The sequence below is a fragment of the Mesorhizobium sp. M0016 genome (assembly GCF_040324035.1).
Lineage (GTDB): Bacteria > Pseudomonadota > Alphaproteobacteria > Rhizobiales > Rhizobiaceae > Mesorhizobium.
The window spans coordinates 329,455-383,785 of record NZ_JAMYVM010000003.1; the positions used below are offsets into that span (position 1 = coordinate 329,455).

The window sequence follows — 54,331 nt, forward strand, 5'->3', positions numbered from 1 at the left end:
AAAGATTTTTGGGGCGTCAGCCAGGACGCCAGTTCGATCGGCGCTTTCATCCGGCTCTATCTCGCCCAGAACGGCCGCACCGGATCGCCGCTCTTCCTTGCCGGCGAAAGCTATGGCGGGTTCCGCGCGGCACTTCTCGCCAGGACCCTGCAGGAAGATGTCGGCCTGAGCCCCAACGGCATCGTGCTGATCTCGCCTGCACTGGAGTTCACGCTGGTGTTGCCCGACGAATTCCAGCCGCTGCATTGGGCGCTGGAACTGCCCTCGATGGCGGCGGTGCGCCTGCGCAGCGAAGGCCTCAGCGGCGAAGCACTGCGCGAAAAGGTCGCCGAGGTCGAAAAGTATGCGCTGGGCGACTACCTCACGGCTCTGACCGGCGGGCTGGAACAGGGCGGGCGGCTGGCCAGCCAGCGCGTGGCCGAGATCACCGGCCTGCCGCTCGACCTCGTGCAGCGCAATTCCGCCCGCATCCCGACCGGCCTGTTCGCGCGCGAATTCCAGCGCGCCAGTGGCAAAGTGCTCAGCCCGTATGACGGCACCATCGCCACCAGCGACATGGCCCCGGAGAGCGCCCGCAGCGCCGGCCCGGATCCGGTGCTCGACCGCAGCGTGCCGGCGCTGACCTCGGCCTTTGTCGGTTATGCGCGCGACGAGCTGAATTTTCGCACCGATGTCAGCTACAGGTTGCTCAATGGCGATGTGACCCACGCCTGGGACTATGGCGGCTCGCGGCAAGGCTATGCCGGGGTGATGGACGATCTGCAGCGGGCGCGCTCGCTCAACCCGGCGCTCGGCGTGGTGATCGTCAACGGCGACACCGATCTGGTCACTCCCTATCTGGCCTCACGCTATCTGGTGAGCCAAATCCCGACGCTCGGCGGGGCAAAACCTATCCGTCTCGACGTCATCGAGGGCGGCCACATGATGTATCTCAGGCCGGGCGGCCGGCGCGCCCTGAAGGAGGCCGCTTCGGAGCTCTACCAGGCAACACAGTGAACGGCGTGCCCACGCTGTCGGCCAGGCTGCGCCAACGCAAGCTTGCCACTGGCGTAGCGCCCCGCAGGCTTTCGCCCGTATAGCCTGCAATGGGAGCCTGTTGGGGCAGGCTTCTTCTTCGTCCTCTTGACAGCGCCGGACACGCCGCATGGCCGATATTGCCATTCTGGAAACCCGCGAAAGGGTGCTTGCCGGCATCCTGTTCACCGGCTGCGCCTATTTTCTGTTTTCGACGCAGGACGCCGCGATCAAGCTTCTGGTCGTCGGCATCAGCGTCTGGCAGATCATGTTCTTCCGCTCGATCGCTGTGCTTGTCGGCTGTGCTGCAATCGGCGGACCGCCCATCTTTGCCGACACAATGCGCTCGCCCATCGTGCGGCCGATGCTGGTGCGCAGCGCCTTCACGCTCGGCGCCTGGCTCTGCTACTACAACGCGGCCCGCTCCCTGCAGCTGGCCGAACTCACCACCATCTATTACGCCGCCCCGATCATCGTCACCGTGCTGTCGGTGGTGATGCTTGGCGAAAAGGTGCCGCTGTTGCGCTGGCTGGCGGTGTTCATCGGCTTCGTCGGCGTCTTCATCGCCTGTGATCCCACTCGTCTCGGCTTGTCCGTGCCGATGCTCTTGGTACTGGCTGCGGCAGTGCTGTGGGGCATTGCCGTGGTGCTGTTGCGCAAGACGGCGCTGGCCGAGCGCACGCTGATCCAGCTTGTGCTCAACAATTTCTACTTCCTGGTGTTTTCCGCGGTGCCGGCGCTGTTGGTCTGGCAGATGCCGGACTGGCGCCAGTTGCTGCTTTTGATCAGCGTCGGCGCGCTCGGCGGCGTGGCGCAATTTATGCTGTTCGAAGGCATGAAGCGGGCGCCGGTGTCGATCGTGGCGCCGTTCGAATACACCTCATTGGTCTGGGCCTTCGGGCTCGGCTTTGCGATCTGGGGCGACGTGCCGCGTCGCGAGGTGTTTCTGGGGGCGGCGTTGATCGTCGGCGCCGGCCTGCTGATCATCGGCAACGAGCATTTCCGCAAGCGGCTATGAGTACCCCCGTACTGACAGCATGGTGGCAGGAGAAGACGGATAGGCTGCTGAGATGACGGAAGCGCTCGACGGCCCAGGCACCACAGATACCGCTGCCGAGCGTACGCTCGGCATTATGCTGGTGGCGGCCTCGGCGGCTTTCTTCGCCCTCACCGGCGTGCTGACCAAATCGATCCACGCCGACCCGCTGACCATCACCTGCTGGCGCGGCTTTGTCGGCGCGATCCTGATCACCTTCTATGTGCTGTGGCGCCGGCGCCGCTCCGGCGGGCCGGAAAGCTTGCGGCTTGGCTGGCGCGGCTGGCTGCTGGCCCTCGAGGGCGCCGCGGCCAGCATCGCCTTCATCTCGGCGTTCAAATTCACCTATGTCGCCAATGTCGCGGTCATCTACGCCACCGCGCCTTTCATCACCGCGCTGCTCGCCTTCGTGCTGGTGCGCGAGCCGTTCCGGGCGCAGACGCTTGCCGCCGCCGCCGTTTCGCTGTGCGGCGTAGCGATCATGGTCGGCTCCGGCTTCGGCAGCGGTCATCTGTTTGGCGATGGGCTCGCGCTGCTGATGACCGCCGGCAGTGCGCTCTACATGATCATGGTGCGCGCCTTCCGCGACACGCCGGTGGTGTGGGCGGGCGCAGTCTCGGCGCTTCTGCTGTTCGTGCTCGGCTGGTTCGTCACCGACCCCCTGGCGATTTCTGCTCGCGACGCCGTGCTGCTCGTCGCCTTCGGAGGATCGTTCGCAGCGGCGTCGATCCTGTGGACGGAAGGCTCGCGGCTGATCCCGGCGCCTGAGTCCGGCCTTCTCGGTGCCGCCGAAGTGCCGTTTGCGATCCTGTTCGCCTTCCTGTTCCTCGGCGAGATCGCGCCGGCCGCCAGCCTGATCGGCGGCGCCATAGTACTCTGCGCGGTTTTCGCCCATGCGGGGCGCGACTGGCTGGCTGCGAGAAAAAGTGCGGCAACCCAATAATTATTTTCCATGTCATGGAACCATCATGCGGATCAGGCAGTTTTATGTGCGACGGGTCACCCCCCAAGTCCCCCCAAACCCCTCGACCCGTCCTCCTCAAAGCCGACCGTAAAGGTCGGCTTTTTCTTTGGACATCAGCCGGCAAAGCCGGGCAAGGCGAGGTTGTCGCTGAGCAGGATGGCAAGATCGCGCGCCGGCCGCTCAGCGCCCTGGCCGAGTTTTATCGCGAATTGCGCTGTCGGCACCGGCGGCAGGGCGAATTCGCGCGGTGCTTCGGCAATGCCTGAATGGGCAAAGCGGGCGGTGCGCAAGGTCAGCGCGATGCCGGCATTGACCGCCGTACGCAAGCCGGCAAGGCTGGCGCTGCCGGCGGCGATGCGGTAGCGGCGGCCGGCAGCATCGAGGGCCGCGAGTGCTGCTTCGCGAAAGCCGCAATAGGGGTCGAGCAGCGCCAGCGGCAATTCCTCTTCCCGCACGGCAAGCCCCTTTTGCGAGCACAGCCACAGCATCGGCTCGCTGAACAGCCCGACTTCGTCATTGGCCGGCGTCTTGCGCATGACAACGGCCAGATCGAGCTGCCCGGCCTGCAGCGCCTCGCCAAGCTCGGCCGAACGGCCGACGCGGAGTTCGGCCCTGACGCGCGGATGGCTGGTCGCGAAGGCACGCAGCAGCTCCGGCAGGCCGCTATCGGCGAAATCCTGTGTCGTGCCGATGGCGACGCGACCAGCGGCACGCGCGCCCTTGAGCGCCAGCCAGGCCTCGCTGTGCACGGCAAGAATGCGGCGGGCATGACCGACAAGATCCTCGCCGGCCGGCGTCAGCCCGCGCCCGCGCCCCTGCGCCACCAGCAGCGGTTCGCCGACGATCTCCTCCAGGCGCTGCATCTGCGCGGTCACCGCCGAGGGCGAGCGGCCGACAACAGACGCAGCCTGAGCCAGCGAGCCGCCATCGACAAAGGCAAGGAAGGTTTTGAGCAGATCGGGATCGAGAGCTTGCATACTTTGATAATACAGAACCTTATGTTCGAGACAATTCGATTTTTTTTGACCCAAAGATGGTGGCATTGTCTCTCCAACGCCGCTCAAACGAAGGAGAGAAAAATGCCCATCATCAACATCAGCGTCACCGGTAAGCCCGACGCCAAGCTGTCCGCCACAATCGCCAAGGAAATCACCGGCCTGACCGCAACCCATCTGCGCAAGGACCCGACGATCACCGCCGTCGCTGTCACCTATATCGACCCGCAGCACTGGTTCGCCGGCGGCAAGTCGCTGGCAGAGCATGGCGCCAATACTTTCTGGCTCGACATCAAGGTGGTCGACGGCACCAACACCAAGCTGGAGCTGGAGGCTTATCTGAAGGCGATCTTCGACACCTTTGGTAAGCTGCTCGGTGGCGTGCATGAGGAGAGCTATGCCTTCGTGCACGAGGTTCCGGCCGCAGCTTATGGGTATGGCGGCAAGAGCCAGGAGTTCCGGTTCATCAGCGGGCGGATCAAGGCGGCTTGAGCCAACGTGAAAGCGCAGCGCCGCCCCTCATCCGCCCTTCGGGGCACCTTCTTCCCGTGAACGGGGAGAAGGAAGAGGCTCTACATTGACCTTGCCCCCCATTGCGTTACCCTCTCCTGCGAAGCGGACGAAGAGCCGCGATACCGGAACGTTGGGAGAGACGCGGCATGATCCTGACACTGGCGCTGCTTGCAGGCCTCGTGCTGGCCTGGCTGCTGATTGGCGCGATCGAGACGTTTCGTCTCGACCTGCGCTTTACCCAGGCGCTACTCTATGTGCCGTTCAAGCTCGCCTACCGGATCGATGACCGGCGCATCCGCATTGCCCGCAACGCGCCGACGCCGGTGATCTATGTGGTCTCGCACCAGTCACGCTTCGAGCCGGCGCTGATGCTGTCGCTGCTGCCCGACGACACGCTGCACATTCTCGACGAGGCCTCGGCGCGCTCGCCCTGGATGGAGCCTTGGCGCGAGCTTGGCCGCACCATCGCCTTCAACGCCGAGCATCTCTTCGTCAGCCGGCGGCTGGTCAGGGTGCTGAAGGGTAAAGGCCGGCTTGCCGTCTATCTGCCCGATGACGTCGAGCCCGATGTGAAGACGTTTCGCCTGTTCCGCGCCGTCACCCGCATCGCCATGCAGGCCGACGCCCGCATCGTGCCGATCTTCGTCACCGGCTCGCGCGACCTGCCGGTTTCCTTGACGCCAAAGAACCGGGCGCCGCGCCACTGGTTCCCAAAACTCTCGATCAGCGTGCTGGAGCCAATGACGATTGCCGAACTGGTGGCGCGCAACCCCGACCAGGCTTCCAACACCAATGCGTTGTTCGACCGCATCGCCGAGGCGCGGCTTTATGGCAGCAACCTCGATCGCGGCCTGTTCCTGGCCATGCGCGATGCCGCGGATCGCACCGGCGCCTCGCATCCGATCATCGAGGATGTGATCAGCGGCTCGCTCAGCTATCGAAAAATGTTCATCGGCGCGCGCGTGCTCGGCCGCCGTTTCCAGGCGGTGGCGGCGCCCGGCGAAGCGGTCGGGGTTTTGCTGCCCAACGCCAATGGCGTGGTGCTGTCCTTCGTCGGCCTGCTCTCGGCCGGCCGGGTAGCGGCGATGATCAACTACACGGCAGGGCCGGCCAGCGTAACCGCCGCGGTGCGCGCGGCAGTCATCCGAACGGTGGTTTCCTCGCGCGCGTTCGTCGAGAAGGCGGCGCTTGCCGACATCATCGCCGCGATCGAGGCCGGCGGCGCCAAAATGCTGTGGCTGGAGGATGTGCGCGCAAGCGTCACGACGCTGGAAAAGCTCGCAGCAGCGGTGCTGTGGCGGTTCCCGCTGCAGCGGCAGGATGCGGCCAAGCCCGCCGCAATCCTGTTCACCTCAGGCTCGGAAGGCACGCCCAAGGCCGTGGTGCTGTCGCACCGCAATCTCCACGCCAACGCCATGCAGGCCGAGGCGCGCATTACCATTTCGCCGTCCGACATCCTGCTCAACGTGCTGCCGGTTTTTCACTCTTTCGGCCTGACCGGCGGTACCATCCTGCCGCTGGTGACCGGGGTGAAACTGTTCCTCTACCCGTCACCGCTGCACTACAAGATCATCCCGGAGATCGCCCGCAAGGTGAAGCCGACCATCATGTTCGGCACCGACACTTTCCTTGCCAACTATGCCCGCACCGCCAAGGATGGCGATTTCTCAAGCCTGCGCTTCGTCGTCGCCGGCGCGGAAGCGGTGAAGCCGGAGACGCGGCGCGTTTATCGCGAGCGCTTCGATGCCTCGATCATCGAGGGGTTCGGGCTGACGGAGGCCGCTCCCGTCGTCGCCGTCAACACCGCCATCCATGGTCGCGACGGCACGGTCGGACGGCTGTTGCCGGCGATGCGCATGAAGCTCGAACCGGTCGAGGGTATCGAGGGTGCCGGCCGCCTGTGGCTCGACGGGCCGAATTTGATGATGGGCTACATGACCGCTGACCGGCCCGGCGAATTGCAGCCGCTGGACGGCTGGCACGACACCGGCGACATCGTCTCGGTCGACCGCGAAGGCTTCATCACCATTCGCGGGCGGGCAAAACGCTTCGCCAAGATCGCTGGCGAGATGGTGTCGTTGGGCGCCGTCGAGATGCTGGTGCAGTCGCTGTGGCCGGAAGAGCGCCACGCCGCGGTGGCGGTGCCGGACAAGAGGCGCGGCGAGCGCATCGTGCTGGTCACCACCGCCGACGACGCCGATCCGGAAGAACTGCGCGCCTTCGGCAAGAAGGCAGGTGCGGCCGAACTGATGGTGCCCAACGACATCGTCAAGGTCGACGAGATCCCGGTGCTGGGTTCCGGTAAGACGGATTATGTCTCGACGCGGAACCTGGCGATCGAGAAGCTGGGGCTGGGCCTGGCGGCTTAGCGTATCTCCCTCCTTGAGGGGGAGATGGCCGGCAGGCCAGAGGGGGTCGCCTCGCGTGAAGCGCCGACGTCCTCTTCGCTCAAACGAGGTCGCGTCCGGGGCGTACCGACCCCCTCTGTCGCTTTCGGCGACATCTCCCCCTCAAGGGGGGAGATAACAACTACCCAATATCCGACGGCGGCACTTTTTCGCCCTCGCGCTTGGCGCGCTTCGAATACGCCCGCACGCTGAAAGGCAGGAAGATGAGATAGCCTGCGACAGAGGCGGTCAGCGTGTACCAGGGATAGGTCATCAACAGCAGGACGTATAGAACGACCGCCAGGATGATCGGCAGCACCTTGTCGCCCGGCACTTTCAGGCTTTTGCCGGAATAGACCGGCAGCCGGCTGACCAGCAGGAAAGCGACCAGCACAGTGAAGCCGGTGGCGACGAATGCCGTCAGGCGGTCCGGCTCGAGACCGAGCCGCAGGAAGGACAGATAGAGCGGCAGCATAACCAGCACGGCGCCGGCCGGCGCCGGCACGCCGACGAAGTATTCGCTCTGCCAGATCGGCCGGTCATGGTCTTCGTCGAGCACGTTGAAGCGCGCCAGCCGCAGGCCACAGGCGATGGTGAACAGAAGAGCTGCGATCCAGCCGAAGGAGCCGGCGCGGTCGAGCAGGAAGGCGTAGAGCACCAGTGCCGGCGCGACGCCGAAATTGACGATGTCGGCCAGCGAATCCATCTGCGCGCCGAATTTGGATGTCGCCTTCAACATGCGCGCCAGGCGCCCGTCTATGCCGTCCAGGAAGGCGGCTAGCAGCACCATCACCACGGCCGGCTCGAAACGGCCCTCGAAGCCGAAGCGGATGCCGGACAGGCCGGCGCAGATGGCAAGCACGGTGACCAGATTAGGCAGCACCATGCGCATCGGAATTTCGCGGATGCGCGGGCCGCCGCTGCCATGGGCCTCGAACTTTTTGAACGGCGCGCCCACCGCTTACGAAATCCTGACGAGCGGGGTTGCGGCGACGCCGCCGAATTCGGCGAGCACGGTTTCGCCGCCGACCGCCGTCTGGCCGACGGCGACGCGCGGCACCGCGGTCGACGGCAGGAAGACATCGACGCGCGAGCCGAAGCGGATCAGGCCAAAGCGTTCGCCGACGGCAATGGAGCCGCCGGTCTCGGCCCAGCAGACGATGCGGCGCGCCACCAGGCCGGCAATCTGCACGGCGACAACGATGCCGTTGGGACTGTCTATGACCAGCCCGTTGCGCTCGTTCTCCGAGCTTGCCTTGTCGAGTTCGGCATTCAGGAACTTGCCCGGCCGGTGCTCGATTTTGGTGATGCGGCCGCGCACGGGAGCACGGTTCACATGGCAGGAGAAGACATTCATGAACACCGAGATGCGGGTCATTTCGGTGTTGCCGAGGCCGAGCTCGCGCGGTGGCACGGCCGGGCCGACCGCCGAGATGACGCCGTCGGCGGGACTGACCACCAGCCTGTCATCGACCGGGGTGACACGCTCGGGGTCACGGAAGAAATAGACGCACCAGGCGGTCAGGATCAGGCCGATCCAGAACAGCACCGAGGAGAAATAGCCGAGGAACAGCGTGCCCGCACCAAAGGCGGCAATGAACGGATAGCCCTCGCGATGGATCGGAACGAAGGCATTCTTGATCGAATCGACAAGGCTCATCGGATGGGGCTCATGGGATGGGGGCGGTCCCTGTTTCAGGTCCGGCCTCAATACCGGAAAGGCTCCGCTGCCGCAACGCAACATTGGGCAAGGCCGCATCGTCCGCAGCCGGCAGGAACGGTGACGTGCTTGCCTGTCGGCTGCTTTGCCGCCAGAATTCGGGCCAACGCCGGCTGAACGCGCGGCGAAAAGGCCGACTGCCATGGCGCCAATTCAGGCAAAACGTATCTTGTTGCCATACGATCGTCAGCCGTGGGTGCCGTTTTGACCGTACTTGTGGCAGCGAGCGACCACGCAGTTGCGCAAGGCAAGCCATCCTTCGACTGCGCCAAGGCCGCCAGCTTGGCGGAAAAGGCCATTTGCGCCGATCCGGTCCTGGCGCAAGCCGATGCCGACGTCGCGAAGAATTATACCGCGCTGCTGAAGAGGCTCGATGCTCATGCCGGGAAGGCGCTGCGGGACGACCAAAGCGATTTCATCGCCTATCGCGATCAGATCGCCGGTTTCAACGAAAGTTCGCCCAAGAACCAACCGATCTCGGCGAATTCCTGCGCGACCGCGCAACCTTCCTGTCCGGCATACGCAAGCCCCCCGATGCAGGTTTGATCGGCACATGGAGCAGCGTGCGCGGCAGCGTCGACATCAAGGCTGTTGGCGGAGGCAAGGTCGAGATCTCGGAAGATGTCGTTTCCAATCCAGTCTCAGGAAGTGGGTCATGCGAGATCGACGGCACGGTCGCAAACCGCAATACGCTTCGACTTGAGGACACCGACGACAACGACAAACCGACTGGATTCGTCTTCACCTTTCGCCGCGACGGCGATGCGCTTGTCGTTGAGCAGAGCGGCGCCGGCAAGGATGGCAAAATCGGAGCCCCTGTCATGCGGTGCCAACGGCCATGCCGATGGCACGTTCTTCCTGACGGAGAAAAAGTAGGCTTGCTGTCGCTAACCCGCCGCAGCGGAGAGATCAAAGTGGGCATTGAGCTCGGCCATAGCGGCCTCAGCGAGGCTTTCATCATCCTTGCCGCGCAAGAGCACACCGCCGTTCCGCAACGATTGGAAAAGGAAGACTTGGCCTGATGCAGCACCACCCAATTCACGATTGCTCCTTCCTGCTTCTGCACCACCGAATTCGCAGAAACGATGGCATCCGTCGGGTCGAAGCCTGCCTTGCGGAGCAGGAGGTCGACGGCGGCGGGAGCATGGTAACGTTCCGCCAGCTCAATGACCGCTGTGATCTCGGGCTCTTCAGCAATGCCAAGCTTGGCGCCAACTTTCCGGGCGTTAGCCGCTAGCGGGCTCTCGCCTGGCGGTATGACAAGCAACTCTTCTGGAGCGATGTACTCGTAGACCGTGACGTGTGTCTCCGTCGCACTGCATAGTCGGGTCTTCTTCGCGCTGGTCTGAAGTTGAAAAACCAGCTGTTTCTCTCCTTCTATGTTCAGCATCCTTGCCATGCCGAACGCGATTTTGATCTCGGGCGGCGCGATCTTGGCGCAGGCAAGGCCGGCCCCGACATCGCGCCAGCTCAAGATCATCTGGCCTGCCAAGCTGCCAACGGACTTATGAAGAAGCCTGCCTTCGCGCTTCGGATTGGCCATCACCAGCCGGTGTATGACGTCGTCGTAATCGTCACTATCGACAACTTGCAGATCAGGCCATGACGCGATCCAGCGCGCCAAAAGGTTTTCCATGGGCGCGGCCTCATCCGCAACGTAGAACGCATGATCAAGTGTATCGAGAAAATCATCCCGCCCGCCCTCGAAGCCCGTCTGCTGGGCGGCTTCGTTGGGATGGTCTGCAATCCAGCTGGACATCTTTTCCAAAGTCGCAAGCTGGCCCTTTGCGCCACAAGCAGTGAGTCCAGCTCGTGCGTTGGCAATCATGGCGCCGATTTCCTGCCCGGCATTGTGGATGAATTGACTATGGCCGCCGTTCTTTACCTCCGAAGAGTACGAGTCGGCATGAAGGACCTGCATCGCCTTGGTGTCGATTTCGGGATAACGATAGAGTCCTTTGGAAACCATCGCTGTGACGAATTGCATGACAGCGAAGACGAGAAAAAACGGCTTTTCATCAGGATCCTCGACGTTCGAACGCAGTACGACGACTGGCAACGGCAGGCCGAATTCCAACTGCTTTCCAGAATCTGATGCCGACTTCTCGGGCGTTTTCTTGGATTTGCGGGAAAAGAAACCGAACATCGAAAATACTCTCTTGGTCGCAAAACTTGCGCGAACGGGTTATTTCCGACGCGACAATATCAGCTGCCCTCAAGGATTAAAGGCACTCTGATCCAGAGGCATCCGCACGATGGTTTGCCGAAATTGTCGACGGTGTCGGGGCGCCACAGATTCATACGTCCTTGGCAGGAAAGCGCTTCGCGACAATGCCGAATTGCGGCGAGTCGACAAACCAGGGTCAGAGATGCCATCCTCGAAATCAGTCGCCCTGAACGCCAAGGTCATTACAGAAGGCCTCGCTTTCGGAGAGTCTCCCCGCTGGCACGACGGACGCCTGTGGCTCTGCAACTGGGGAACCGGAGAGATCGTCGCGGTGGATGAGGACGGCGGGAACCAGGTGATGCTCACCGTGCCGGCCATCCTGCCCTATTCGATCGACTGGTTGCCGGATGGCCGATTGCTGATCGTCTCGGGTCGGGATGGCTTGTTGCTGCGGCAGGAGGCGGATGGAACGCTGGCCACCCATGCCGATCTTCGGTCGCTGTCAAACAGCCCGTGGAACGAGATCGTCGTCGACGGGCGCGGCAACATCTATGTCAATGGCGGCGGGTCGGCGCCTGCACCGGGCGAGCATTTCGGGCCCGGCACCATCGTGCTGATCACGCCCGACGGCTCGGTTCGACAAGTGGCCGAGAACATCGCTTTCGCCAACGGCATGGCGGTGACGCCGGACAACAGGACACTGATCGTGGCGGAGTCGCATGCCAACCGGCTGACCGCCTTCGATATCGCGGAGGATGAGGGGCTTTCCACCGCCGGGTCTGGGCCGATCTCGATGGCTTTCCCGACGGCGTCTGCCTCGATGCCGAAGGAACTGCCTGGTATGCGGATGTTCCCAACAAACGCTGTGTGCGGGTGCGCGAAGGTGGCGAGGTGTTGCAGACAGTCGATGCCGATCGCGGCTGCTTTGCCTGCATGCTGGGCGGGCCGGATGGCACGACACTGTTCATCGTCGCCGCCGAATGGCGTGGTTTCGAGAACATGATCAGCGATGTCCGCACCGGCCAGGTGCTGAGCGTCGAGGCGCCAGCACCTGGCACGGGCTGGCCCTCCTACATCTCAGGCAGACGCTGATAGTTGGCGATATCGGCCTTCACACCCAGCCGGGCAATGGTCTCCTGCGGGTTGAAGCCCGCCCGCTCGTGGGCCGCCTTGACGATCGGCACGACATTGTCGACGGCCGCCTGGTTTTCCCATTCGACAATGGTGACCAGGTTGAACTCACCCGGACCCGAAAATTGCTCGAGCACGAAATCCTGGACGAAGCCTTGCTGCAGACGCAGCAATTCATGAGTCGCCCTGACCTTGCGAAGGATTTCTTCACGGGCCTCGGCAGGAACGACGAATTTGTCGACCCTGAACACGGCTTCACTGGTAAACTGTTGATTGAGTTGATCCATTTCAATCTGTCTCCGTTCTTGAACGACTTGGGTTCGGTGGCTCAGGAACGGTTTGCGATCTCAACTTAGGTTGAGGTCAAGGGGAAATTTTCGGTGGTGATGATGGCGACGACGCTGCATATCTCCCCCCTTGAGGGGGAGATGGCCGGCAGGCCAGAGGGGGTCGGTTCGACTGGATGCGCGCCCCTTGCGACCGATGAAGGTTAGCGCTCCACGCGCGGCGACCCCCTCTGTCGCCTTCGGCGACATCTCCCCCTCAAGGGGGGAGATTGGCGCTCCGCCGCCTAGCTCACCTCCGAAGTCCGCCTGCGCACAATCACACCCAGCTCATCGCTCTCGCGTGCAACTCGAAGCCTCTCTTCGGCTTCTGTCGCTTCGCGCTGGCGGTCCCACATCGACGCGTAGAGGCCATGCTTTTGCATCAGCTCGGCATGGGTGCCGCGCTCGGCGATCTCGCCGTCCTTGAGCACGATGATCTCGTCGGCGGTGATCACCGTCGACAACCTATGCGCAATGACGATGGTGGTGCGGCCCTTGCTGACCAGGTCGAGGGCGGCCTGGATTTCCTGTTCGGTGTGGCTGTCCAGCGCCGAGGTCGCCTCGTCGAGCATCAGGATCGGCGGCGCCTTCAAAATCGTGCGGGCAATCGCCACGCGCTGCTTTTCGCCGCCCGACAGCTTTAGCCCGCGCTCACCGACCATCGAGCGATAACCTTCCGGCAGCCGTTCGATAAACGGGCCGATCTGGGCAAGCTCGGCGGCTTTCTGCATATCCTTTTCGCTGGCACCGATGCGGCCGTAACGGATGTTGTAGGCGATGGTGTCGTTGAACAGCACGGTGTCCTGCGGCACCATGCCGATCGCGCCGCGCAGGCTCTGCTGGGTCACATCCCTGACATCCTGGCCGTCGATCAGCACCTGACCGCCCTGGACGTCGTAGAAGCGGAATAGCAGCCGCGAAATCGTCGACTTGCCGGCGCCGGACGGTCCGACAATGGCGACCGTCTTGCCGGCCGGCACCTCGAAGGAGACACCTTTCAGGATCTTGCGGTTCGGATCATAGGCAAAATGCACGTCGCGGAACTCGACCTTGCCGGCTGTAACGGCGAGTGGCTTGGCATCGGGCTTGTCGGTGATCTCCTGCGGCACATCGAGCAGGTCGAACATCTGCTCGATGTCGGTCAGCCCCTGGCGGATTTCGCGGTAGATGAAGCCGATGAAATTGAGCGGCACCGAAAGCTGCATCAGCATAGCGTTGATGAAGACGAAGTCGCCGACCGTCTGCGTGCCGGCCTGCACCTCCAGCGCCGACATGCACATGACGATGACGGTGCCGAGACCGAAGATGATGCCCTGGCCGAAATTCAGCCAGCCGAGCGAGGTCCATATCCTGGTCGCCGCCATTTCATAGCGCGCCATCGAACGGTCGAAGCGCTCAGCCTCCATACCCTCGTTGTTGAAGTATTTGACGGTCTCGTAGTTGAGCAGCGAGTCGATCGCCTTGGTGTTGGCGTCGGTGTCGCTGTCGTTCATGTCGCGGCGGATCGAGATGCGCCAGTCGCTGGCGCGCACCGTGAACCAGACGTAGAGCCACACCGTGGCCGCCACCACGACCACATATTTCCAGCCATAAGTGTAGGCGAAGATGCCGGTGGTCAGCGCGAATTCGAGGATGGTCGGCGCCGTGTTCAGCATGATGAAGCGCACGATCGTCTCGATGCCCTTGGTGCCGCGCTCGATGATGCGCGACAGGCCGCCGGTGCGGCGCTCGAGGTGAAAGCGCAGCGACAGCTGGTGCATGTGAACGAAGGTGCGGAACGCAAGCTGGCGCACCGCATACTGGCCAACGCGGGCAAACAGCGCATCGCGCAGCTGGTTGAAGCCGAGTTGCACCAGCCGCACGACATTGTAGGCGACGACCAGCATCACCGGCGCCAGCAGGAAGGACGGCAGCGGCGGCGGCGATTTGGCGTCACCGGCCAGAGAATCGGTCGCCCATTTGAAGAAGTACGGCCCGGCAACCAGTGTCAGCTTGGCAACGACCAGAAGCAGCGTTGCCCAGGTGACGCGTGCCCTGAGATCGGCGCGGTCGGCCGGCCACATATAGGGCCACAGATTGCGCAAGGTGCCGAAGGTCGAGCTATCGGAAACGGTTTTTTCTGCCACTTTTCTTGCCTTTTGGTGAGAGATCAGCGGCCGGAGCAGCAGGAATTGACGAGTGCGGTCAGCGATGCGGAAACGTCGGCGAGCGCGGCGCGGTCGAGTTGATAGCGCGAGCGCTGGCGGTCGGGCTCGAAGCGGACCAAGCCTGCTTCGACCAGGATTTTCAGATGCTGGGAGACCGTCGACTGCGCGAGGTCGAGATGGTCGACAACCTCACGGCAGCAGCAGGAGCGGCTGGCCGACAGATGTCTAAGGATCTCGATGCGCGCCGGGTGCGAGAGTGCGGCGAAGCGAGCGGCAACGGCGCGGCTTTGGGGCGGTGCGCAGTTTGCGTGGTCTGGTTCAGCGAGCGAGTCTGCCATCGTTCATCGGCGATAGACGATGAACGGGTGCGTGGCAAGCTAACCCGATGGGTAGAGCGACCTAATCTCCCCCCTCGAGGGGGAGATGTCGCCGAAGTCGACAGAGGGGGTCGGTACGTCCTGACGCAACGTCGTTTGCAGCAAAGAGAAGGTCGGCGTTCTATGCGCGGCGACCCCCTCTGGCCTGCCGGCCATCTCCCCCTCAAGGGGGGAGATCAAGCGCTCGGCCGCTACTGCGTCTTCACCGGCGCCGTTGTCACCTGCTCGCCCATCGCCTTGAGGTCGGCGGCTTCGCCTTCCTTGGACTTTTCCGGAACCTTGAACACCTGCCCCGGCCAGATGCGGTCGGGATCGCTGATCTGGTCCTGGTTGGCGAGATAGATGGTCGAGAAGCGCACGCCGTGACCGTAGACGCGCCGTGAGATCCGCCACAGCGTGTCGTGCCTGCGGATGATGACCGCGCCGTCTGCATGTTCGAGCTTTGGCGCCACCGTCTCGGGAACGTCGGGCGTTGCCGCCGCGACGACGGCTGGAGCCTCAGCGGCGGGCGCTGCCGGTGCCGCAGGTGCCCCGGCAACCGCCGGGGCAGCCGGAGCCGGCGCTTCAGCCGCCGGTGCGGCTGGTGCGGATGCGGCAGCAGCCGGTGCGGGCTTCGCAGGGGCAGCCGCGACAGTGGCTGGCGCCGCAGGCTCCGGAGCGGCCGGTGCTTCGGCAGCAGCCGGTGCGGCCGGCTCAGCAGGCTTTGCTTCGGCGGGCTTGGTCTCGGCGGGCTTGGCCTCCGCGGGCTTGGCCTCCGCGGGCGCTACAGCGGCGATCGCCTCGCCGGGTTCGCGCTCGAACGGCACGGCGGCACGCGCTACCACCTTCACGCCGTCGGCATCGAGACCGTCGACATGGATGGTGTAGTTGCCGACCGGGATATCGCGCGTTGCCTCGACCAGGAAATGACCGTCGGGCGAGGTCACCGCATCGCCAAGCAGGATATCGTTGGCATAGGCGCGCACCTTGCGGCCGGCGTCAGCCAGACCGGCAACGAAGATCTTGTTGCCGTCGATCTCGACCGCTTCGACGACGATCTTGGGTTCAGCCACGGCGGCAGCCGGCGGCGTTGCAGGTAATGCTGGCGCTGCAGGGGCAGTTGCGGCTTCCACAGCCGGAGCAGCAGGTGCTGTTTCAGCGGGAGCGGCAGGCGCTGCCGCGGCCACGGCAGGCGCTGCCGTAGCAGGCGCCTCAGCGGCTGGGGCAGCAGCCTGATCGCCGGCGGCCGGTGCCGCGGGCTTGGTCTCAGGCGCCGGGACGCTAAGCAGCTCGGCCGGCTTGCCGGGTTCCTCGACCATCGCCAGCACCTGGCCGGCGGCGTCCTTGGGAACCGAAACGACGGCGGTCTGCACCGAAGGCGTAACCACTTCGCCGGTCGTCGAGCGCAGCGCAATCGTATAGTCGCCGGGCTTCAGTGGATCGTCGAGGACGATGACGAAGGCGCCGTCCGGACCGGCGACCGTCGAGCCGAGCACCGTCGAGCCGTTGAGAATCTCCACCTTCGCATTCGGGGCCGCATTGCCGGCAATGACGATCGAGCCATTGCCTTCGACGCGCACGACGTCGAAGCTCGGCGCAACCGGGCCGGCCGTGGCCGGCGCGGGAGTTGCTGGGGCTGCAGCCGGCGCGGCAGGTGCCGCCGGAGCCGCAGCTTCGGTCGCGGGAGCGGTTGCGTCCGCAGGTGCAGCCGGAGCCTTGACATCGGCGGGCGCGGCAGGCGCCGGCGGCAGCCTTCCCTCGGTCCCGGAATCGGCCGGCTTCTCAGCCGGCGGCGTCAGCGCTGCAATCTCCGCTGGCGGCTTGGGGTTGAGATACGGGTCGAGTGCGCCCGATACATAGGCGGTTCCGACGATCGCGACGGTCCCACCCGCCGCGAACAGAAACGCCTTCAATGGATTAACAGCCATATTTCCCCTACCCCTTAGCCACCTGAAGCCGGTCTAGCGTGTTTTGCCGGCACCGACAAGAAAAAGCCCGGGCTTGTCAGCCCTTGGGGCTTGACCCCGCATTCAGACCCAATCACCAATCACGAATGAACACGATTCGATCCGTCTGCGTCTATTGCGGCTCGTCTCCGGGCCGCGATGAAATCTATGCCAAGGCCGGGCACCTGCTTGGCCGCTCGCTCGCCAAAGCCGGCCTGCGGCTGGTCTATGGCGGCGGCACCAAAGGCATTATGGGCGCAGTCGCCGAAGGCGCGCTCAAGGCCGGCGGCAAGGTAACGGGCATCATTCCGCGCTTCCTCATCAACAAGGAGGCGACCGAAACCGCGCTTGACCGGCTCGACGAGTTGCTGATCACCGACAACATGCACGAGCGCAAGCACAAGATGTTCGAGAAATCCGACGCCTTTGTGGCGCTGCCCGGCGGCATCGGCACGGTCGAGGAAATCGTCGAGATCATGACCTGGGGCCAGCTCGGCCATCACCGCAAGCCGATCGTCTTCGCCAACGTTCAAGGATTCTGGGATCCGATGCTGGCGCTGCTCGACCATATGGCCAGCGAAGGCTTCATCCACACCGCGCAACGGGTCATGCCGCTGGTGGTCGAAGACCCCGAGGCCATCGTCGCCGCCATCATGGTGGCGGGGTCGTCGGTCGATGCGCCGACGGAAGGCGTGCAGTCGGTGATTGATAAGATGTGATAGTGACTAGTGAGAGAGGCCCCGCTGCCCATCACGCCGTAGCGCGAAGATCCTCGACGATGGTGCCGGCGGCAGCGACCTCCGCCTCATGGTCCGGCTCCCGCCAGGTCTCGGCGAGACCCGCCCCATACCATTCCTGCATGGCCGGCAGGCCAAGCAATTGCGGCGGATAGGCTGCAGCTGCCCCTTCGAAAGACAGCCCATAGGATAGCACACGGAACGCCACCGGAGCAAAGAAGGCGTCGACGGCGGTAAAATGGCCGCCGGCAAGGAACGGCCCGCCGAACCGGGCAAGGCCATCGTTCCAGAGATCGCCCAAACGGAACAGATCCTGCTTAAGCGCGTCCGACATCGGCAACGGTTTTACCCGCAAGCCGCAATTCATCGGGCATGCGCCGCGCAAGGCCGTGAAACCAGAATGCATTTCGGCGGCGGCCGAGCGCGCCCAGGCTCGCGCCTTGGCCTCGGCAGGCCACACGCCATGGTGGCGCTCGGCGAGATACTCGGCAATAGCCAGCGAATCCCAGACAGCCCAGCCGTCATCCACCAGGCAAGGCACGCGCCCGCTGGGCGAGAACGCCCGGTAGAGATCGAAACTGGGCCCGGTCGGAAACGGCGTCAATTGCTCCTCGAACGGAATGTCGAGGGTGCGCATCAGCACCCATGGCCGCAGCGACCATGACGAATAGTTCTTGTTGGCGATATGCAGCACGTACATCGAAAGGCTCCCTACTTCGGGGCCAACGCCACCGGGCGGATTTCACGGCCACGAAACATCGACCAGGAATACATCGCCAATGCCGCCCAGATCAGCGCAAAGGCAATTGCTTGCGTGGTGCCGAACGGCTCGTCGAAAATCAGCACGGCGATCAGGAACACCATGGTCGGTGCGATGTACTGCATGATGCCGATGGTGGAGAGGCGCAGAAGCTTGGCGCCGAAGGCGAACAGAAGCAGCGGCACCGAGGTGACTGGCCCGCAGCCGATGAGCAAAGCCATATCGGTGCCGTTGCTGGAGATGAAATGGTCCTGGCCGTTGACGACCAGGAAGACGATGTAGGCAAGCGCCGGCACCGACAGCAAAAGCACTTCGAGCAGAAAGCCCTGGCTCGGGCCGATCGGCAGCGTCTTGCGGAAGAACCCATAGGCAGCGAAGGAAAACGCCAGCGCCAGCGACACCCAGGGCAATTTGCCGGCGTCAACGGTGAGCACGGCAACGGCGATCGCCGCCAGTGCCACGGCCGCGATCTGCAGCCGGTCGAGCTTCTCGCCGAGAAGAGCCGCGCCGACGACGATGCTGACCAGTGGGTTGATGTAATAGCCGAGCGCCGTCTCGACGGTGCGGTCGACCGAGATCGCCCAGACATAGATGGCCCAATTGACGGAGATCAGGGTCGCCGTCAACGCCGCCATGGCGATGCTGCGTGGTGAGCGGATTGCCCCCTTGAAATCGGCGGTCCGACCGGCCCAGACCAGCACTGCAGCAGCAATCGGCACCGACCAGACGATGCGGTGGGCGATCACCTCGATCAGCGGCAGATGCGCAACCGCCTTCATGTAGAAGGGCAACAGCCCCCATAGCAGATAAGCGCCGAGCGCGAGGAGAAAGCCGTTGCGGGCTTTGGAGTCGGCGTCGGGCTGGATCGTGTCGCTGGCCATGGCAAACGCTATGGCCCAGTGGGCCATCCAAAACCATCGCAAAATTATGATGGATCAATGGACTTCCGCTGATGGTTCAAGGGGCGGCGCCAGTTCCTCGCCCCACTTCGGGGGGGCGAGAAACCCACGTCTTGCAACCCTACTCCGCCGCCACCAATCCCGCCATGTCGCGGTTCTTCATCAGCTTGTAGACGATCGAATCCATCAGCGCCTGGAAGGAGGCGTCGATGATGTTTTCCGACACGCCGACCGTCCACCAGCGTGCGCCGGTGCCGTCATGCGATTCGATCAGGACGCGAGTGATCGCCTCGGTGCCGCCATTGAGGATACGCACCTTGAAATCGGCGAGCTCCATGTCGGCGATCTCGCTCTGGAATTTGCCGAGGTCCTTGCGCAACGCGATGTCGAGCGCGTTGACCGGGCCGTGGCCTTCGGCCACCGACATCTTCTCCTCGCCCTCGACCATCACCTTGACGATGGCTTCGGAGACCGTCTTCAACTGGCCGTTGGCATCGAAGCGGCGCTCGACCATGCAGCGGAACGAAGTGACGTTGAAGAACTCCGGCAGGCCGTGCAGCATTTTGCGCGCCAACAGCTCGAAGGAGGCATCGGCGCCCTCATAGGCGTAGCCCTCGGCCTCGCGCTCCTTGACCACCGAGATCAGCGCATCGAGACGATGGTCGTCTCTGGGCACATCGATGCCGCGCCGCTTCAGCTCGGCGAGGAAATTGGCCTTGCCGCCCTGGTCCGAAACCATAACGCGGCGGCGGTTGCCTACCGCCTCGGGCGGCACATGTTCATAGGTCGCCGGCTCCTTGGCCAGTGCGGAGGCATGGATGCCGGCCTTGGTGGCGAAGGCTGAGGCGCCGACATAGGGCGCCTGCGCTTCCGGAGCACGGTTCAGCAATTCGTCGAAGGCGCGGGAAAGCCGGGATATCCCGGTCAGCGCCTCGGCCGAGATGCCGGTTTCAAACCGATCGGCGAAGGCCGGCTTCAGCGCCAGCGTCGGTACGATCGAGACCAGATTGGCGTTGCCGCAGCGCTCGCCGATGCCGTTCAGCGTGCCTTGGATCTGGCGCACGCCGGCCTCGACGGCGGCGAGCGAATTGGCCACCGCTTGGCCGGTGTCGTCATGGGCATGGATGCCGAGATGGCCGCCCGGAATACCTGAAACAATGACCTTGTCGACGATGGCGCGCACTTCCGAGGGCTGCGTGCCACCATTGGTGTCGCACAACACCACCCAGCGCGCGCCGGCATCATAGGCGGTCCTGGCGCAGGCCAGTGCGTAGTCCGGATTGGCCTTGAAGCCGTCGAAGAAATGCTCGCAATCGACCATCGCTTCCTTGCCGGCGGCAACAGCTGCTTCGACCGACGCGTTGATCGAGTCGAGGTTTTCCTCATTGGTGCAGCCGAGCGCGACGCGGACATGATAGTCCCAGCTCTTGGCGACGAAGCAGATGGCGTCGGACTTGGACTGCACGAGCGCTGCCAGGCCCGGGTCGTTGGACGCCGACACGCCTGCCCGCTTGGTCATGCCGAAGGCGACGAACTTTGCCTTCGCCGTGCGCTTCTGCTGGAAGAAGGCGGTGTCGGTCGGATTGGCGCCGGGATAGCCGCCTTCGACATAGTCCATGCCGAACTCATCGAGCAGCTTGGCAATCGCGATCTTGTCCTCGACGGAAAAGTCGATGCCCGGCGTCTGCTGGCCATCGCGGAGGGTTGTGTCGAAGAGATAGAGGCGTTGTTTGGTCATTGTTCTGTTGGCGCGCGAGCACCCCCCTCTGGCCTGCCGGCCATCTCCCCCTCAAGGGGGGAGATCGGCAGCTTTAGCGTCGGATCTTTTCCCGCAGCGACGGAGATTTGCGAAAGGCCCGATGACAGGCAATCTCCCCCCTTGAGGGGGAGATGTCCGGCAGGACAGAGGGGGGTGCCACGCGCTGTCATTTCCCCGCAAACCCATCCGTCGCGCGTATCAGCCGATCCAGAATCCCCGGCTCCGAATAGGAATGGCCGGCGCCTTCGATGAGGTGGAAATCCGCCTTCGGCCAGGCCTTGTGCAGGGCCCAGGCATAGCGCGCCGGGCACGGCATGTCGTAGCGGCCGTGGACGATTGTGCCGGGAATATCCGCGAGCTTATGGGCATCGCGCAGAAGCTGCCCCTCCTCCAGCCAGCCGGCGTGGACGAAATAGTGGTTCTCGATGCGGGCAAAGGCGATGGCGAAGTCGTCTTCGCCGAACTTGTCGCTGGTCTCCGGCTCCGGTAGCAGCGTGATCGTCTCACCTTCCCACAGGCTCCAGGCAAGGGCGGCTTCCAGCTGCGCCTTGCCATCGGCGCCGACCAACCGCCTGCGGTAAGCGGCCATCATGTCGCCGCGCTCGGCTTCAGGAATTGGCGCCAGGAAACGCTCCCATTTGTCGGGGAACATCTCGGAGACGCCGAACTGATAGTACCATTCGAGTTCGGCGCGGGTCAGCGTGTAGATGCCGCGCACGACAAGCTCGCTGACGCGATTAGGATGCGTCTCGGCATAGGCCAGCGCCAGCGTCGAGCCCCACGAGCCGCCGAACACCAGCCATTTTTCGAAGCCGCACATCTCACGCAGCCGCTCGATGTCGGCAACCAGGTGCCAGGTGGTGTTGGCCTCGAGCGAGGCGTTGGGTGTCGATTTCCCGCAGCCGCGCTGGTCGAACAGGATGACGTCGTAAAGCTTCGGGTCGAACAATTGCCGATGTTTTGGCGAGAAGCCGCCGCCGGGACCGCCATGCAGGAAAACGGCCGGCTTGGCGCCCCTGGTTCCGGAGCGCTCCCAGTAGATATGATGGCCGTCGCCGACATCGAGCATGCCGGACTCGAACGCATCGATCTCTGGATAAAGAGTACGAAGTTCACTGTTCATTTCATTGCTCATATCTTCAGGCCGTGCGCGGGCCAGTCCGTGGTTTCGTGGTCGGGATGCTGGAACGAGATGATCTGCTCCTGGCGGGAGTAGAAATCCGGATCCTGATGCACGGGCTGGTCAAAGATCGTTTCCACCCAAGGCAATCGGACCGCGTAGTTGACCTGGATCTGCGGCGCCAGATCGGAGCGGTCGTCGAAGGCGCCGATGGCGATCTCCAGTGCGCCAGGTTGGCGATAGGTCAGCGGTGTACCGCAGCGGGCACAGAAGCCGCGATCGATGTTGACCGACGACTGGAAGTAGGTCGGCTCCTCGCGCACCCATTCGACGCCATCCTTGGGCACTGTCACCAGGGCGCCGAAAAACGACCCGAACTGTTTCTGGCACATGCGGCAATGGCAGATGGACGCCCGGCCAAGCTTGCCCTTGATGCGGAAACGGACGGCGCCGCACTGGCAGCCGCCGGTTCGAACTTCATCGGTCATAACTTTTCCTCTGGCGGCCATTGTTCGGTGTCATGATCGGGATGCTGGTAGGAGACAAGCTCGGCAAGATAAGGCGCCGACGACATGTCGGCCATCGTGTCCTCGCCCGGCAATTGCGGAAGGGTGTCGACATAAGGCAGTTTTGCCTCGGTGCCCCACTGGATCAGCGGCACGATTTCGGCCGGATTGTCGAAGGCGCCAATGGCAAGGCCGACGCCGTCGGGCGCGGTAAAGGTCAGCGGCGTGCCGCAATTGGCGCAAAAGCCACGATCGACATGGCTGGACGAGGCGAAATATTTCGGTTCGCCGCGCGTCCAGTCGAGTTTGGCGCCACGCACCGAGACCAGGGGCGCGTAAAATGAGCCGAACGCCTTCTGGCACATGCGGCAATGGCAGATCGAGGCGTCACCCAGCGCACCCTCGACGCGAAAGCGCACCGCGCCGCACTGGCAGCCACCGGTGTAGATCGGCCGGTTGTCGAGGCTCATGGCGTCTCACTCCGTTTCATAGTCATTCGGGCGCATGGCAGACGGCCTCGACATTGTTGCCGTCGGGATCCAAGACGAAGGCGCCGTAATAGTCCGGGTGATAATGCGGGCGCAGCCCCGGCCCGCCATTGTCCTTGCCGCCGGCGGCGAGCGCAGCGGCATGGAAGGCGTCGACCTCGGCGCGGCTGCGCGCGGTGAAGGCGACGTGCTGATGGGTCCTCGGCCTGTCATCGCTGGCCTGCAGCCAGAACACCGGCCGGTCGCGGCCATAGCCACCGACCTTGGCGCCGCCGGTATATTCCAGTGGCACCATGTAGATCAGCGAGGCGCCAAGCGGCGCTATCGCCTGGTCATAAAAGGCTTTCGACGCGTCGAAGTCGGCGACATTGATGCCGAGATGGTCGATCATGAAACAAGCTCCTCCCTTGCTGGCGCCGGCACGTCGGCGCCGGCCAAGCCGGCCCCGATGACGATGTGCTGGCAGGCATTGTCGATATCGCGGATGACGTCGTCGTTCCAGAAGCGCAGGATGGTCCAGCCACTGGCACTCAATTGAGCGCTGCGTGCCTTGTCGCGTTCTGCATCTTCTACGTCGGCATGCTGACTGCCATCAACCTCGACTACGAGGTGGTGGGCCGAACAGGCGAAGTCGACAATGTAGGGTCCAATCGGTACCTTTCGGCGAAAGCTCATCCCCATCAGCCGGTGAGCCCGCAACTCATTCCACAGTTTCAGCTCGGCATCGGTCATGACGCGACGCATGGACTTTGCATTCTTGCGCTGACGCGATGGAACGAGGTCGTGACCCATGCTCAGGCCACTCCGCGCTGGCGATTAGCGAAAACCGAGGCGAGGGCTGATCTCCCCCCTTGCGGGGGAGATGTCCGGCAGGACAGAGGGGGGTGCTGTCCCGCCAGCGTCTCAACCGGCAGCCATTGCGTTCTCAGAAAGTGGCCGAAATGAAAGTGGGCAAGAAGGAACGCTGGCGTTCCTTCACACCCCCCTCTGTCCTGCCGGACATCTCCCCCGCAAAGGGGGAGATTGGCTGTCGCTGCCGCCTTCGCCAATCTTACAACGGTGTCTCGCGCCACCCTCACCGCTTCACCTCCCACGTCGTCACGCGTTCGCTGGTGACAGGATCCTTGCCGTCCTTCAGCTGCACGCCTTGCTCCAGAAGCTCGTCGCGGATGCGGTCGGCCTCGGCCCAGTTTTTGGCGGCGATGAGTTCCAAGCGCTTGGCGATCGCCTTGGCGATCGCTGCCTCGTCGACCTTGGCCGCGCCGATATCGAAGCCGAGAAAGAAAAGCGCCGCTTTCAGCGAAGCGGCTGCGGCGTTCTGACCGCTGCCGGTAACCTCCGCTGCTTCGCCGGCGAGCTGCGTCAACCGCTGGAAGGCAGCGTAGGTGGCGAGATCGTCGGATAGCGCCGCCACAACGTCATCTGGCACCTGCCCTGCCGACGGCGCCAGGTCAGCCGCGCGTTTCCATTTGCGCAGCGTGTTCTCGGCTTCCTCCAGCTTGCGCACGGAAAAATCGATCGGCTCGCGGTAATGCGTCATCAGCATCGCCAGACGCAGCACCTCGCCCGGCCATTTGCGGCCGCCGAAGGTCTCGGTCTCCAGCAGTTCGGCGATCGCGTAGAAATTGCCGACGCTCTTCGACATTTTCTGGCCCTCGACCTGCAGGAAGCCGTTGTGCATCCAGACATTGGCCATGACGTCGGTGCCGTGGGCGCAACGCGACTGGGCGATCTCGTTCTCATGGTGCGGGAAGATCAAATCGAGGCCGCCGCCATGGATGTCGAAGACATCGCCGAGATAGGCGGCCGACATGGCCGAGCATTCGATGTGCCAGCCCGGCCGGCCCCTGCCCCATGGGCTGTCCCAGCCGGGCTCTTCCGGTGACGACAATTTCCACAGCACGAAATCGCCCGGGTTCTTCTTGTGAGCGTCGACGGCAATTCGCGCACCGGCCTGCTGTTCGTCGAGATTGCGCTTCGACAGCTCGCCATAATCCGGCATCGAGGCGGTGTCGAACAGCACTTCGCCGGCGGCGACATAGGCGTGGCCGCGTTCGATCAAACGTTCGATGAGGGTGATCATGTCAACCTTGCCGTCGGCGCGGCGCGCGACGAACTCGGTGGCGCGCGGCTCGACCGTCGGCGGCAAGCAGCCGAGTGCGGCGACATCCTTGTGGTACTGGTCGGCGGTTTTTTCGGTGACGCGGCGGATTGCCTCGTTGAGCGTCAGGTTTCCCGACGCGATCTCGGCGCCGAAATCGCGCAGCGCGCGGGCGTTTATCTTGTCGTCGACATCTGTGATGTTGCGCACATACGTGACACCAGCCTCGCCGTAGAGGTGACGCAGCAAACGGAACAGCACGTCGAAGACGATCGCCGGACGCGCATTGCCGATATGGGCAAAGTCGTAGACGGTCGGACCGCAGACATACATGCGCACATTCGACGGGTCGATGGGGACGAACACGTCCTTCGTCCGCGTTAGCGTGTTGTAGAGGCTGAGACCCTTCGATGCGTCAGACATGCGTGCCCTTCCGGTCCGTTAAGTTCTGGAGAGAGCCTTACCTGTGCCAAGGCACAAATCGGGCTCCAGCCTGCTGGCCGGGGCGTTTGTCCACTCTGGGGAAAGATGAGGCGAAAACGTCCGGACCAGCGCGAAGCTAGCCAATAATGCAAATGCCACAAATGGCGAAAAACGTTTTCATCGGCGGCTTTATCGCCTTGGCCGGTGTTGCCGTCAAGTCGCAACTTCCGGCAAAAGCGTGGCTGGTTCATAGGTCAGGAGCCGCTGAAACATTTTATTAAACATGTCGGCACAGTCATGAAACATTCGCCGGCTAGTTCACCATAGGTCACGATTCGGTCAGATTCGGCCGGCAAACGCAGACACGGAAATGTTACCAGGGAAGAGATCGATGTCACGAACCAAGCAGGAATCGAGCCGCGCCAAGCAACCGGCGCTCGCCAACCACTACCGTGCGATCGGCCCGGCCGCGATCGTCGCCGCCCTTCTCCATACCGCGAAGAATAAAAAGCCGGCGCCGAAAATCACTTCGCCCCGCGCTGCCTGAACAGGCATCGTGCCGCCGCCGACAAGGCGTGCGCCGGAACGGAGGGCTGAGGCCCCATAGCGCGCCTGAAAACAGCAGCTCTTCCTATTGAGCAGGTTCTTCCCGAAGACCGGACATGGCTTCTTGGGAGCGCGCTCTAAAACAGCGTCATCTGACTGTCGTCCGCGCCGGGCTTCTGGCGCCTGACCTTGCCGGGCTCGACGATGCCCATGTCCTGTATCTCCGGCCCGGTGTTGGCGACCTTGTTGACGAGGTCGGAGACCGGAATTGCCTCGAAGAAATCGGGCAGCGCGGGCTTGAGCAGGTCGGCCACATCGCGCGGTTCGAGCGTGCGGCAGTCCAGCCAGCGGGCAAAATCTTCAGGCGCGATCACCACCGGCATCCGGTCATGGATATGGGCGATGCCGGCATTGGCGTTGACGGTAAGAATAGCGCCGGTGTCCATTTCCGAACCGCCCGGCTCGGCATAGGTTTCAATCAGCCCGGCAAAGGCGATCAACCCGCCATACCGCGGCCGTATCCAGTAGGGCTGGCCCTTCTTGCCGCTGCCGGATTGCTGCCACTCATAGAAGCCGGAGGCCGGCACCAAGGCACGGCGATGGCGCATGGCGGCTTTGAACGAGGCTTTTTCCATAGCGCCTTCCGAACGCGCGTTGATGAGCAGCGGAAATTCCCTGGTGTCCTTGACCCAGGTGGGGATCAGCCCCCAGCGCACCAGCATCGCCTGGCGATCCGGGAAATTCGAGCCCGGCATGCGCGGCGGCCCCGACAACGCCATCAGCACCGGCTGCGTCGGCGCGATGTTGTAGCGGGCCGGAAAATCCTCCAGCTCCGCCAGGCCGAGCAAGGCGGCGGTCTGGTCGGGCGTCGCGGTCAGGGCAAAGCGTCCGCACATTGGCAAGCTCGATGAATTGATCCGATCGCGAACGTGGCGATGGAACCGGCGCTGCGCAACCGCTAAAGCTGCTCGCTGCCAGCCGGTCCACAGGGTGGGCCTCACATAAGCGAATCGATATCGATGAACGAGCAGCGCAAGATACTTCCCGCAGTCTCGGTCGCCGTCGTGCGCGGCAGGACGGTGCTGCTGGTCAAACGGGCGCGGCCGCCGTCGCAGGGGCTTTATGCCTTTCCCGGCGGCAAGGTCGAGCCCGACGAGACGCTGCAAGAAGCAGCAGTGCGCGAATTGCTGGAGGAAACCGGGCTGCGGGCGCAGGACTATCGTCCGCTTCGCGACATCCACATCGACGGCAGCGGCGAGAATCACCCGGTCGACTATCTGCTGACCGTGTTCGGCGCCGTTTATGCCGGCGGCGAAGCGACGGCCAGCGACGATGCCGAGACCGCCGCCTTCTATAGTCTTGATGAAATGGCGACGCTGCCGCTCGCGGGTGACGTCATGGAGGTGGCTGAAGAGCTTTTGGCCTGAAGCAGGCCCATATCTGCCGCTCCGAGAATCGCCTTGCAGGCGACAAAATGTTTCGTCAGATAGACTTATGACCCGCACCTCGCTGTTCCTTGCCGCATGCATCGCCACCGCCACGGCTTTTGCCGTGCAGCCGGCGCTGGCCGCCGAGTCGCCGTTCGAGCCCGGGCTGATGCGACTGGCCGAGGTGCTGGGGTCGCTGCATTTCCTGCGCAATCTGTGCGGCGAAAAGGGCGACCAGTGGCGCACCGAGATGGAAAAGCTGATCGATTCGGAAAATCCCGATCCGGAGCGGCGTGCCCGCTTCATCGCCAGCTTCAACCGCGGTTACCGTTCCTTCGGCGGCACCTATACCCAATGCACGCCGTCAGCGACCGAAGCCATCAGCCGCTACATGAAGGAAGGCGAGACGCTGTCGCGCGACATCGCCTCGCGTTACGGCAACTGACGAGCGCCAGACGGCGTTTAGCGAACGCCTTTTCGAGCACCCGCCTTGTATCCACGGCACGTTGATGCAATCTTGGTGTTGCACTTGCGCAACAGTATTAACGAAACGTTAGCGCGCGAATGCGGAATTAACTCAAACTGAAGGTTTTCATCCCGCTCACCGGTCTAATCGGCTAAGTTTGAATCGGACCGAACGCAGGCGACGAAGTTTGTAAAGACGATCAAAAAAATGTCGTATTTACAGATACTTACTTAGCCTGCGTGAGATAGGGGCAGCCCAAGCCGGATCCGACCCGTCGGACCGCCGCTTGAAAAGGTGGACATCGCAAATGGAACATGGCGTCAACGACATCGACGCGCTGGTCAGGGAAGAAAAGCGCCTGACCGCGGTGGAAAGCCATAGCGAGGCCTGGGCGGAAGGTCTGTCGGCCGGCATAGAACCTGAAATCATCGCCGAGGCAGCGCTTGAAACCGCGTTCGGCGAGATGCTGCGAGCCAATGGCGAAACCTCGGCCCTTGCCCTGCTCGATCGCATGCGTGAAAAGGTGATCGCCGGCGCCTTCGAGCCGGAGCGGTTTCGGCACTAGGCGTCGCGCGTCTCAGAGGGTGCATCGCCAGCTTACCGGTTCTTTGACGACGGCGCGCCGTTTGGGCATCATGCCTGAACAGCCTAGGCCCAAGGAGAGGCAAGCGGTGAATTTTTCGATGTCAGGCCGGCCTCGCGGCGTGGTCCTCAGCATCTGGCTTGCCGCCTCTTGCGCCGCGGTTCCGCTGGCGCTTGTCCTGACCAGCAACCCTGCCTATGCGCTGAGCGAGATCAAGCGCGAGGAGCTTCCAGCTCCTGCCGGGCCACCAGCCAATGGTGAGACGGCGCCGTCTGAAAATTCAGTGCCAATGCCCGATCTGCCCGGCACGGCGCCACCGGCCGCCAGCCAGCCGAAATCGCCCACGGAGCCCGGACAAAGCCAACCGGAAGCCCCCGCCAACGATGGCGGCGTGGCCAACCCGCGTGCCGATCCAGAAGCGCCGGTGCCCGAAGTCGTCTATGACCTTTCCAAATTGCCCGAGCCCGTCAGGCGCATGCGCGATCTGATGGTCGAGGCCTGCGTCAGCGGCGACATCGAGAAGCTGCGGCCGCTGATCGGCAAGGGCGACACCATGACCCAATTGTCGCTGGGCGAAATCGAGGGCGACCCGATCGCCTTCCTGAAAGGGCTATCGGGCGACAAGGAAGGTCAGGAAATCCTCGCCATCCTGGAAGAGGTGCTCAATGCCGGCTATGTCCATGTAGACGTCGGCACACCGCAGGAACTCTATGTCTGGCCGTATTTCTTCGCCCTGCCGCTGGACAAGCTCAACGCCAGGCAGCGGGTCGAACTGTTCAAGATCGTCACCGCCGGCGACTATGACGACATGAAGCAGTTCGGAGCCTACATCTTCTACCGCGTCGGCATTACGCCCACCGGGCAGTGGACGTTTTTCGTCGCCGGGGATTGAACGGCCGGCGAATAGCTGTCTCTCCTGCGCGGTTGAGGCGCTTATTTACAACTGTATTCCCAAGTGAAAATTTGAGGATGCTCAGCGTCGGGATCCTCGTCTTGTTCAGGATCCCTGCTTACGGCTATACTCCCCAGGGCGCTGACGCCATTTTGGCAACTACCCTTGATCAATCTCGCCACCATTCCAAAAACTTGCAGATGCCGATCTCGGAACGACATCTCCGCCAGCGGCCCATCATACTTTTCTCTGTTATGAATGACCTCTATGCGTCTCTTGTTCGAACCCAGGTCGATTATAGAGTAGTTGAATTCCGATCCGCTCAATTCAGACACACCCTGCTTCGGGGTATCCAGGGCATTTGCCGAAACTTCAGTCATACCCAGAATGATCAAGATAGCGGAGATATATCTGAGCATAATTCCCCCCAATAAACGAGAATTAGAGTCTGTCTTGCCGGATGCTTTCCAGAGTAATTCCAGGAAAAGTGTGAAACGGCTTTCCGTCCGAATTGCGTCCAAACAAAGAGAGTGACGGATTTGGCAGAACAATGCACCGCTTTGGTTAGTAAATACGCCGCGGTATTGGCCTGTCCCGCCTGGCGGTCGAACGGGGATCCGTAGCCGAGGACACGTATGGTGGTTCGTTATCCGGCCGCCTAAGCCGGCAGCGCCTCGGAAAACTCCACCGGCCTGCCCTGTCCTGGCGTGACGATCTCGCCTTCCCACATCACGCGACGGCCGCGCACGATGGTGCCGATCGGCCAGCCGGTGACTTCCTTGCCGTCATAGGGCGTCCAGCCGGCCCTGGAGCCGGCTTGCGCATTGGTGATGGTCTCGCGCCGCTGGAGGTCGACAATGGTGAAATCGGCATCGTAGCCGGCGGCGATGCGGCCTTTCCTGGCCATGCCGAAGATGCGCTGCGGGCCGTGGCTGGAGAGGTCGACGAAGCGCTGCAGGGTCAGCAGGCCTGAATTGACATGGTCGAGCATGATCGGCACCAGCGTCTGCACCCCGGTCATGCCAGACGGCGAGGCCGGATAGGGCTTTGCCTTCTCGGCCGGCGTGTGCGGGGCGTGATCGGAGCCGAGCACGTCAATGATGCCTTGCGCAATGCCGTGCCAGACGCCGTCGCGATGGCGGGCCGCGCGAACCGGGGGATTCATCTGGATCAGCGTGCCCAGCCGCGCATAGTCGTCGGCGGCGAGTGTCAAATGGTGCGGCGTCGCCTCGCAGGTGGCGACATCCTTGTGCTGCTGGAGGAAGATGATTTCCTCGGCAGTGGAGATATGCAGCACATGGATGCGGGCGCGGGTGTTTCGCGCGATGCGCACCAGCCGCTCGGTACAGCGAAGCGCCGCGATCTCGTCGCGCCAGACGGGATGCGATGACGGGTCGCCCTCGACGCGCAGGCCCAGGCGCTCGCGCAGCCGGAACTCGTCCTCCGAGTGAAAGGCGGCACGGCGGCGGGTGTTGCGCAGGATCGATGCGACACCCTCGTCGTCCTCGACCAGCAGGTCGCCGGTGGACGAGCCCATGAACACCTTTATCCCGGCAGCACCCGGCAGCCGCTCGAGCTCACCGACATCATCGGCATTCTCGCGCGTGCCGCCAACCCAGAAGGCGAAGTCGCAATGCATCCGGCTGGTGGCGCGGCGCACCTTGTCGGCAAGCGCCGCCTCGCTGGTGGTCAGCGGATTGGTGTTGGGCATTTCGAAGACGGCGGTGACCCCGCCCAGAACAGCGGCGCGAGATCCACTCTCGAGATCTTCCTTGTGCTCCAGCCCCGGCTCGCGAAAATGCACCTGGCTGTCAACGACGCCGGGCAGGACGTGCAGCCCGCGACAGTCGATCGCTTCGCCGGCCGAAGCTTGGCGAAGATCGCCTATTGCGACGATGCGACCACCCTTGACGCCGACATCGCGCGCGGCTTCGCCATCATGGTTGACCACAGTGCCGCCTGTCAGGATGAGGTCGTAGGTGGTGGCCATGGGCGTTCGGTCTCTTGCGGGGGGAGTATCGTCGGCTTACGTAAAGGCCGACTGTTTTGCAAGATCAGGTTCTTTGCCCCCCATGCCTTTTGCCCTGTTCAAAGACCGCGCCCTCATTTCCGTGTCAGGCCCGGATGCCGAGCATTTTTTGCAGAATATCCTCACCACCGACCTCGACACGCTGGCCGTCGACGCGGCAAAGCCAGGTGCGCTGCTTTCGCCGCAAGGCAAGATCCTGTTCGATTTCCTGATCTCGCGTAGCGGCGAGAACGCATTCCGGCTGGATTGCCGTGCCGACATCGCAGACGATTTCCTGCGCCGGCTGATGCTTTACAAGCTGCGCGCCAAGGCCGAGATTGCCAGGCAGGATCAAGTGCTTGTGACGGTTGCGTGGGGCGATGATTCAAGCGCTTCACAGTCTGATTCAACGGTACTTGCCGATGCCCGCTTCCGCGAGGTGGCTGTGAGCCGCTCCTATGGCGGCGCATCCGTAGGTGGCGACCCGGCTGCGTGGCAGGCGCTCCGCATCGCCAACGGCATTGCCGAAAGCGGTTCCGATTATCAGCTCGGCGATGCCTTCCCTCACGACGTGCTGCTCGACGAGACCGGCGGCGTCGGCTTCAAGAAAGGCTGCTATGTCGGCCAGGAAGTGGTCTCGCGCATGCAGCATCGCGGCACCGCCAGGCGCCGCGTGCTGATCGTTTCGGCCGACCGCGCCTTACCCGCGCCCGGCACGGAGCTGACGGTTGCGGGGCGGCCGGTCGGCACGCTCGGCTCGACCGCGGGCACGGCCGGACTCGCCATTGCCCGCATCGACCGGGCCAAGGCGGCGCTCGACGCTGGCCAGCCGGTACTGGCCGGTGATGTCACCGTCTCGCTCGCCATCCCGGCCTGGGCGCAGTTCAGCTTTCCCAGGGAAGCCATCGGCGCGGAGGACGCCTGATGGCTGCCGATCGCGTCGGAGCGCCACCGCGCGCGTGGCAGCGCATGCTGTCGGGACGGCGGCTCGACCTGCTAGATCCCTCGCCGCTCGACATCGAAATTTCCGACATCGCCCACGGGCTTGCCCGCGTTGCCCGCTGGAACGGGCAGACCCGCGGCGATCACGCCTTTTCGGTCGCCCAGCATTCGCTGCTGGTCGAGGCGCTGTTCAGCGAGTTGCAGCCGGACGCCTCGGCCAATGCTCAGTTGGCAGCACTGCTGCATGACGCGCCGGAATATGTCATCGGCGACATGATCTCGCCGTTCAAATCGGTAATGGGCGGCTCCTACAAGGAGTGTGAGCTGCGTCTCCAGCGCGCCATCCATCAGCGCTTTTCGCTGCCGCCCGAACTCGGCGTCGGCTTGCGCAAGGAGATCAAGCGCGCCGACCAGATCGCCGCCTATTACGAGGCAACGCTGCTTGCCGGTTTCTCGACCGCGGAAGCAACCGAGTTCTTCGGCCGGCCGCGCGGGTTCAATGCCGACCGCTTCGACTTTAAGCCGCACTCGGTGACCTCGGCGCAAGCTGCCTTCCTCAAACGCTACGCAACGCTTGAAAAGCAACGCCAGGCAACGGTTGCCGTGCATTCGGCGCAGTGAACATACGCTAAATTAACCAGCGGTAACCACAGTACCGGGTTTCGATCACGGTCAGCAGGCACGCCTCATGTCCGTTGCGCACGTCAAGGGTGGTTCGCCCGTCCGCAGACGGGGAGCCGGAGGCGTCGCCGCGCCACGGCAGATCGCCGACGAACTGCGCCACCAGAACGAGCGCTTTTCCGCGGCCGTCGAGAATATGTCGCATGGGCTGTGCATGTTCGACGCCGACGAGCGGATGATCATCTGCAACGGCAACTATATCAGCATCTTCTCCCTCGACGCGAAGATCGTGCGGCCCGGCATCGCGTTCCTGGACATTCTAAAGCACAGCGTCGACATCGGTGTCGCCTCACAGAGCGCCGAAGACCTGTATGCCATCCGCAAGCCCTATATCGAGCGCGCGCAAGCCTCGACCTACGAGGAAATACTGTCGGACGGACGCATCGTTTCCATCACGCACCGGCCGCTGGCCTCAGGCGGCTGGGTGTCGATCTATGAGGACATTACGGAGCAAAGGCGGGCCGAGCAGGAACTGAAGGAGCAGCACCGCCGCTTCGATGCGGCGCTCGCCAACATGTCGCAAGGCCTGTTGATGTACGACGCCGAAGGCACGCTGATCGTGCGCAACCAGCGCTTCCTCGACCTCTACAAGGTCACGCCTGACGACTTCCCGCTCGGCATGAGCCAGCGCGCCCTGCTCGAACAGATGGTGCGACTGCGCATCTATCCGTCGATGGACATCGACGGCGAGATCGCCAACACCAGAGCCAGCCTGCAGGCCGGTGAGGAGCGTTCGACAGACCGCAGCCTTGCCGATGGCCGAACGCTGCTGGTTGCGCGCCGGCCGCTTGCCGGTGGCGGCTGGGTGGCGACCTTCGAAGACATCACCGAGCGCCGGCGCGCCGAAGAGCGCATGAGCCACCTTGCCCATTACGACACGCTGACCGACCTGCCCAACCGCTCGATGTTTCGCGAACGGCTCGACCAGGCGATGGCCGGCGATACACCGTTGGCGATCTTCTCGCTCGACCTCGATCGCTTCAAGGCCGTCAACGACACCTGGGGACACCCGGCCGGTGACTGGCTGCTGAAATGCGTGGCGGAGCGGTTGCGGCACAGCCTGCGCAGCGACACCGATGTGGTCGCCCGCCTCGGTGGCGACGAGTTCGCCATCCTGCAGTTCAATCCCAAAGGCGCCACCGATGCGGAACAACTGGCAAAACGCATCGTCGCTGTCGTCAGCCAGCCGTTTCGCGACAAGGGCCGCGACATGCATGTCGGCATCAGCCTTGGCATCGCGCTGTATCCCGGTGACGGCAAGGACGCCGACACGCTTTTGAAGAACGCTGACATGGCGCTTTACAGCGGCAAGAGCGAAGGCCGCAACGTCTACCGCTTTTTCGAGCCCGGCATGGATGCCTTGGTGCGGGCGCGCCTGGCGCTCGAAACCGATCTCGAGACGGCACTGAAGCGGCGGGAGTTCGTGCTGGAGTTCCAGCCGATCACCAACATCGCGTCGGGCAAGATCGTCGGCGCCGAAGCGTTGATGCGGTGGAATTCACCGACGCGCGGCCTGGTGGCGCCCGATGATTTCATCGCAGCCGCCGAAGACAGCGGGCTGATCGTTCCGCTGGGCGAATGGGCGCTGAAACAGGCCTGCAGCGTGGCCGCCGGCTGGCCGCCTGGAATGCGCATCGCCGTCAATGTCTCGGCAGTGCAGATCAGAAGCGCCGACTTTGCCCGCAGCGTGATTTCGGCGCTGGCCGTTTCCGGCGTGCCGGCCAGCCGGCTCGAACTGGAAATCACCGAGACCGTGCTGATGGATGAGAGCGAGACGGTGCTGAAGACGCTGAGACAGCTGCGCGAACTCGGTATCCGCATCGCGCTCGACGATTTCGGCACCGGCTATTCGTCGCTCGGCTATCTCAGGCGTTTTCCCGTCGACAAGATCAAGATCGACCGCTCCTTCATCCACGATATCGACAACAAGGACACGGCGGCGATCGTGCGCACGATCATCGGGCTTGGTGCCGAACTTGGCATCACTGTCACCGCCGAAGGCGTCGAGACCGAAGCGCAGCTCGACATATTGCGCAAGGCTGGCTGCGTCGAGGCGCAGGGCTTTCTGATCGGCATGCCGTCAAAGGCCGCCGACATGGCTCGACTTCTCAAGACGAGGGCAGCGTCCCGGCGCGCCTGAACATCCCCGGCGTCATTCCATGCGCGGCGCGGAAGGTGCGCGAGAGATGGCTTTGGTCGGAGAAGCCGGCCGCAAAGGCGGCACCGGCGAGATCTGAACCTTGCCGGATCAGCAGATCGGCACGGCGCAGCCTGCGGTCACGGATGAAGGCAGCAGGGGTGAGACCCAGCACTTTCCTGAAATCGCGGATAACTTGAAAGCGCGTCACGCCTGCGGCTTCAGCGAGCCGCTGCAAATCGAGGTCCGAGTTCAGATGGTCTTCGATGACCTGTTCATAGACCCGGAGCCGGCTTTTCGATCCGAAGCTTTCGACCGCCTCGCGCCGCCGGCCGCCCCAATCGCCATGGCGCAGGATGAGCTTGCGCAAGGCGATCAGCATGGATGTTTCGGCGCTCGTGGCATCACCCGATGTCGAAGCCAAGTGCGCGACGCCTACTGCCTGGACGAGATCGGCATCATCGACGATCGCTTGCGAAAACAACGGCGGGCGATCCTGCCCGAGTTCGTCCGCGATCGCACCCATGAGCGAGGCCGACGGATAGAAGGTGCAGTAAGCCCAACCCTGGTCGGCACCCGCCTCGCCGTCATGCCATATCTCCGGATTGACGAGCAGAACCGTGCCCGACGGCGCGAGGACAGTCTCGTTGCCGATGCGGACCCGCTCGCACCCTTGCGTGATCAGGGCGACGACATAGGTCGGGTGCGTGTGCAGCTGGTAGCGATGCCGCGTGAAGCGCGCCTTGAGCATGCCAAGATCGCGAAAGCGCGGATGACGCCAGAACTGCGTCGTCTCCTGAGGCTGTTGAATTCCAGACACGGTCAATCCTGTTCAAGACGCTGCCGGCGCAAATCCTTTACGTGCTGGCATCGACAAGGCCGAATTTACGATAGCCGGCAAGGAGAGCGCAATGCTGCACAACGACCCCATCGCCGCCCTCACCCCGCAGGTGGTGGAATGGCGGCATCACATCCACGCCAACCCCGAACTCGGTTTCCAAGAGTATGAGACCGCGCGCTTCGTCGCCGACAAGCTGCGCACCTTCGGGCTCGACGAGGTTCATGAAGGCAAAGGCGGCACCGGCGTGGTTGGCGTCCTCAGAGGACGACCAGGCGTGCGCGCCATCGGGCTTCGGGCCGAACTCGATGCCTTGCCCGTGCTGGAGAAGACAGGATTGCCATATGCGTCGAAGAAAGACGGCGTGATGCATGCCTGCGGCCACGACGGGCACATCGCGATGCTGCTCGGCGCCGCCAAGCTGCTCGCCGACAACAGAGCCTTCGACGGCACCGTCTGTTTCATCTTCCAGCCGGCGGAAGAAAATGAAGGCGGCGCCATGCGGATGATCGAGGACGGACTGTTCGAGCGCTTCCCCGTGGAAGCCGTCTACGCCGTCCACAACTGGCCGGGGCTGCCGCTCGGAAAGATCGCGGCCCGTGCCGGGTCGATGATGGCGGCCGTCGACACTTTCGAACTGAACTTTGAGGGGACCGGCGCGCATGCCGCCATGCCGCAGCTAGGCGACGATCCCGTGCTCGCGGCCGGCGCCTTCGTTCAAGCCGTGCAGCGCATCGTCAGCCGTTCGGTCGACCCGCAAATGGCGCTGGTCGTTTCGATCACCCAGATCCATGGCGGCAATGTCGGCAACATCGTGCCGGGCAAGGTCTGGCTGCAGGGAACCTGCCGCTTCTTCGAGCCCACTTTGTCGGACCATTGCGAAAGGCTGATCGGCGACATCGCGCAAGGCATTGCCTCGGCGCATGCACTCACCGCCAAGCTCGCCTACAAGAAAGGCTACCCGCCGCTGGTCAACACGTCGGCTGCCACTGACCGGGCCGTCCAGGCGGCAACCGCGGTTGTCGGCCGCGAGCAGGTCGAGACCGCATCCAACCCGAGCCTCGGCTGCGAGGATTTTGCCTACATGGTCCGCGAAGCCGGCGGCTGCTATGCCTGGGTCGGCGCAGGAGCGGTCAGACCGGGCGAAGGGCTGCACGGCGATCGCTATGTCTTCAACGACGCCATCGTCCCCACCGTGCTCCGCTATTTCGTCACGCTCGTTGAGCAGACGCTACGCTGACGGCCGAGCGCCTCAGCGCAAGGTCTCGACGTATTTCTCGTGGAAGCTGACATAGCCGGGTTCGACGACTTTGAGATGGCGCTCGATCAGCTGGTGGAAGGCCGGCAGCTGATGGAAGGGCACGCCGGGATAGGCGTGGTGCTCGGCGTGATACGGCATGTTCCAGGCGACTTTGCGCACCAGCCAGTTGGTCAGCGTGGTGCGGGTGTTTTCCAGCATGTTGGCGACAAGCGGGCAGCGGCCATGCTCGGCCAGCAGATAGAGCCTGAGGAAGGGCTGGCCGAGCAGCGCCGGCACGATCCAGACATAGAGCAGTACACTTGCCTCGAACCACAGGGCTAGCGCGGCGACCACGACATAGAAAGCGATCATGGCGCGGGCTTCAGTGCGCACCTTGGGCAGGCCTTTCGGCGGCACGTAGCTGTCGTGGCAGCCGCCAATCGCGTTGGTGTAGAGTGTCTGCAAATGCCCCCACCACACCGGCAGGCCCGAGACGTGGACGATGTATTGCCGCATCGTCTCCGGTTTCGGGAAGGCGAGTTCCGGATCGTTCTCGGGATCCTGGGTGAAACGGTGATGGGCGAAGTGGAAATAGCGAAACCAGTCGGCGGGCAGCGCGATCGCCAGGCTGCAGACCCTTGCGGCGGCATCGTTGAGCCACTGCGTCTCGAACGCCGTCCTGTGCACCGTCTCATGCAGCAGCGTGAACAGGAAGACGATAAGAATGCCTTGCGGCAACATCAACAGCGGCCAGTACGACACCTTGGCCGCAATCAGCCCGCCGATAGCCACAATCGCGCCGAGATGGAAGGCGAGTTGGACCAGACCCGGCCCGTCCGACTTGCCGGTCAGGCGGCTGCGCTGCTCATTGGTCAGGAACGCGATGACGTCGCGATGGTCTCTGGGTTCAAACTGGGCTACGGTCATGGCGCCAAGCTACTCGAATAAGAAAGCTTTCAAAAGACGAGGATTTCTGCGACACAGATAAGCTGACCTTACCTATCGGATCACCCAATGACCGCGCTTCCTCGTGGTGCTGACGGAAGCCGGTGTCGAGATGCTGCCCCGGCTGACCCTGGCTTTTCGGGAGATCGGCAGCATCGCGCGTGGCAGCGATGCCTTCCGCCCGCGGCTTGTCGTATCGGTGCCGCCGTCCATGGCGATGGGCTGGCTTTCCGAACGCCTCGCCGGCTTTGTCGCCAGCCACGGCGCCGTCGACATATCCCTGCGCGGCGATGACGATCCGGTGCCGTTCGACCGCGAACTGATCGACATCCGGCTGTCCTTCGGCCCGCACTATCGTGAACACCCGAGCGAGGAGATCGTCAGGGACGCCGTCTACCCCGTCTGCGCGCCAGAACTCACCGCCAAAACCGACAGCCTCGCCGGCCTGCCACTGATTCACACCGACTGGGGACCGACCGGCGCGTCGTTTCCGTCTTGGCGCACCTGGTTCGAGGCGGCGGGCATAGAACCCGGCCGCGCAGTGCAGCGCGGCCTGTCGGCGAACTCGTCGCGGGCAGCGCTCGACCTTGCCATTTCAGGGCTGGGCGTGGCGCTGGCGCAAGGCATTTATTGCGCCGGGGCGCTGGAAGAGGGCCGTTTGGTCCGGGCTAATGCCCTATCGATCGCGCTGCGTCAGCCATATTGCCTGACGATCCCGGAACGCAGTGCAAGGCGCGACCTGGTGGCGGCGTTTCGCAATTGGCTGATTGAGGAATGCCGGCGGTCGGTGGGTTCGCCGGTGCTCGGCTGATGGACCGAACTGCTCAGAGATGGCCGGCCAGTGCGGCGACCATGTCCTTGTTCGTCGCCACGGGAATGATCTCGAACTCCACCAGGTCAGACCATTCGATGACCCAGCGCTGCAGCAGCGTGACGTCATCGGCTTCGACCAAAAGGAAGCAGCGGCTCATATCAGCCGCGATCCAGGAGTGGTGCACGACAAGCGCGTCCGGCTTCAATCGGCCGCGCTCGCCGAAACGGCGGTAGATCTCCTTGCGGTCGCAGCCGGTGAAATCCTCGATGACGATGAACTGCATTTTTCCCCCTCGGTTGAATTACCGCCCGGGACGGCAAACTAACGCCCGGGACGGTCCAGCCGCTCCAGGAACCATTGCGTCAGCCGCACCCAGACTTCGTCCTTTTCGCCGGAATCCTCCCAGCCATGGTCGAGGTTCGGGTTGTCGTTGACCTCGATGACGAAGACGCCATCCTTGGTTTCCTTGAGATCGACGCCGTAAAGCCCGTCGCCGATGCAGCGCGCCGCCTTCACCGCGGTGTCGACGACATGCGGCGGCGTCTCTTTCAGCGTGAAGGTCTTGATACCGCCCTGGTCGGGCTTGCCGCTGGCCTTGTGGTTGACGATCTGCCAGTGTTTTTTCGCCATCAGATAATGCACGGCAAACAGCGGCTGCCCGCCGAGCACGCCGACGCGCCAGTCATATTCGGTCGGGATGAATTTCTGCGCGATCAGGAGATCGGAATCCTCCAGCCACTCGGTGGCGAGCGTCTTCAGTTCTTCGAAGTTGCCGCATTTCTTGACGCCGCGCGAGAACGATGAATCCGGGATCTTCAGCACCAGCGGAAAGCCCAGCGTCTGCGCCGCCAGTTCGAGGTCCGAGGTGCCGGCTATCATCACCGTCGGCGGCACCGGCACCTTGTTGTAGGCCATCAGTTCGTTGAGATAGACCTTGTTGGTGCAGCGGATCATCGACAGCGGGTCGTCGATCACCGGCATGCCTTCCTGCTGGGCGCGGCGCGCGAAGCGGTAGGTGTGGTTTGAGATCGAGGTGGTCTCGCGGATGAACAGCGCGTCGTAATTGGCGAGCTTGGCCAGGTCCTTCCTGGTGATCGGCTCGATTTCGACGCCCATCTTTTCGGCGATCTTGGCCCAGTAACGCAGCGAGGAAATCTCCGACGGCGGCAGTTCCTCATGCGGATCGACCAGCGTGGCGAAGGTGTAGCGTGCCGGCGTGCGGCCCTTGGTGTCGCGCCACTCGCGGTTGGTGTACGTCTCGAGCGCCTGCACGAAGAGGGCTTCTTCCTCCTCGGCCATCCTGGCCAGCGGCAGGAAGCCTATCTTGCGGATCGAAGCCCATTCGGCGCTGTCCTTGATGTGAACCTCAAGCGCCGGAGCGCGGAACCAGTCGAACAACAGCTTGGCGAAGCGGTCCCAGACCTTCGACGGTCCGATGCCGAAGAAGATGCAGATTTTTTGCGGGAAAACGCCTCCGAGATCCTTGCGGCATTTGTTGAGCGCCAGCTCCAGTTCCGGCAGCGCGTGCTCGTAGAGCTTGCGCTCGGACAGGTCGATCATCGTCTCGACCGTCGGGATGACCTTGTGGCCGCGCGAACCGGCGAGCAGAGAGGCATAATAGCCGCGGCTCTGGTAGGCGTAATTGTTCGACAGGTTGATGACCTTCGGCTGCTGGCCGCGAAACAGCGCCGGATGCGCAAGATAGTCACGGTTGGTGATGATCTTGTGCGGCGTCGCCGCCGGGTCGAGATCGTTCTGACGGCCGGTGAGGATGACCCAGGTCATTGTTATCAGCGTTTCCCAAGAGTGATGGCAGCACGCAGTCCGTCGCGGCCGAATTGCGCCATGTTCATGAAGATGCCGTGCGGCACGGGAATGTTGGCGGCATCGAGGATGGTCTCCTGTCTTTCGTCCTCGACCCAGGGATCGTGGATCAGGATGTGGTCGCCATCGTCGCCGATAGCCAGCACCCAATGCGGCACCTTCTTGCCGAACATCAGGAAGCCGCTGATCAGCACCAGCACCAGTTTTCCCTGAGCCAGGGCGCCGCGGATATCATCGATGGTGAACGGACGGTAATTCACCGGGATGCCGTAAAGTTCCGCGCGGCGGCGAAAGTCCACCTGGGCAAGTTCCATCACCCGGCGCTTGTCGTCGCTGCGCACCGATTGCAAGAACAGCGCGCCATAGAAGGACACGAAGATTTCCGCCGCAAGCCCGCTTTCGTAGCCGGAAACCGCAAGGCCGAAGGGCTCGCAGCCGCCTGGGCCGGACATCATGAACACGGTCGTTGCCTCGCGCCATAGGCGGATTTCCATGACCGGATCGGGCACGAAGCCGGAATCGAAATTGGCCATCGCCATCATCAGGCAGCATGGACCGCAGGTGAACTCGCAGGTCTGCTGGTAGAATGGGACTTTGGTGGCGACCGGAATATCGCCGCGCAAGGTCTTTTCGTAGCGCAGCGCGGTGGCGCCATCCTCGTAATAGTGAGGCTCGCGACCGATCTTGCGGTAGCCGCTCTGCTCATAGATGCCGATGGCGCGAAGATTGTCCTCGCGCACTTCGAGACGCAACATCATGCGGTCGTGCTCGAAGGCAGCTTCTTCGGCCGCTGCAAGCAGCATGCGGCCAATGCCGCGGCCGCTGAAAAACGGGCTGGTGGCAAGCGAATAGAGCCGGGCGACGCCGCTGCCCTTGCGAAACAGCACGATGGCGTAGCCGGCGACACGACCATCGCTTTCGGCGACCAGCATCTCGGCTGTCTCGCGTTCGATCAACAAGCGGAAGGAGCGCCGGGAAATGCGGTCACTAGAAAAGACCGCCTTCTCGATGGCGGCGAGGTCATCGACGTCGGACGCGCGGGCCTTGCGAATCTCGGCAGGCATGCGGGTTTGGAAAACCTCGATTGGGTGGAGGAAAAGACCGCAGTCAAAAACGTCGCAAACATCAGCCGAAACGCCGATATCCATCAAGCGCTATCGCACTTCGAATAGGGCCGAATTGTGACACTTTCTACCCCGGCGCATTCCCGAAACGGAATGCGCTTAACTGGCGATACCAGCCAGAAGCTGACCGTAGGCCCGCTTGGCGACCGCAGCCAGTTGCTCGCGCGGCAGCGAGCCGACGACGGCGCAGGCATAGCCCTTGTCCAGCCAGTAGACCGCCTCGGGGCCGTCGGCCTCGGCCATGTAGGTGCCCTTGGACTTGGCTGAGGAATCAGCGGTAACGAACAAGGAGATGCGCTGACCCTTGGCGTCCTCGTAAAGCAGCATCGCTGCCTTGCCCTGGCCGGCGGGCAGCAGCCGGCCGCCAACCAGCTGGAAGCCTTCCGCCACCAGATCCGGCGCCACCAGTTTCAGGCCGACGCGGTTGGACAGCCAGGTCTGCAGGTGATCCTTGTCGCTTGCCGGCACTTCCACCGCATGGCGCTGTTCGGCGGCATAGATGACATGGGCGGCGATCGCCTCTTCGGCCAGTTGGTCATCGGCGCCATCTTCCCTGCCGATGCCGTCGATGCCGGCAAAATAGCCGCCAAGACCGCCGATGACGAGCACTGCGGCCGCCGCGGCCGCAAGCCGCCAGCGCGACTGCCGCGCCGCCGCTTTGGTCGCGCCTTCACCGCTAACGATCTGCTTGAACAGCACCGGCACGGGCTCGTCGAGCACACCGGCAAAGGCGGCGCGCAACGCGGTGCGGTCGGCGGTGTAGCGGGCGCTTTTGGCCTTCATTTCGGGATTGGCATCGATCCAGGCGTCGTAGGCGGCGCGCTCGTCGCCCGGCAGCTCGCCGTCGAGAGCCATGTGGATATCGCGTTCGGAAAAATCGCGGCGGGTCATTTCTCGACGATCCTTATCGAGCGGCGGCGCGCCGTGTCATCGAGCAGGCTGCGCAGCTCCTCGCGTCCGCGCGCTATGCGCGACATCAGCGTGCCGGCGGGCACGCCGAGAATGTTGGCGGCTTCGGCATAGGAGAATCCTTCGATGGCGACCATGACGAGAGCGGCGCGACGGTCGGGGCTGATCGCCTGCAATGCGTCGATGATCTCGCGCGAGGCGGCGTTCTCCGCCTGCTCGGCGGGGACTGCCTGCGCCTCGTTTGCGTCAAGCGGTAGGATCGTCGCCTCACCGCGCCGGTTCACCTTGCGCATCTGATCGATGAACAAATGATGCATGATCGTAAACAGCCACCTCCGGGGGCTTTCTCCCGTCTGCCAGCTTTCAAGCCGCAAGAGCGCTCGTTCGAGGCAATCCTGGACGAGATCGTCAGCGGATTCGCGGTCGCGCAGAAGCGAGCGTGCGTAGCGGCGCAGGCGCGGTATTTCGCCAAGGATTGCTGCCTTCTTTTCGTCCATGACCGCTGGTTCTGAGGTCGCCCTTGTTTAACCCGATTGAACGCGCCTTCCCGGCGCGGCGCAAGCGGCCAGCGCGAAGCGGTCTGCCGCCCCGGTCACCCAAGCAGTGAGATAACGAGTTGATCTGCTAAATTATTCCCCGCAATCAACAAAAGGGCCGAATTATCCTAAATCGGTCAGTGCGAAATCATGGCCTTTGTACAGCAGTGGAAGATCGCGGCTTTTCGCGCAGGCGTAAGCAAAACAGTCCCCGAGATTCAGATCCGCCTTGTGGCCAACGGCTTTGCCGTAACGGGCACTCGCGTCAATGGCCCGAGAGCTGATGTTGTCGTCAATGGCCAGACTCTCTCCCATGATCTCCACAATGAACTCATCGATCAGATCGCGGGCATGGAGAAGGGCTTCAGCGCTGGGTCTGCGCGGGCCGGCGCCGGCCCTTGCCAATGCCTGTGTTGCTTCGAAGTGAACCAACGGAGAAACCCAGACCTGCCCGGAAAAACCGGATAGCTGCTTCAGCAATTCCTCCCACCCAGGTTCCTGGTTGAGAATGGCGACGATCACCGACGCGTCGACAAACATCAGTCTTCCCACATCTCGTCGGTGAACTTCTTCATATCGAAATCGGGATTGGGCAGGCCAAGCTTCCTGGCCCTGTCCTGAAGACTGGCGATCCGATCGCGCAGCGGCACCTTCGCCCGATTGCGCTCAAGTTCGTGCACGAGCGCGACCCGCACCGCCTCCGTTTTGCTCGGAGCGTTCGTCTCGCGTTGCAATCTGCTGGCCAGCGCATCCACTTCGTCGTCGCGGATATAGAGCGGCATCGAATATCCTCCGTTGGATATTCATATATTCCATCTCGTATATCACTTCAAGTTGCAGCGTTGGCCTCCCTCGCCGCCCGCGTCAGCAGCCGCTGGTAGAACAGGCCGATGCCGATCAGCACGGCGCCAAGACCGATGAAGGACAGCGCCCTGAGCACGCCTTCCAGTTCCGACATGTCGAACAGGAAGACTTTTACCACGGCAATCGCGATCAGCGCCGCCGAGGCAATGCGCAGCACCTGCGACTTCAGCCAGACGCCGGCGGTGAGCAGCACGACGCCGATGATCAGCCAGAGCGCCGAATAGGTGTAGGTCTCAAGCTGCCCGAGGCCGCTCCACAGGCCGATGAACTCGCCCTTGAACACGCGCCTGACCGACAGTGTGGCGTAGGCGAAGACAAGCAATGCCGCCACCACCGCCAGCATCTGCGCATACCATGGCGGCCGCTTGTCCCTGGCATAGAGCGCCAGCCCGCCGGCGGCTATGGCCGGCAACAGGTAAGCCAGGAACAAGAGGTTGAACACCGGGATCTGGCCGGTCGATTCGTCGGTGAACAGCGGATTGAGCACCAGGAAATGCTGGAGGACGATGAAGGCGACCGAGAGCACGCCGGCAGCCATCGAGCCGTAGCGCAGCACAGAGCTTGGCGAGCGCATGTCGATGGCCACCAGTATCGCGCCGGCGCCGATGGCGATCAGCGTATAGATCGCCTGTTCGGCGAGCGTCACCGGGCCGGTGTCGATGACGCCGCCATGCATGGCGTGGCGCACCAGCATGGCGACGGTGAGCAGCGCAAACAGGGCTGCACCCGCCTCCATCGCTAGGCGCGGCCGGCCATTGCCAGTTGTTGGTAGTGCGGGGGTGGTACGCGCGAGTTGCCAGGCGGCAAAGCCGAAGGCTAGCGCCGGTACGCCGTATCCCGTCAGCAGCCAGTTGAACACCGGCGTCGTCGTCAGGAACTCGGCGCCGACGATGGTCGGATCGAAGGCGACGCGGCCGAGCACGGCGACGACCGCGCCGACCGAAATCCGGCCCAGCACGGGATAAGAACGCCAACGCGTCGCCAGCGCCGGCACGATGGCGGCAACGCCGGCAAGCAACGTGGTCCAGCCGGAACCGAAGGCCATGTGCAGCATCAGGAGCCCGGCCAGAGCCGAGCCGCAAAGCGCGAAGGAGACGGCGACGTCGCCCTTGAGCGGCGGCTGTTCGGCGCGCGCAATCCATTCGCCGCCGGCGGCGAAGACGACGACCAGAAGGGCAGCTATCGCTGCGTAGACAAGGTCGCGGTCGAGATTGCCGTAGGCGAGCCACAGCGTCAGCAGAATAAGCAGCGGCGAAGCGACGCCCCATGCCGCCCAGCATGCCGCGCGGACCCGTGCTGAGGCGGCGAAGCGGCGTGCGGCCCAGAAGCCGGCGCCGATGAAAACCAGGCCGAGGGCAATGCCGATGCGCAGCGTCAACGGATTTCCGGCCGCCACCGGCATGCCGTCAAAGCCGATATTCCCCTGGGTTATGTCGGAGCCGATGGTGGTGGGCGGAATGATGCCGAGATGGATCATCACGCTCACCACGCCGGCGGCATGCAGCAGCGGCAGCGCGCGCGGCCGGTAGAGTGCGGTGGCGACAAGGGCGACGAGGACGAAGGCGCCCGGCAAGGCGCCACCGGCGGCGACCAGCGTCGTGTCGACGGACAGGCCTAGCGCTGAAAACGCAACGAAAACGCCAGGCACGATCGAGGGCCAGTCGAAGCCCGCCTTTGCAGGTTCCGCTTCGCCGCCACGACTGCCCAGCCAAACAAAGGCAAGCACCGCCAGCGTCACCGCATCGATGAACAGGACGACGGCAAGGTCGGCGAACCGGATGACGGCAAGGTCGGCGACGAGCGTACTCATCATGTAGGCGATGGTCCAGGCGCCGGTGCCGAAGAAGGCGGCCGCAATCAGGAATTTCCAGTCGCGAATGCGGGCGATCACGGCTGTGGCGGCAAGCACGATCGCCAGGTAGACGAACAGCGCCCATGGGTTGGGCGCCTGCGAGGACACAAGCGCCGGCGTCGCCATCGAGCCGACAAGGCCGATGCCGGCCAGGGCCTGACCGTGGACGAGAGCGGCGACAATGGTCGCTACGCCGATGGCGCCGAGCACGGTGAAAGCGAAGGCCGGGCCGACGAAACCGTAAATGGCGTGCGCGGCATAGACCGTACCGAACAGAATGAAGGCGCCGGCAGCCGTCAGGATCGCCGGAATATAGGCGCCTGCAGCCCCTTGCACCGGCACCTTGAAGCCGGTGCGGCGGATGAACTCGCCGCCGCCGATCAGCACCAGGCCGAGCAGCGCCGCCAGGGACAGCCGCACTTCGGGGCCGAAAATGCCGGCCTCGATGGTGTAGCGGATCAGGAACAGGCCGCCCAAAGCCAATGCGACGCCGCCGACCCAGACCGCCCAACGGGTGCCGAGCGCCGTTTCGACCTCGGACTGGCGGGCTGCCTTCGCCGTGGCGGCAGGCGCGGATCCGGTGAATGCCGCCTTGGCCGCGGCTGACAGTTGTGGCACGGCCTCGCTGGTGGCCGCATCGGCTTCGGCGGCCGGTGCCTGGGCATGTGCCGCGTCGGCTGTTGTTGGCGAAGCTATGTCGGCAACTGGTGCGGTGGCCTGAGCGGCATCCGCCGGTACGCTTGCAACCTGCTCGACCGGTTTGGCAACGGGCGGTGTCGCATGCACTCCGGACAGAACCAGGCTGCGCATCGCTCCGAGCTCGCGCTCGATCAGACTGACGCGGCCCTGCTGGCGCAAGACGAGGACAAAAAGCACGATAACGACGACGGCGCCAATCAGGCTTTCAAACATGGCGGTTCCCCCAAACCAGGCCAGTTTTCACTGACAATTGCGGCGGCCACACGGCCACCCCAGATGGCTATTCAAGTCACGCCACCGCAATGGTGGCCGAAAAGAAGTTATCGAGCATGTTTCGTCGGCAAACTCCAGCGGCCTACGGTCTTTATCCTCACCCATCATCTGAGATGGCCAGGAATGGCACGCCGCCGCCACTTGCCAAGCAGCCATGCTATCCTCAGATGAACTACGAGGAAATCGAATGCCGAAACGAAGTGCGGGGCTGCTGATCCACCGGACAAAAGCCGGCATTCTCGAGTTTTTACTCGTCCATCCCGGCGGCCCTTTCTGGGCAAGGAAGGATGAAGGCGCCTGGTCGATCCCCAAGGGCCTCGTCGATGACAATGAAGATGAGTTGGCCGCCGCCCGGCGCGAGGTCGGGGAAGAACTCGGCGTCGCGATCGATGGGGATTTCGAACCTGTCGGCAGCTATCGGCAAGCCAGCGGCAAGATCGTCATCGCCTGGAGTGTCGAGGCGGATATCGACGCCGATGCCGTCAAAAGCAACATGTTCACGATGGAATGGCCGCCACGATCTGGCTCGTTGAAGGAATTTCCCGAAGTCGACAGGGCCGGCTGGTTTTCCTTGGCCGAGGCCAGCCGCAAGATCCTCGGCGGTCAGCGCGCCATCCTCGATGATTTCATGGAGCATCGCAAAGCCGGCTGAGGCTCTTGCCCTACGAGTACCCCCACCCTAACCCTCCCCACAAGGGGGAGGGAATGCTGCCGCATGCAGCTTTTGGTGTGAACCTGGACGGTTTGCGGAGGTCAGCACCCACCGAGTCTCCCTCCCCCTTCTGGCGCAGCGTCTGCCGTAAGGGCGGCCTTGCCGCCCGAATGATGCTTGCGCAAGGCGGCGAGGAAGCCGGCACGGGCATCGGGCTGTTCGATGCCGCGCGGCTCGTAGACATGGCGGGTGAAAAAGAAACCGGTCAGATGGAAGGCGTCCTCGAGTGCCGCGTGGTCCGCCCGCAAGCCGGAGCCGCGCTGCAGGAAGGCCGGCAGCGCCAGCATCTTGTCGCGCCACGGCGCACCGGCGGCTCGCGACACGGCACGGCCGGATTTCGGCGAGACATAGGCCAGATCCTGCCTGGCGCCGGTCGCCGCGCATTGGCTGAGATCGAGGCCGAAGCCGAGTTCGTCGAGGATGAGCAGTTCGAAGCGCGCCACCAGTTCGCCGGCGGCATCCGAATCGTCCAGATGGGCGATCATCACGGCAAGCGTCTCATACAGGCCGCCATGGGCGTCGCGCTCCGGCAGGAGCCTGAGATGCGCGGCCATGGTCTGCAGGCCGTAGACGGCGACTGCGCTGTCCATCAACCGGGCGGCATTCATCTCGATCGCCTCGGCCTGGAAGGTGCCGAGATGCTCGTCGAGGCGTGCCCGCCACAAAAGGTCGACGCGGTTGCCGGGCTGCAGCACCGGCTGCTGCTTGCGCGAGCGCCCGCCGCGCACCAGGCCGAGATGGCGGCCATGCGCACGCGTCATTACCTCGAGAATGGCGCTGGTTTCGCCATGCTTGCGGGTGCCGAGTATGATTCCCTCGTCGCGCCATTCCATGGCAGGAGCTTGTCACCGGTTGCGTGGCGAAATCAAGATTTTGGCGCGCCGCGTGCGATCTGTGCTGACATTGGATCCCCACACATCGTCGAAAGGCTCTGATCATGCGAATTTCCGGTGATCGGCCAGAACGTCGTCGATGACGCGGCGCGATCGTTCCGCCTCGGCCTGGTTGGCGTCGTGTCCGGCAACGGTGATCAGCGCTTTCCACAGCGTCCAGCCGCGGCCGCGCGCCCAGGTCGCTTCATCGACGTCGATGGCAGCCCGGAATGCCTCCCGGCTCTCGCCCTGGAAGAATGTCCAGGCGATCGCCAGGTCGCAAGAGGGATCGCCGATGCCTGAGGTGCCGAAGTCGATGATGGCGCTCAAACAGCCGTTTTGGACCAGAAGGTTGCCCCAGGCGACGTCGCCGTGAAACCAGACGGGCGACCCTTGCCAGGTGGCGGCAAGGGCCGCATCCCAGACAGCGGTGGCCGCCTGGGTGTCGATCTGCCCCTCCAGCGCCTGGAGTGCTTCCCTTGTCTGGTTGTCATAAACGCTCGGCGATCCGCCGCGGAAGAAATTGTGCTGGCCCGCGGGCGGCCCGCCCGCCGGATCGATCCGCCGGAGCGCAATGAGGAACTTGGCCAGATCGACCGCGAACTGTGGGCGATCGGCGATTTCGGCGGTCTTGGCTGTTTCGCCGTCGATCCAGCGGTAGACGGACCATTGCCAGGGGTAGTCCTCCCCAGGCTCGCCCATCGCCAGTGGAACCGGGATCGGCAGCGGCAGAAGCGGCGCCAGCCTGGGCAGCCAGCGGTGCTCCTTTTCGACCTGCAAGGCATATGGTGCGGCACTCGGCAGCCGCACAGTCATATCATTGCCGAGGTGGAAGGTTCGGTTGTCCCAGCCGCCAAACGCCACCGGCCTAACCGGCAGATGCCGCCATTGCGGAAACTGCGCGTTGACCAGCCGGCGCACGAGATCGGTATCGATGGTCGGTTTTGGATCAGGCATGTCATCGTCTCAAACTGCCGGGCGGCATTTCTAGACGATGAAGCTCAATGGGGAAACTCAAGCCCCATCTCGCGGTAGCGCTCGGGGTCGTCGCCCCAGTTTTCACGCACTTTGACGAACAAGAACAGGTGCACTTTCTGCTCGAGAATGCCGGCTATTTCCATGCGCGCCGACTGGCCGATGGCACGGATCGTCTCGCCCTTGTGGCCGAGCACGATCTTCTTCTGGCTGTCGCGCTCGACATAGATGGTCTGGTCGATGCGCACCGAGCCATCCGGTTTCTCTTCCCATTTCTCGGTCTCGATATGGGAGGAATAGGGCAACTCCTGATGCAGCCGCAGATACAGCTTTTCGCGAGTGATCTCGGCCGCAAGCTGACGCATCGGCAAGTCGGAGATCTGGTCTTCCGGATAGTACCAGGGGCCGACCGGCAGCGCTTGCGCGAGATAGTCGAGCAAGTCCTTGCAGCCGGAGCCGGTCAGCGCCGAGACCATGAAGGTGCGCTTGAACGGCACCTTTTCGTTTGCTGCCGCAGCCAGGGCCAGCAGCGCCTCGTGCTTGACCCGGTCGACCTTGTTGAGGATCAGCACCATCGGTTGGCGGACGTCCTTCAGCCGCTCGAGGATGGCGTCGGCGTCACCCCTGATGCCGCGCTCGGCATCGATCAGCAGCAACACGATATCGGCGTCCTTGGCGCCACCCCAGGCTGTGGTCACCATCGCGGTGTCGAGCCGGCGCTTCGGCTTGAAGATGCCGGGCGTGTCGACAAAGACGATCTGCGCGTTGTCATGCGTGGCGATGCCGCGCACGATGGCGCGGGTGGTCTGCACCTTGTGGGTGACGATCGACACTTTGGCGCCGACCAGTTGGTTGACCAGCGTCGACTTGCCGGCATTGGGCGCCCCAATCAGGGCAACGAAGCCGGAATGCGTGGCCTCCGCTGCCGGAGGGAGATCTTCGCTGCCGGTCACGCCGCACTCCCTTGGTTGGCCCAGATGCCCTCGCGCATAAGAAACGCCGATGCCGCCGCTTCTTCGGCTGCGCGGCGAGAGCCGCCCGTGCCGCTTGCCGGCGCAAAACCGCCGACCTTCACGGACACCGTGAAAACCGGTTGATGTTCAGGTCCCTCGCGTTTCTCGATCGCGTATTCGGGCCTGACATCGCTGGTCTTGGCGATCCATTCCTGCAGGTCGGATTTCGGATTGGGCGGCTTGGCCACCACCTTTTGCGAGCGCGGCTCCCAGTAACGCAGGACGAATTGCCTTGCGGCATCGAGGCCGCCGTCGATATAGACCGCCGCGATCAGCGCCTCGACCGCATCCGCCAGATAGTTTCCGCCCGAGCCGCGCGAGCGCGCCTTCAAGGCAGCGTCGGCCCGAACCAGATCTTCGAGCTGCATTTCAATGCCGATCTCGGAGCATGTCCGCGCATCGACCAGGGCATTGAAGCGCGGGGCGATTTCACCTTCCGGCGCTTCAGGAAACTTTTCGAAAAGCAGGTCGGCAACGATCAGGCCGAGCACGCGGTCGCCAAGGAATTCGAGGCGCTGGTTGTTGCTGCTTGCCTTGACCGCACTGGAATGGGTCAGCGCGGTCTCGAGCAAACGGACATCCCGGAAGGAATGGCCGGTTTTGGCTGTCACCAAATCGGCCAGAGTTTCACCCGTCGGGCGCTTCAAAGCCATCAATTCACGAAATGGAACAGGCGCGACAGGCGCACCAGCGACGGCCATTTCCAGATCTCGAGCGGGCTCGCCTTCCCGGCGATCGAGAAGAAGACGATGTTGGCGCGGCCGACAAGGTTCTCCGCCGGCACGTAGCCGACGCTGAGGCGGCTGTCGGAGGAGTTGTCGCGATTGTCGCCCATCATGAAATAGTTGCCGGGGGGCACGACGAACTCGCGGGTGTTGTCGGTGATCGAATTCGGTGTCAGGTCGAGCGTGTCGTAGCTGACACCGTTGGGCAGGGTCTCGCGATAGACGTCGACCGGCTCAGGCACTTCCGTGATATCAGGATTTTGGATCTGGCCGGTTTTCACACGAGGCACGCCCTGGCCGTTGATGAACAATTGGCCGTCCTTCATCTGGATCTTGTCGCCGGGCAGGCCGACGACGCGCTTGATGTAGTCGAGCGACGGATCCGGCGGGAACTTGAAGACCACCACGTCGCCGCGCTTCGGATCGGAACCCCAGATGCGGCCGGAAAAGATGTCGGGGCCGAATGGCAGCGAATAACGCGAGAAACCATAGGACCATTTGGTGACGAACAGATAGTCGCCTTCGAGCAAGGTCGGCCGCATAGAGCCGGACGGAATCGAGAAGGGCTGGAACAACAAGGTGCGGATGACCATGGCCAGCAGCAAAGCCTGGATGATGACGCTGACGATTTCGCCAAGCCCGCCGGATTTCTTCTCGGATTTTTCAGCCACGCTCATGTCGTCCTCGATTGTGCGTTGGATGGTATAGAGTCTCGGCGCGCGCTGGGCAACGTCAAGTCGGCGTTAGATAGCGGTCGTCTGATGCAATCAATGTGGCGCTTGTTCGGCGGGCAACGCCTCGATGATCACAAAGGCTTGAGCAAGCGGGAAATCATCGGTGATTGTGAGGTGGATCGCCGCTCTGTGCCCCTGTGGCAGGATTTTGGCCAGCCGTGCCGCCGCTCCCCCGGTCAGCGCCATGGTCGGCGCGCCGCTGGGCAGGTTGGCGACGCCCATGTCGCGCCAGAACACGCCCTGCGCCAGGCCGGTGCCAAGCGCCTTGGCGCAGGCCTCCTTGGCGGCGAAGCGCTTGGCATAGGAGGCTGCGCGGCCCTTGCGGCCTTCCGAGCGGACCTGTTCGACCTCGGTGTAGATGCGCTGGATGAAGCGCTGACCATGCCGTTCCAGCGACTTTTCGATGCGTCTGATGTCGATCAGGTCGCTGCCGATGCCGATGATCATTCCGCCGGAACTTCCCGTCCGCGGTGCCCGGCCTTATGCGCCCGCTCTGCCATGCGCTTCCTGCGCTGCTCGCGAAAGGCTGTCATCCCCCAGCGGGTGATGCCGTAGAAGATCAGCCCGAAGATCAGGCCGAGCGGCACAGCGCCGATCAGCATCGGCTCCAGCACCGGATGCCACAGTTTTGCAAACGACAGCGTGTGCATCATCTCACCAAGATGCGCAGGCGGTCCGTTCTTGGGCAGGCGCTCATGCAGGATCAGCTTGCCGACTTCCCAGGACGCTCCCCACAGCAGCGGGAAAGTCAGCGGATTGCCGAAGAATACCGCGCCGAGGGCGGCGGCCACCAGATTGCCGGCGACCACCCAGCAGAGCACGGCGGCGACGGCGAAATGGAAGCCGAGCGGAAAGAAGGAGGCGAAAACGCCGGCCGCGACGCCGGCCGCGACTGCATGCGGTGTCGCCTTCAGCCGCAGGATGCGCTTGGAGAAATATTGCAACGAGCGCGAAAACGAGCGGCGCGGCCACAGATAGGTACGCACCCGCTCCAGAATGCCATCAGGCTTTCGGCGTCGAAAAAGCACTCTGTTCCAGTTCCCGGTTCATCACGCCCAAATTGCAACCATCCCTGGCCGGGCGCGGTCGCTCCATCTTGCGCTTCGAGGGCGCAGAAAGGCAACAACGACTTTGATATAGCGACTGCCTTGCGGCGGAACAATGAAACGCCGCCGCGATGGTCTGCCGCAGGCGGGTAACAAGAGCGCCATTGGGGCGAAACTGAGGACAATATCGATGAAAGCTCCCCGACGACGGCAAGGCCCGCGCGAGACGACGCCGAGGCGGATAGATTATTCCCGATATTCGCTGACTTCGACCAAATTGCTGTCCGGATCGCGGAAATAGACCGACATCATCTTACCGCGGGCGCCGGTGCGCTCGACCGGACCGACTTCGATGGCAACGCCATTGGCTTCCAGACGGGCGCAAATCTCGGCAAGCGGCCTTGCGGCGACCAGGCAGAAATCGCCGGACCCAGGCATCGGCACCTTGGCTTTCGGTTCAAAAGTGTGCGTTGCCTGATGCAGATTGATCTTCTGCGATCCGAACAGCAACGCCGTCGGCCGCTCCGGCTCGTCGAGGCGCTTGAGGCCAAGCACCCGCTGGTAGAAGGCGCAGCTGTCCTCCACCGAGCGGACCGTCAGCACGAAATGATCGATGCCGGCGATCATGGTGATGTCCCCTAAATGTTGCGGCTACCCGGCTTGATCGCCGGGATGGCGGCAAGTTCCGGCGGCAGGCGGTCGGCGGGATAGGCCGGCACCTCATATTCGGCAAGCGCGATCAGCGGCACGCCGACATTGGTCTTGCCGGCCGAGCGGTCGATGATGCAGGCCGCCGCCACGACCTCTGCGCCAATCGCGCGCAGGCAGTCGATGGTTTCGCGGATCGAAAGACCAGTGGTGACGATGTCCTCGACGATGACGACGCGCGATCCCGGCGCGATCTCGAAGCGGCGCAGCCTGAACTCGCCGCCTTCGCGCTCGACCCAGATGGCAGGTACGCCGAGATGGCGCGATGTTTCATAGGCCGGGATCAGGCCGCCGATCGCCGGGCCGACGACATAGTCGATCTTGCCAGGCACCGCCTTGCGGATCTTTTCGGCCAGCGCCTTGCACAGGCGCTCGGTCTTGTCGGCATGCATGAAGACGCGCGCCTTCTGCAAGAAGACCGGGCTGCGCAGGCCGGACGTCAGGATGAAAT

58 protein-coding genes and 2 pseudogenes (2 of these 60 running past the window's edge) are annotated in these 54,331 nt (G+C 63.4%); 20 read left to right on the plus strand and 40 right to left on the minus strand.

Annotation, left to right across the window (positions count from 1 at the left end; genetic code table 11):
* From NKJ88_RS06820 to NKJ88_RS06830, 3 genes are all read left to right on the plus strand, one after another.
* On the plus strand, positions 1–996 hold the 3' portion of the coding sequence (locus NKJ88_RS06820) for a S10 family peptidase (protein ID WP_352443820.1). Its footprint begins 510 nt before the window's first position; only the last 996 of its 1,506 coding nucleotides appear in the window; its start codon lies beyond the left edge, outside the window; it ends in the stop codon at positions 994–996.
* A gap of 148 nt (positions 997–1,144) precedes the next feature.
* The gene (locus NKJ88_RS06825; RefSeq protein ID WP_352443821.1) at positions 1,145–2,032 is read left to right on the plus strand and encodes a DMT family transporter; all 888 of its coding nucleotides are present in this window, start codon (positions 1,145–1,147) and stop codon (positions 2,030–2,032) included.
* 52 nt (positions 2,033–2,084) lie between these two features.
* Positions 2,085–2,993 (plus strand): DMT family transporter, encoded by a 909-nt coding sequence (locus NKJ88_RS06830; RefSeq protein ID WP_023685676.1) that lies wholly within the window; start codon positions 2,085–2,087, stop codon positions 2,991–2,993.
* Positions 2,994–3,127: 134 nt separating this feature from the next.
* Here NKJ88_RS06830 and NKJ88_RS06835 read toward each other — a convergent pair whose 3' ends face one another.
* Complete coding sequence (locus NKJ88_RS06835) at positions 3,128–3,991, minus strand: LysR substrate-binding domain-containing protein (protein WP_352443822.1); 864 nt, start codon at positions 3,989–3,991, stop codon at positions 3,128–3,130.
* Positions 3,992–4,093: 102 nt separating this feature from the next.
* Here NKJ88_RS06835 and NKJ88_RS06840 point away from each other — a divergent pair, with 102 nt between their 5' ends.
* Positions 4,094–4,501 carry a tautomerase family protein gene (locus tag NKJ88_RS06840; RefSeq protein WP_023824147.1) on the plus strand — a complete coding sequence of 136 codons (408 nt, stop codon included), beginning with the start codon at positions 4,094–4,096 and terminating at the stop codon, positions 4,499–4,501.
* A gap of 167 nt (positions 4,502–4,668) precedes the next feature.
* Entirely contained in the window at positions 4,669–6,891 is a 2,223-nt protein-coding gene (locus NKJ88_RS06845; RefSeq protein WP_023715065.1) for an AMP-binding protein, read from the plus strand.
* A gap of 160 nt (positions 6,892–7,051) precedes the next feature.
* Here the strand turns inward: NKJ88_RS06845 and pssA are convergent, their stop codons facing one another.
* From pssA to NKJ88_RS06860, 3 genes are read right to left on the minus strand one after another with little or no spacing between them, the layout of a single operon-like run.
* A complete protein-coding gene (gene pssA, locus NKJ88_RS06850; RefSeq protein WP_023672701.1) occupies positions 7,052–7,867 on the minus strand; it encodes a CDP-diacylglycerol--serine O-phosphatidyltransferase in 816 nt (271 codons plus the stop codon).
* 3 nt (positions 7,868–7,870) lie between these two features.
* The gene (locus NKJ88_RS06855; RefSeq protein ID WP_348528080.1) at positions 7,871–8,773 is read right to left on the minus strand and encodes a phosphatidylserine decarboxylase; all 903 of its coding nucleotides are present in this window, start codon (positions 8,771–8,773) and stop codon (positions 7,871–7,873) included.
* A 42-nt stretch (positions 8,774–8,815) separates the two neighbouring features.
* The gene (locus NKJ88_RS06860; protein ID WP_352443867.1) at positions 8,816–9,037 is read right to left on the minus strand and encodes a hypothetical protein; all 222 of its coding nucleotides are present in this window, start codon (positions 9,035–9,037) and stop codon (positions 8,816–8,818) included.
* On the opposite strand from NKJ88_RS06860, the gene NKJ88_RS06865 reads away from it, so the two are divergent.
* Positions 8,945–9,175 carry a lysozyme inhibitor LprI family protein gene (locus NKJ88_RS06865; RefSeq protein WP_352443863.1) on the plus strand — a complete coding sequence of 77 codons (231 nt, stop codon included), beginning with the start codon at positions 8,945–8,947 and terminating at the stop codon, positions 9,173–9,175. The two genes, NKJ88_RS06860 and NKJ88_RS06865, sit on opposite strands and share 93 nt — an antisense overlap.
* Here the strand turns inward: NKJ88_RS06865 and NKJ88_RS06870 are convergent.
* Positions 9,075–10,775 carry a DMP19 family protein gene (locus NKJ88_RS06870; protein ID WP_352443823.1) on the minus strand — a complete coding sequence of 567 codons (1,701 nt, stop codon included), beginning with the start codon at positions 10,773–10,775 and terminating at the stop codon, positions 9,075–9,077. The genes NKJ88_RS06865 and NKJ88_RS06870 overlap by 101 nt on opposite strands.
* A 223-nt stretch (positions 10,776–10,998) precedes the next feature.
* Here NKJ88_RS06870 and NKJ88_RS32990 point away from each other — a divergent pair.
* Positions 10,999–11,505: pseudogene (locus tag NKJ88_RS32990) on the plus strand (SMP-30/gluconolactonase/LRE family protein); the annotation flags it as partial.
* A 122-nt stretch (positions 11,506–11,627) separates the two neighbouring features.
* Positions 11,628–11,888: pseudogene (locus NKJ88_RS32995) on the plus strand (SMP-30/gluconolactonase/LRE family protein); the annotation flags it as partial.
* Here the strand turns inward: NKJ88_RS32995 and NKJ88_RS06880 are convergent.
* From NKJ88_RS06880 to NKJ88_RS06895, 4 genes are all read right to left on the minus strand, one after another.
* Complete coding sequence (locus NKJ88_RS06880) at positions 11,867–12,214, minus strand: antibiotic biosynthesis monooxygenase (RefSeq protein WP_352443824.1); 348 nt, start codon at positions 12,212–12,214, stop codon at positions 11,867–11,869. The pseudogene NKJ88_RS32995 and the gene NKJ88_RS06880 sit on opposite strands and share 22 nt — an antisense overlap.
* 284 nt (positions 12,215–12,498) lie before the next feature.
* The gene (locus NKJ88_RS06885) at positions 12,499–14,379 is read right to left on the minus strand and encodes an ABCB family ABC transporter ATP-binding protein/permease (RefSeq protein ID WP_352443825.1); all 1,881 of its coding nucleotides are present in this window, start codon (positions 14,377–14,379) and stop codon (positions 12,499–12,501) included.
* Positions 14,380–14,402: 23 nt separating this feature from the next.
* On the minus strand, positions 14,403–14,738 hold the full coding sequence (locus NKJ88_RS06890; RefSeq protein ID WP_023672695.1) for an ArsR/SmtB family transcription factor: 336 nt from the start codon (positions 14,736–14,738) through the stop codon (positions 14,403–14,405).
* Positions 14,739–14,968: 230 nt separating this feature from the next.
* Positions 14,969–16,684, minus strand: a complete 1,716-nt coding sequence (locus NKJ88_RS06895) for a LysM peptidoglycan-binding domain-containing protein (RefSeq protein WP_352443826.1) — start codon at positions 16,682–16,684, stop codon at positions 14,969–14,971.
* A gap of 125 nt (positions 16,685–16,809) precedes the next feature.
* Here NKJ88_RS06895 and NKJ88_RS06900 point away from each other — a divergent pair, with 125 nt between their 5' ends.
* Complete coding sequence (locus NKJ88_RS06900; RefSeq protein WP_352443827.1) at positions 16,810–17,421, plus strand: LOG family protein; 612 nt, start codon at positions 16,810–16,812, stop codon at positions 17,419–17,421.
* A gap of 31 nt (positions 17,422–17,452) precedes the next feature.
* Here NKJ88_RS06900 and NKJ88_RS06905 read toward each other — a convergent pair whose 3' ends face one another.
* The 9 genes from NKJ88_RS06905 to cysS all read right to left on the minus strand — a co-directional run bounded on the left by NKJ88_RS06905 (position 17,453) and on the right by cysS (position 25,495).
* Complete coding sequence (locus tag NKJ88_RS06905; protein ID WP_352443828.1) at positions 17,453–18,139, minus strand: glutathione S-transferase family protein; 687 nt, start codon at positions 18,137–18,139, stop codon at positions 17,453–17,455.
* A gap of 11 nt (positions 18,140–18,150) precedes the next feature.
* Complete coding sequence (gene rarD, locus NKJ88_RS06910; protein ID WP_352443864.1) at positions 18,151–19,080, minus strand: EamA family transporter RarD; 930 nt, start codon at positions 19,078–19,080, stop codon at positions 18,151–18,153.
* Between the two features lie 139 nt (positions 19,081–19,219).
* On the minus strand, positions 19,220–20,836 hold the full coding sequence (cimA, locus tag NKJ88_RS06915) for a citramalate synthase (RefSeq protein WP_023684468.1): 1,617 nt from the start codon (positions 20,834–20,836) through the stop codon (positions 19,220–19,222).
* Between the two features lie 187 nt (positions 20,837–21,023).
* Complete coding sequence (gene pip, locus NKJ88_RS06920; protein ID WP_023727580.1) at positions 21,024–21,980, minus strand: prolyl aminopeptidase; 957 nt, start codon at positions 21,978–21,980, stop codon at positions 21,024–21,026.
* A gap of 8 nt (positions 21,981–21,988) precedes the next feature.
* Positions 21,989–22,465, minus strand: a complete 477-nt coding sequence (locus NKJ88_RS06925) for a GFA family protein (protein WP_023684470.1) — start codon at positions 22,463–22,465, stop codon at positions 21,989–21,991.
* Positions 22,462–22,953, minus strand: a complete 492-nt coding sequence (locus NKJ88_RS06930; RefSeq protein ID WP_352443829.1) for a GFA family protein — start codon at positions 22,951–22,953, stop codon at positions 22,462–22,464. Before NKJ88_RS06930 ends, NKJ88_RS06925 begins: the two co-directional genes overlap by 4 nt.
* Positions 22,954–22,975: 22 nt before the next feature.
* Complete coding sequence (locus NKJ88_RS06935) at positions 22,976–23,362, minus strand: VOC family protein (protein ID WP_352443830.1); 387 nt, start codon at positions 23,360–23,362, stop codon at positions 22,976–22,978.
* Positions 23,359–23,763 (minus strand): endonuclease domain-containing protein, encoded by a 405-nt coding sequence (locus NKJ88_RS06940; protein ID WP_352443831.1) that lies wholly within the window; start codon positions 23,761–23,763, stop codon positions 23,359–23,361. The genes NKJ88_RS06935 and NKJ88_RS06940 overlap by 4 nt, the downstream gene beginning before the upstream one ends.
* Positions 23,764–24,046: 283 nt before the next feature.
* Complete coding sequence (gene cysS / locus NKJ88_RS06945) at positions 24,047–25,495, minus strand: cysteine--tRNA ligase (RefSeq protein WP_352443832.1); 1,449 nt, start codon at positions 25,493–25,495, stop codon at positions 24,047–24,049.
* Between the two features lie 391 nt (positions 25,496–25,886).
* Between cysS and NKJ88_RS06950 the strand changes: the two genes are divergently transcribed.
* A complete protein-coding gene (locus tag NKJ88_RS06950) occupies positions 25,887–26,042 on the plus strand; it encodes a hypothetical protein (protein WP_023673568.1) in 156 nt (51 codons plus the stop codon).
* 136 nt (positions 26,043–26,178) lie between these two features.
* On the opposite strand, the gene NKJ88_RS06955 is transcribed toward NKJ88_RS06950, so the two are convergent.
* Positions 26,179–26,937 carry an SOS response-associated peptidase gene (locus NKJ88_RS06955; RefSeq protein WP_352443833.1) on the minus strand — a complete coding sequence of 253 codons (759 nt, stop codon included), beginning with the start codon at positions 26,935–26,937 and terminating at the stop codon, positions 26,179–26,181.
* A 123-nt stretch (positions 26,938–27,060) separates the two neighbouring features.
* Here NKJ88_RS06955 and NKJ88_RS06960 point away from each other — a divergent pair, with 123 nt between their 5' ends.
* The 4 genes from NKJ88_RS06960 to NKJ88_RS06975 all read left to right on the plus strand — a co-directional run bounded on the left by NKJ88_RS06960 (position 27,061) and on the right by NKJ88_RS06975 (position 29,409).
* Positions 27,061–27,468 carry an NUDIX hydrolase gene (locus NKJ88_RS06960; RefSeq protein WP_031239471.1) on the plus strand — a complete coding sequence of 136 codons (408 nt, stop codon included), beginning with the start codon at positions 27,061–27,063 and terminating at the stop codon, positions 27,466–27,468.
* A gap of 67 nt (positions 27,469–27,535) precedes the next feature.
* Entirely contained in the window at positions 27,536–27,913 is a 378-nt protein-coding gene (locus NKJ88_RS06965) for a TIGR02301 family protein (RefSeq protein ID WP_023692875.1), read from the plus strand.
* 328 nt (positions 27,914–28,241) lie between these two features.
* Positions 28,242–28,499, plus strand: a complete 258-nt coding sequence (locus NKJ88_RS06970) for a hypothetical protein (protein ID WP_023673564.1) — start codon at positions 28,242–28,244, stop codon at positions 28,497–28,499.
* 106 nt (positions 28,500–28,605) lie between these two features.
* The gene (locus NKJ88_RS06975; RefSeq protein ID WP_023692874.1) at positions 28,606–29,409 is read left to right on the plus strand and encodes a hypothetical protein; all 804 of its coding nucleotides are present in this window, start codon (positions 28,606–28,608) and stop codon (positions 29,407–29,409) included.
* 41 nt (positions 29,410–29,450) lie between these two features.
* Here NKJ88_RS06975 and NKJ88_RS06980 read toward each other — a convergent pair whose 3' ends face one another.
* Both NKJ88_RS06980 and NKJ88_RS06985 read right to left on the minus strand, forming a co-directional pair.
* Complete coding sequence (locus tag NKJ88_RS06980; RefSeq protein ID WP_023692873.1) at positions 29,451–29,828, minus strand: hypothetical protein; 378 nt, start codon at positions 29,826–29,828, stop codon at positions 29,451–29,453.
* Positions 29,829–30,067: 239 nt separating this feature from the next.
* Positions 30,068–31,399, minus strand: coding sequence for a dihydroorotase (locus tag NKJ88_RS06985; protein ID WP_352443834.1), 1,332 nt, complete (start codon positions 31,397–31,399; stop codon positions 30,068–30,070).
* Positions 31,400–31,481: 82 nt separating this feature from the next.
* Here NKJ88_RS06985 and ygfZ point away from each other — a divergent pair, with 82 nt between their 5' ends.
* From ygfZ to NKJ88_RS07000, 3 genes are all read left to right on the plus strand, one after another.
* On the plus strand, positions 31,482–32,342 hold the full coding sequence (gene ygfZ / locus NKJ88_RS06990; protein ID WP_023731988.1) for a CAF17-like 4Fe-4S cluster assembly/insertion protein YgfZ: 861 nt from the start codon (positions 31,482–31,484) through the stop codon (positions 32,340–32,342).
* Positions 32,342–32,980: an HD domain-containing protein gene (locus NKJ88_RS06995; protein ID WP_023670260.1), complete on the plus strand. Its 639-nt coding sequence runs from the start codon at positions 32,342–32,344 to the stop codon at positions 32,978–32,980. The genes ygfZ and NKJ88_RS06995 overlap by 1 nt, the downstream gene beginning before the upstream one ends.
* A gap of 67 nt (positions 32,981–33,047) precedes the next feature.
* The gene (locus NKJ88_RS07000) at positions 33,048–35,180 is read left to right on the plus strand and encodes a putative bifunctional diguanylate cyclase/phosphodiesterase (RefSeq protein ID WP_023670259.1); all 2,133 of its coding nucleotides are present in this window, start codon (positions 33,048–33,050) and stop codon (positions 35,178–35,180) included.
* Here NKJ88_RS07000 and NKJ88_RS07005 read toward each other — a convergent pair.
* Complete coding sequence (locus NKJ88_RS07005) at positions 35,149–35,997, minus strand: AraC family transcriptional regulator (protein WP_352443835.1); 849 nt, start codon at positions 35,995–35,997, stop codon at positions 35,149–35,151. The genes NKJ88_RS07000 and NKJ88_RS07005 overlap by 32 nt on opposite strands.
* 91 nt (positions 35,998–36,088) lie before the next feature.
* Here NKJ88_RS07005 and NKJ88_RS07010 point away from each other — a divergent pair, with 91 nt between their 5' ends.
* Complete coding sequence (locus NKJ88_RS07010) at positions 36,089–37,255, plus strand: amidohydrolase (RefSeq protein WP_023731990.1); 1,167 nt, start codon at positions 36,089–36,091, stop codon at positions 37,253–37,255.
* A 12-nt stretch (positions 37,256–37,267) separates the two neighbouring features.
* Here the strand turns inward: NKJ88_RS07010 and NKJ88_RS07015 are convergent, their stop codons facing one another.
* Positions 37,268–38,182 carry a fatty acid desaturase family protein gene (locus tag NKJ88_RS07015; protein ID WP_352443836.1) on the minus strand — a complete coding sequence of 305 codons (915 nt, stop codon included), beginning with the start codon at positions 38,180–38,182 and terminating at the stop codon, positions 37,268–37,270.
* 130 nt (positions 38,183–38,312) lie between these two features.
* Between NKJ88_RS07015 and NKJ88_RS07020 the strand changes: the two genes are divergently transcribed.
* A complete protein-coding gene (locus tag NKJ88_RS07020; RefSeq protein WP_352443865.1) occupies positions 38,313–39,011 on the plus strand; it encodes a LysR substrate-binding domain-containing protein in 699 nt (232 codons plus the stop codon).
* Positions 39,012–39,024: 13 nt separating this feature from the next.
* Here the strand turns inward: NKJ88_RS07020 and NKJ88_RS07025 are convergent, their stop codons facing one another.
* The 8 genes from NKJ88_RS07025 to NKJ88_RS07060 all read right to left on the minus strand — a co-directional run bounded on the left by NKJ88_RS07025 (position 39,025) and on the right by NKJ88_RS07060 (position 47,035).
* Positions 39,025–39,297 (minus strand): DUF3303 domain-containing protein, encoded by a 273-nt coding sequence (locus tag NKJ88_RS07025; protein WP_023670254.1) that lies wholly within the window; start codon positions 39,295–39,297, stop codon positions 39,025–39,027.
* 38 nt (positions 39,298–39,335) lie between these two features.
* On the minus strand, positions 39,336–40,799 hold the full coding sequence (locus tag NKJ88_RS07030; RefSeq protein ID WP_023692866.1) for a RimK family ATP-grasp domain-containing protein: 1,464 nt from the start codon (positions 40,797–40,799) through the stop codon (positions 39,336–39,338).
* Between the two features lie 5 nt (positions 40,800–40,804).
* The gene (locus NKJ88_RS07035) at positions 40,805–41,902 is read right to left on the minus strand and encodes a peptidase C39 family protein (RefSeq protein WP_023692865.1); all 1,098 of its coding nucleotides are present in this window, start codon (positions 41,900–41,902) and stop codon (positions 40,805–40,807) included.
* Between the two features lie 159 nt (positions 41,903–42,061).
* The gene (locus tag NKJ88_RS07040; RefSeq protein WP_352443837.1) at positions 42,062–42,853 is read right to left on the minus strand and encodes an anti-sigma factor family protein; all 792 of its coding nucleotides are present in this window, start codon (positions 42,851–42,853) and stop codon (positions 42,062–42,064) included.
* A complete protein-coding gene (locus tag NKJ88_RS07045; RefSeq protein ID WP_023702686.1) occupies positions 42,850–43,368 on the minus strand; it encodes an RNA polymerase sigma factor in 519 nt (172 codons plus the stop codon). Before NKJ88_RS07045 ends, NKJ88_RS07040 begins: the two co-directional genes overlap by 4 nt.
* 162 nt (positions 43,369–43,530) lie before the next feature.
* The gene (locus NKJ88_RS07050; RefSeq protein ID WP_352443838.1) at positions 43,531–43,947 is read right to left on the minus strand and encodes a type II toxin-antitoxin system VapC family toxin; all 417 of its coding nucleotides are present in this window, start codon (positions 43,945–43,947) and stop codon (positions 43,531–43,533) included.
* A complete protein-coding gene (locus NKJ88_RS07055; protein ID WP_023670248.1) occupies positions 43,947–44,189 on the minus strand; it encodes a type II toxin-antitoxin system VapB family antitoxin in 243 nt (80 codons plus the stop codon). Before NKJ88_RS07055 ends, NKJ88_RS07050 begins: the two co-directional genes overlap by 1 nt.
* 47 nt (positions 44,190–44,236) lie before the next feature.
* Positions 44,237–47,035 carry a DUF2339 domain-containing protein gene (locus tag NKJ88_RS07060; RefSeq protein ID WP_352443839.1) on the minus strand — a complete coding sequence of 933 codons (2,799 nt, stop codon included), beginning with the start codon at positions 47,033–47,035 and terminating at the stop codon, positions 44,237–44,239.
* A 247-nt stretch (positions 47,036–47,282) separates the two neighbouring features.
* On the opposite strand from NKJ88_RS07060, the gene NKJ88_RS07065 reads away from it, so the two are divergent.
* Positions 47,283–47,747, plus strand: a complete 465-nt coding sequence (locus NKJ88_RS07065; RefSeq protein ID WP_352443840.1) for an NUDIX hydrolase — start codon at positions 47,283–47,285, stop codon at positions 47,745–47,747.
* 101 nt (positions 47,748–47,848) lie between these two features.
* Here NKJ88_RS07065 and recO read toward each other — a convergent pair whose 3' ends face one another.
* From recO to pyrE, 9 genes are all read right to left on the minus strand, one after another.
* A complete protein-coding gene (gene recO / locus NKJ88_RS07070; protein ID WP_023824167.1) occupies positions 47,849–48,640 on the minus strand; it encodes a DNA repair protein RecO in 792 nt (263 codons plus the stop codon).
* A gap of 102 nt (positions 48,641–48,742) precedes the next feature.
* The gene (locus tag NKJ88_RS07075; RefSeq protein ID WP_352443841.1) at positions 48,743–49,636 is read right to left on the minus strand and encodes an aminoglycoside phosphotransferase family protein; all 894 of its coding nucleotides are present in this window, start codon (positions 49,634–49,636) and stop codon (positions 48,743–48,745) included.
* Positions 49,637–49,680: 44 nt separating this feature from the next.
* The gene (era, locus tag NKJ88_RS07080; RefSeq protein WP_023670243.1) at positions 49,681–50,607 is read right to left on the minus strand and encodes a GTPase Era; all 927 of its coding nucleotides are present in this window, start codon (positions 50,605–50,607) and stop codon (positions 49,681–49,683) included.
* On the minus strand, positions 50,604–51,320 hold the full coding sequence (rnc, locus tag NKJ88_RS07085) for a ribonuclease III (protein ID WP_023692856.1): 717 nt from the start codon (positions 51,318–51,320) through the stop codon (positions 50,604–50,606). Before rnc ends, era begins: the two co-directional genes overlap by 4 nt.
* On the minus strand, positions 51,320–52,069 hold the full coding sequence (gene lepB / locus NKJ88_RS07090) for a signal peptidase I (RefSeq protein WP_023670241.1): 750 nt from the start codon (positions 52,067–52,069) through the stop codon (positions 51,320–51,322). Before lepB ends, rnc begins: the two co-directional genes overlap by 1 nt.
* Positions 52,070–52,159: 90 nt before the next feature.
* A complete protein-coding gene (gene acpS, locus NKJ88_RS07095; RefSeq protein WP_023670240.1) occupies positions 52,160–52,573 on the minus strand; it encodes a holo-ACP synthase in 414 nt (137 codons plus the stop codon).
* Positions 52,570–53,154, minus strand: a complete 585-nt coding sequence (locus tag NKJ88_RS07100; RefSeq protein ID WP_023670239.1) for a DUF2062 domain-containing protein — start codon at positions 53,152–53,154, stop codon at positions 52,570–52,572. The genes acpS and NKJ88_RS07100 overlap by 4 nt, the downstream gene beginning before the upstream one ends.
* Before the next feature lie 264 nt (positions 53,155–53,418).
* Positions 53,419–53,799: a VOC family protein gene (locus tag NKJ88_RS07105; RefSeq protein ID WP_023824169.1), complete on the minus strand. Its 381-nt coding sequence runs from the start codon at positions 53,797–53,799 to the stop codon at positions 53,419–53,421.
* Positions 53,800–53,810: 11 nt separating this feature from the next.
* Positions 53,811–54,331, minus strand: the 3' portion of a protein-coding gene (gene pyrE, locus NKJ88_RS07110) for an orotate phosphoribosyltransferase (protein WP_023731418.1). The gene runs 58 nt beyond the window's last position; 521 of the gene's 579 nt are visible here — the last part of the coding sequence; its start codon lies beyond the right edge, outside the window; the stop codon is at positions 53,811–53,813.

Excerpts from the sequence above, each read along its gene's own strand:
- NKJ88_RS06995 (WP_023670260.1), top strand. The coding sequence starts at position 32,342 with ATGGCTGCCGATCGCGTCGGAGCGCCACCGCGCGCGTGGCAGCGCATG.
- NKJ88_RS07000 (WP_023670259.1), top strand. The coding sequence starts at position 33,048 with ATGTCCGTTGCGCACGTCAAGGGTGGTTCGCCCGTCCGCAGACGGGGA.
- ygfZ (WP_023731988.1), top strand. The coding sequence starts at position 31,482 with ATGCCTTTTGCCCTGTTCAAAGACCGCGCCCTCATTTCCGTGTCAGGC.
- cysS (WP_352443832.1), bottom strand. The coding sequence starts at position 25,495 with ATGTCTGACGCATCGAAGGGTCTCAGCCTCTACAACACGCTAACGCGG.
- NKJ88_RS06980 (WP_023692873.1), bottom strand. The coding sequence starts at position 29,828 with ATGCTCAGATATATCTCCGCTATCTTGATCATTCTGGGTATGACTGAA.
- NKJ88_RS06960 (WP_031239471.1), top strand. The coding sequence starts at position 27,061 with ATGAACGAGCAGCGCAAGATACTTCCCGCAGTCTCGGTCGCCGTCGTG.
- NKJ88_RS07015 (WP_352443836.1), bottom strand. The coding sequence starts at position 38,182 with ATGACCGTAGCCCAGTTTGAACCCAGAGACCATCGCGACGTCATCGCG.
- acpS (WP_023670240.1), bottom strand. The coding sequence starts at position 52,573 with ATGATCATCGGCATCGGCAGCGACCTGATCGACATCAGACGCATCGAA.
- NKJ88_RS07065 (WP_352443840.1), top strand. The coding sequence starts at position 47,283 with ATGCCGAAACGAAGTGCGGGGCTGCTGATCCACCGGACAAAAGCCGGC.
- NKJ88_RS06955 (WP_352443833.1), bottom strand. The coding sequence starts at position 26,937 with ATGTGCGGACGCTTTGCCCTGACCGCGACGCCCGACCAGACCGCCGCC.
- NKJ88_RS07055 (WP_023670248.1), bottom strand. The coding sequence starts at position 44,189 with ATGCCGCTCTATATCCGCGACGACGAAGTGGATGCGCTGGCCAGCAGA.
- NKJ88_RS06870 (WP_352443823.1), bottom strand. The coding sequence starts at position 10,775 with ATGTTCGGTTTCTTTTCCCGCAAATCCAAGAAAACGCCCGAGAAGTCG.
- NKJ88_RS06970 (WP_023673564.1), top strand. The coding sequence starts at position 28,242 with ATGGAACATGGCGTCAACGACATCGACGCGCTGGTCAGGGAAGAAAAG.
- NKJ88_RS07050 (WP_352443838.1), bottom strand. The coding sequence starts at position 43,947 with ATGTTTGTCGACGCGTCGGTGATCGTCGCCATTCTCAACCAGGAACCT.
- NKJ88_RS06985 (WP_352443834.1), bottom strand. The coding sequence starts at position 31,399 with ATGGCCACCACCTACGACCTCATCCTGACAGGCGGCACTGTGGTCAAC.
- rarD (WP_352443864.1), bottom strand. The coding sequence starts at position 19,080 with ATGGCCAGCGACACGATCCAGCCCGACGCCGACTCCAAAGCCCGCAAC.
- cimA (WP_023684468.1), bottom strand. The coding sequence starts at position 20,836 with ATGACCAAACAACGCCTCTATCTCTTCGACACAACCCTCCGCGATGGC.
- NKJ88_RS06855 (WP_348528080.1), bottom strand. The coding sequence starts at position 8,773 with ATGGCAGTCGGCCTTTTCGCCGCGCGTTCAGCCGGCGTTGGCCCGAAT.
- NKJ88_RS06925 (WP_023684470.1), bottom strand. The coding sequence starts at position 22,465 with ATGACCGATGAAGTTCGAACCGGCGGCTGCCAGTGCGGCGCCGTCCGT.
- NKJ88_RS06935 (WP_352443830.1), bottom strand. The coding sequence starts at position 23,362 with ATGATCGACCATCTCGGCATCAATGTCGCCGACTTCGACGCGTCGAAA.
- NKJ88_RS06880 (WP_352443824.1), bottom strand. The coding sequence starts at position 12,214 with ATGGATCAACTCAATCAACAGTTTACCAGTGAAGCCGTGTTCAGGGTC.
- NKJ88_RS06905 (WP_352443828.1), bottom strand. The coding sequence starts at position 18,139 with ATGTACGTGCTGCATATCGCCAACAAGAACTATTCGTCATGGTCGCTG.
- NKJ88_RS06950 (WP_023673568.1), top strand. The coding sequence starts at position 25,887 with ATGTCACGAACCAAGCAGGAATCGAGCCGCGCCAAGCAACCGGCGCTC.
- NKJ88_RS07020 (WP_352443865.1), top strand. The coding sequence starts at position 38,313 with ATGCTGCCCCGGCTGACCCTGGCTTTTCGGGAGATCGGCAGCATCGCG.
- NKJ88_RS06830 (WP_023685676.1), top strand. The coding sequence starts at position 2,085 with ATGACGGAAGCGCTCGACGGCCCAGGCACCACAGATACCGCTGCCGAG.
- NKJ88_RS07035 (WP_023692865.1), bottom strand. The coding sequence starts at position 41,902 with ATGCCTGCCGAGATTCGCAAGGCCCGCGCGTCCGACGTCGATGACCTC.
- NKJ88_RS07040 (WP_352443837.1), bottom strand. The coding sequence starts at position 42,853 with ATGACCCGCCGCGATTTTTCCGAACGCGATATCCACATGGCTCTCGAC.
- NKJ88_RS07075 (WP_352443841.1), bottom strand. The coding sequence starts at position 49,636 with ATGCCTGATCCAAAACCGACCATCGATACCGATCTCGTGCGCCGGCTG.
- NKJ88_RS06890 (WP_023672695.1), bottom strand. The coding sequence starts at position 14,738 with ATGGCAGACTCGCTCGCTGAACCAGACCACGCAAACTGCGCACCGCCC.
- pip (WP_023727580.1), bottom strand. The coding sequence starts at position 21,980 with ATGAACAGTGAACTTCGTACTCTTTATCCAGAGATCGATGCGTTCGAG.
- NKJ88_RS07030 (WP_023692866.1), bottom strand. The coding sequence starts at position 40,799 with ATGACCTGGGTCATCCTCACCGGCCGTCAGAACGATCTCGACCCGGCG.
- lepB (WP_023670241.1), bottom strand. The coding sequence starts at position 52,069 with ATGAGCGTGGCTGAAAAATCCGAGAAGAAATCCGGCGGGCTTGGCGAA.
- rnc (WP_023692856.1), bottom strand. The coding sequence starts at position 51,320 with ATGGCTTTGAAGCGCCCGACGGGTGAAACTCTGGCCGATTTGGTGACA.
- NKJ88_RS06940 (WP_352443831.1), bottom strand. The coding sequence starts at position 23,763 with ATGGGTCACGACCTCGTTCCATCGCGTCAGCGCAAGAATGCAAAGTCC.
- NKJ88_RS07010 (WP_023731990.1), top strand. The coding sequence starts at position 36,089 with ATGCTGCACAACGACCCCATCGCCGCCCTCACCCCGCAGGTGGTGGAA.
- NKJ88_RS06840 (WP_023824147.1), top strand. The coding sequence starts at position 4,094 with ATGCCCATCATCAACATCAGCGTCACCGGTAAGCCCGACGCCAAGCTG.
- NKJ88_RS07060 (WP_352443839.1), bottom strand. The coding sequence starts at position 47,035 with ATGTTTGAAAGCCTGATTGGCGCCGTCGTCGTTATCGTGCTTTTTGTC.
- NKJ88_RS06930 (WP_352443829.1), bottom strand. The coding sequence starts at position 22,953 with ATGAGCCTCGACAACCGGCCGATCTACACCGGTGGCTGCCAGTGCGGC.
- NKJ88_RS06895 (WP_352443826.1), bottom strand. The coding sequence starts at position 16,684 with ATGGCTGTTAATCCATTGAAGGCGTTTCTGTTCGCGGCGGGTGGGACC.
- NKJ88_RS06965 (WP_023692875.1), top strand. The coding sequence starts at position 27,536 with ATGACCCGCACCTCGCTGTTCCTTGCCGCATGCATCGCCACCGCCACG.
- NKJ88_RS07105 (WP_023824169.1), bottom strand. The coding sequence starts at position 53,799 with ATGATCGCCGGCATCGATCATTTCGTGCTGACGGTCCGCTCGGTGGAG.
- recO (WP_023824167.1), bottom strand. The coding sequence starts at position 48,640 with ATGGAATGGCGCGACGAGGGAATCATACTCGGCACCCGCAAGCATGGC.
- NKJ88_RS06845 (WP_023715065.1), top strand. The coding sequence starts at position 4,669 with ATGATCCTGACACTGGCGCTGCTTGCAGGCCTCGTGCTGGCCTGGCTG.
- NKJ88_RS07025 (WP_023670254.1), bottom strand. The coding sequence starts at position 39,297 with ATGCAGTTCATCGTCATCGAGGATTTCACCGGCTGCGACCGCAAGGAG.
- NKJ88_RS07045 (WP_023702686.1), bottom strand. The coding sequence starts at position 43,368 with ATGGACGAAAAGAAGGCAGCAATCCTTGGCGAAATACCGCGCCTGCGC.
- NKJ88_RS06825 (WP_352443821.1), top strand. The coding sequence starts at position 1,145 with ATGGCCGATATTGCCATTCTGGAAACCCGCGAAAGGGTGCTTGCCGGC.
- NKJ88_RS06835 (WP_352443822.1), bottom strand. The coding sequence starts at position 3,991 with ATGCAAGCTCTCGATCCCGATCTGCTCAAAACCTTCCTTGCCTTTGTC.
- NKJ88_RS06900 (WP_352443827.1), top strand. The coding sequence starts at position 16,810 with ATGAACACGATTCGATCCGTCTGCGTCTATTGCGGCTCGTCTCCGGGC.